Genomic DNA, 57,671 nt, shown 5'->3' with positions numbered 1-57,671 from the left:
AAATAAAATCTGGATTTAAAAAAGATATAGGTATTCTAGGATTATAATGATTCAATAACAATTCTAAAAATCAAACGTTAAAAGGAAAAAAAATAGTATGAAAAAATTAACACTAACATTAAGTTTATTAACACTATCAGCATTTTTGTTTTTTCAATTTACCCCCAAAGATATTAATGATCAGTTTTTTAAAACTAATCTTAGAATCACAATTCAGGATGATTTAGGTAATATTCAAGAAGGAGCAACGGTAACTTTATACAGCAATAATGAGGATTATAGAAAAGGAGAAAATCCAGTTACTGAGCCTCAGATGACTGATGATAAAGGAAGAGTAACCTTCAAAGATTTAGAGCCTACAGTTTATCACGTTTATGCCGAGAAAGGTAAAATGAATAATAATAACTTAGGAGTTAAAACGGATACATTAGTGGCCAAAAAGCTAAATAAAGTAGCTATTGTGATTCAGTAGTTGTACTTAATAGCATTTATTTCAAGCTGGTGATTTTATCATCAGCTTTTTTTATTTCTAATGATTCATTTTCATTTCTAGGAAGGTCTTGGAAAAGTCAATAAGCTCTGGGAAAAACTCCTGAAATTCTTTCTCAAATTCCTTATGATATTTTTTCAGTTCATCGATTGACTGTTCCATTTTAGAATTGAAATTCGATCGATTCGCCATCCCTTGCATCACTTTTTCAATTCCATCAAAATATTGGTAATTATATAACCAATCATTTTTAATCATATACGGCAAAACATATTGAACATTTTCAGGAAGGATGTCTAAATTTTGATTAAACATATTATAAGTTTCATCTACAAATTTTCTGAGTGGGGTAGAATGAAAATCATTCCAGTTTCTCGCTAAGAAATGATCATAAAAAATATCGATAATAACTCCAGCATAATGTCCATATTTAGGTCTTAATCTATCTTTGCTGTTTTGTACAACAGCGTGATGATCAGTGAATTCGTCAATTGCCCAATGCAATTTTATACCTCTATTGATCCCTTCATTAAAACGCTCCATATCAGATGCTTTAACAAAATCACCTATAAAATTCCCGATTTTTATTTCATCAGATTCACCTGAAAGATATATGTGAGCCAAAAAATTCATGGACTTCAATATAAGTTAAATTCAATGGAAATACCTATAACATTTTGTATCTTGCTTTATATTGTGTGTTAAAATGAAATTTCAACTTGCCTTGACTAAAGAAAAAATACATTCTCATCTGATACATTTATATCAGTTAGCTAAAATTGATAATAACTTTGTAAAGGAAGAAAAAAGATACCTTTATGCGCTAGGACGAAAAAATGGGGTGACTGAAAAGGAGGTCGATAAAATTATTGATGAATCTTCTGAAATAAGCTTTGAAGAACCGGATACTTTAAAAGAAAAGATTGTTTTTCTATATGAATATATCCAAATGATGCTGGTCGATAATAAACTAGATGAGAGAGAAGCTCAGATGTGTTCTGTTATTGCAGAAAGGATGGGATTAGACAGAGGACTGGTAGGAAGCATTACAAATTCTATAGTAACCGCAAAAGATGTGAATGAGGAGCCTGAATTGAAAGATGAGGAATTAGAGCTATACATCAATTACCCGGAAGACTTTCTATAAGAAATAAATATCCATTAACTAATAAATACTATATGAAAAAGCTAATTCTATTATTCTCTTTGGTTTATTTGAGTTTTTCTTCTTTGGCTCAAACAAGCTATTTGCATTGTGGTAAATTGATTGATGTTGAAAAAGGTAAGATCTTAGAAGAAATGACCGTAATAGTGGAGGGACAAAAAATTGTCGGTTTAGAAAAAGGCTATAAAAATGCTGAAGATGGTGTTGAAGTCATTGATCTTAAGTCAAAGACAGTTATGCCAGGATTATTCGATATGCATGTTCATATTGAAAGTGAAACTGCTAAAGATGGTTATATTAAGAGATTTACTTTGAATGAAGCCGATATTGCATTTCAATCTGTAGTTTATGCTAAAAAAACATTAATGGCTGGCTTTACTTCTGTAAGGGATTTGGGGGGGACTGGAGTAAACTCGAGTCTTAGAGATGCCATTAACAAAGGTTATGTAGATGGGCCTACTATTTACTCAGCCGGAAAATCAATTGCTACTACAGGTGGTCACGCTGATCCAACCAATGGATACAAAAGTGATTTAATGGGAAATCCAGGTCCTGCTGAGGGAGTAGTGAATAGCCCTGAAGAAGCTAGAAAAGCTGTTAGACAGCGTTATAAAAACGGAGCTGATGTAATTAAAATAACGGCTACAGGTGGCGTATTAAGTATGGCTAAAAATGGCCAAAATCCTCAGTTTTTTGAAGATGAATTAAAAGCTATAGTAGAAACAGCTAATGATTATGGTATGATCACAGCCGCTCATGCTCATGGAGATGAAGGTATGCAAAGAGCCATTAGAGCTGGAATTAAAACCATTGAACATGGTACTTTAATGTCTGAAGAAACGATGGAGTTGATGAAAGAATATGATGCTTACTATGTACCTACTATTACAGCGGGTAAAAGTGTAGCTGAATTAGCTGAAATTGAAGGCTATTATCCTGAAGTGGTAGTGCCAAAAGCTAAGGCGATTGGTCCTAAAATTCAAGATACATTTTCGAAGGCCTATAAGAAAGGTGTGAACATTGCCTTTGGTACTGATGCCGGTGTATTTAAACATGGGGAAAATGGGAAAGAGTTTGGTTATATGGTAGAAGCAGGAATGCCTGCAATGGAGGCTATTGTATCAGCTACAGTTACTCCAGCTAAATTATTAAAGGTATATGATCAATATGGTTCTATTGCTAAAGGTAAAATGGCTGATATTATTGCAGTAGAAGATGATCCAACTGAAAATGTTAATACAATGGAGGATGTGAAGTTTGTGATGAAAAAAGGAAAGATTTATAAGAACTAAAAATCATCAGATACAATCAAAATATAGTAAGGCCCACAAAAGTGGGCTTTTTTATTTCTGTACTGTAATGAATCAGTGTACATATTTGTACATCCTACTGTCCGATAATTATACAATTCCCTCTATTCAATCCAGCCAAAAGTTCATTTTAATGCCTTAAATGATGCTTTAGTATTTTGGTACGGCTATTGAATATCTATTTTAAAAAGATATAGATATGATTAAGTTCCTACTTTGGTGTATTTTATTGGTGATTTGCTGGCCCGTAGCAATCATAGCATTAATTCTTTATCCTTTTATATGGCTTATCACACTGCCACTCCGAATTTTAGGATTTGCTATTAATTTATCTTTTGCGGCTGTTGGTGCTATTTTTCTATTTCCATTTCTAGCTGCTGGAAAGAGATAGGTGTCTTAATACATAAAAAATAGATTTCTGGTAACCTTTATGAGTTCTCAACGCTTATCTTAGCATAGTTTTAATAAATTATAATTTATGGATAAGATAGCAGAAGATTTTCTATTTAAATATTTAAATAATGCAGCACCAACAGGCTTTGAGACTAATGGCCAAAAGCTTTGGTTAGATTATGTTAAGCCCTACACTGATGATTATATACAAGACAATTACGGATCGGTAGCTGCAATCATTAATAAGGATGCTCCTTATAAAGTAGTAATAGAAGCCCATGCTGATGAAATTTCTTGGTTTGTAAATTATATTTCAGATGATGGTTATATCTATGTAATCAGAAATGGTGGTTCAGATCATCAGATTGCACCTTCAAAACGTGTTAATATCCATACGGATAAAGGGATAGTGAAAGGTATTTTTGGTTGGCCTGCAATTCATGTTAGAAACAAAGAGAATGATATCAAGCCGGAATTAAAAAATATCTTCATTGATGTAGGCGCTGCTAATAAAGAAGAAGTTGAGAAGATGGGAATCCATGTAGGCTGTGTAATTACATTCGATGATGAGGCAATGTATCTAAAAGATAAAGACTACATAGTAGGCCGAGCTTTAGATAATAGAATTGGGGGCTTCATGATAGCCGAAGTAGCAAGGAAGATTCATGAAAATAAAGATAAAATTCCATTCGCTCTTTATATTGTAAATGCTGTACAAGAGGAAGTTGGACTAAAAGGCGCCCATATGATAGCTCATAAAATCAAACCTGATGTAGCAGTGATAACTGATGTATGCCATGATACACACTCACCTTTGTATAATAAGATTGAAAGTGGTGATCAGAAATCAGGAAATGGTCCGGTACTTACTTACGGACCTGCAGTTCAAAATAATCTGTTAAAGATGTTAATTGAATTAGCTGAAAAAGGTAAAATTCCTTTCCAAAGATCAGCGGCTAGCCGGGCTACAGGTACTGATACAGATGCATTTGCATATAGTAACGAGGGCGTTCCATCTGCTTTAGTATCACTTCCATTGAAGTACATGCATACCACAGTTGAAATGGTACACTCTAAGGATGTTCAGTCAGTGATTGATTTATTACATTCATTTGTTGTAAACCTTAAAAATGAGCATGATTTCAAATACAATTTGTCGTAATCTATCAAAATATTACTTCTGAAAGCTTATCGTGCTTTTTCGATTTACTGATAAATATCAACCTTTTACCTTTGTAGAGTAAATTATCAATAAATACAAAATGAAAAGAATCAGTAAAGTACTAATCGTAATTGCACTAATGGCAGTAGGGTTTTCTCTTAAATCAGGAGATAGACCAATGCACGAGATCCATTCTATGTTAATGTTTAATTTCATTAAATATGTAGAGTGGCCAGCAGATGCAAAGTCAGGAAACTTTGTAATAGCTGTGGTTGGAGATGAAAACGTTGCCTCTACAATCGAAGCTTTCTATTCTAATAGAACAGTTAAAGGTCAAACTGTTAAGGTTGTAAAAGCAGATGATATTAATGCTGTAACAAATGCTCATGTACTTTATTTAGCGAGCAATAAAAGTAGAGATTTTGACGCTGCTAAAAATAAATTTTCAGGAAAATCAACTTTAATGATTACTGATAAGAATGGGCTAGGTAAAGAAGGAAGCTGCATTAATTTTAAGGAAATAAATGGTAAGCTTAGATTTGAGATAAATGAATCTTCAATTCAAGCTAATAACCTAAAAATATCTAATCAATTATCCAGCATGGGTATATTGATTTAATAAACATAGTGATTTAGTTTAGTTTTTTACCCTAGTCTGAGGTTTCCAATCTTTAGTCTAGGGTTTTTTGTTTTAAATGAAACTTAACCAAGTATAAATTGAATTTATTTTATGTTTTGATAGAAATGGTATCTTTATCGTTAGAATGAATATAAATTTATGATGAAATGTATTAATATTGAATCGTAGAATACAAATGTTAGGAGATATGAAACGAACTGCAAAAATATTAGCTCTATTACTTTTTATGATAGTGAGCTTCAATACGTTCAATGTGAAGGCTCAAAGACCTATTCATGAACTGCATTCTATGTTAATTTTTAATTTTATTAAGTACATAGAATGGCCAGATGATACAAAATCAGGAGAGTTTGTGATTGCTGTTTATGGGGATGATGACGTTTACACACAACTAAGTAATCTTTATAATCAAAGAAGTATTAAAGGACAAACTGCTTCCGTTGTGAAAGTAAGCGATGTGGCAAGTATAAATAATGCTCATTTAGTATATGTTTCCGATTCAATGAGTAAAGACTTTGATGATATACTTTCAAAATACGATACTAAACCAACAGTTATTGTTACTGATAAATCAGGTTTAGGAAAAAAAGGATCTTCAATTAACTTTAGAGAAGTAGGAGGTAAGTTAAAATTTGAGATTAATAAGGCTACTTTTGATAATAGTAATTTAAAAATATCATCTCAATTACTTAATATGGGTATTGTTATTTAAAAAAATAGAAAAAACATTTCATGAAAAGCTTCGTCCTTCTGGATGAAGCTTTTTTTGTTTCAAGCATATTCAAAATATTTTTATGGCTATTTTTCAAGATCAAATTGGCAATTCCATTGAACTCAATACTAGACCGAAAAGAATAATATCTTTAGTGCCTTCTATAACAGAATTTTTAAGTGATATTAATCTTGATAAAGAAGTGGTTGGGATTACCAAATTTTGTGTACATCCTAAAACTTGGTTAAAGGAAAAAGCTGTAGTAGGAGGCACTAAACAGCAACATATTGATCAAATAAAGGATTTGAAACCTGATTTAATCATAGCCAATAAGGAAGAAAATACTAAAGATTATGTTGATCAATTAGCTGATATTTGCCCCATATATGTAAGTGAAGTAAATGATTTTGATTCTTCGATTGAAATGATGCTTTCAATAGGGAAAATAACGGATAAAGAAGATGAGTCTAATAGATTAGTTGAATATATTAAAAAAGAATTTCACTCCTTAAGTATACCTAATCAGCAAACTAAAGTAGCTTATTGTATATGGAAAAATCCATGGATGTGGGCAGGGTCTGCTAACTACATTTCAAATATGTTAGAATTATGTGGTTTCAAAAATGTGATTGATATTCAACGTTATCCTGAAATTTCAATGGATGATATTATCAATAAAAAACCTGAATTGGTTTTTCTCTCATCTGAACCCTATCCATTTAAGGAAGAGCATATTTCAGAACTTAAAAAAGAATATCCAAATACCAATTTTAAAATTGTTGATGGGGAGATGTTCAGTTGGTATGGAAGTAGAATGCTAAAACTTCCAAATTATGCTCAATTATTGCTCAGTGAGATTGAATCCGAAACGATTTAAATCTTCCCAAAATGAGGGATAAGATTTATTTACAACCTCAATGTCCAAAATTGAAATGTCATGAAGCATGGCTAATGGAGCAAACCCCATAGCCATTCTATGGTCTTCATAAGTTGCAATTTCAAGGCCTTGTCTAAACCTGAAATTACTGGAATCCATCATCCAATGTGAATCATTTAGTTCTTTTAATTCTACACTAAATTTTGCTAATTCTTGGGTTAAGGCAGCAACTCTATCTGTTTCCTTTATTTTTAGACTTTCAAGGCCAGTCATTTTCATATTAATACCTAATGCTGCTGCACAAGGTAATATCGTTTGAGCCAAGTCAGGAAACTTCTTAAAATCTAAAGTTAGATTAGCTTTAATATTGGTCGATACTTTTTCAAGAATTAGTTGAGTATCATCAAATGAATATTTTACGCCAAAATCTTTTGTAATTTCTTTTATGATACTATCTCCTTGGAAGCTTTTTTCTTTTAAACCGGTTAATATCACTTTCTTTCCTATATCAGATAATGCAATAATTGAAAACCAATAGCTTGCCGCTGACCAGTCAGTTTCCACTGATATATTAGAATTTTGATATTCTTGAGCTTGAATTGAAATCTTATTCTCATTAAAAGTATGTTCAATTCCAGCTAACTTCATTAAACCCAAGGTCATATGAATATAAGGTTTGCTGAAAATTGGTGTTTTTATGCTTATTTCTAGTCCATTTTTTAATTTTGGTGCAATCATAAGTAAAGCAGAAATGTATTGACTACTAATATTGCCTGGAATTGAAATTTGATTGGTTTTTTGCTCTTTAAATGATTCGATTTTTAAGGGAGGGAACCCTTCTTCTTTTATATATTCTATACTAGCTCCACTTTTTTGTAATGCTTCTACTAAAATTTTAATTGGTCTTTTTTGCATTCTTTCTGTTCCTGTAATGCACACTTCTTGTGTAGTAGATATTGCTAAATAGGCAGTGAGAAAACGCATAGCAGTGCCTGCATCTAAAACATCAAATTCTTTAAGATTATTTTTTTCCTTTAATAATTTTATTAGAGTTTGAGTGTCTCTTGCTTTTGATAAATTAGAAATATTAATTTTATCATTCGATAGGGCTTTCATAATCAATAAGCGATTCGATTCGCTTTTCGAACTAGGAGGATTTATCAATGATATGTCCGGACTGGACGAATAATTATATCTTTTTATAAAATAATTCAAAATAATCTTAAATAATTTAAACTGTTTTTATTTCTTCAGCGTTTAATTCTTATCAACTTTAAAATTATACTATATGAGTGCAACGAGTAAATCAATTTTTTCTTTTCTAGCTGGAGCTGCAACAGTAGTGGCTGCTGGAGCTTTTCTTAGCAGTAAAAATGGTAAAAAAGTAAAGAAAAACGTAGTAAACAGATTACGCAATATCAAAAAAGAAACACAGGAAAATATTAATACCGATTGGTTCAATGATATTAGTGATTCTGCTTTACATAGCGCTAGAACATTTCGAAAAAAAGTAAAATTATAATACTTCATTTAAGGCACTTTCAAGTAAAATTCCATCAATCTCTATATCGTAAGTAGCCTGGCCTAATGTTTTTAATAAGCTCATATTGAGTTTACCATTATCATTTTTTTTATCCTGCAAACAAAGCCCTTTTAATTCATCAAAAGAGGCTTTTTTTATTTTTGGTTTATCATATAACTTACTCAGTTCACCTTTGATTAACATATAATCTTCAGAAGAAATGAATCCTTTTTTAAAGCTTAAAAAAGCCTCTGCTATCATTCCATTACCAATGGCTTCGCCATGTAGTAATTCATTTTCAGAACTTAATAAATGAGATTCAATAGCATGCCCTATGGTATGACCAAAATTTAATATTTTTCTTAATCCCTTTTCTTGCGGGTCAGCCTCTACCACTGACTTTTTAATATCAACTGATTTTTTAATTAATTGATTATCTACAGTTTTATAACCTTGATTTAAACATTCATTCCAATGCTTTAAATCAGCAATTAATCCATGTTTTAACATTTCAGCAAAGCCGGATTTTAGTTGCCTTTCATCTAATGATTCATGAAATAAAGAGTCAATTAATACAGCCTCTGCATTGCAGAATAGCCCAATGTGGTTTTTAAAACCGTTAAAATCTATTCCAGTTTTAGCACCTACACTTGCATCTACTTGTGCTAAAAGTGTAGTAGGAATATTGATGAATTTTATACCTCTTTTATAGGTTCCGGCACAAAATCCACCCATATCTGTAATTACTCCACCACCAAGATTAATCAATAAACTTCTCCGGTCTGCTTGTGCCTCAGTCAGGGAATTCCAAATATGAGTGCAACTTTCTAGAGTTTTATTTTTTTCACCTGAGTTTATTTGAATTATAGTATGTTTCCCTATATGTTCAGTTATTAAAGGGTAACAATGCTTATGTGTATTTTCATCTACTAAAACAAAGAGTTTTGAAAAATCTGTTTTAGATAAAATGCTACTTATAAAACCAATGTTTTTAAAATATACTTTACTCATATAATAGTTAAAGGCTCTACAGCCTCGTTTGCAATTTGTTTTTCTTGCCTTTTGATTGATTCATCATGGATTGCAATGAGTAAGCTCTTCATAAATTTTTCACTCATATCTTTTTTTATACCTAGTTTCGTTCTACTGTCCAAAACATCTTGCCATCTGCCGCCTTGAAAAACCGATAAATCGTGAGCTTTTTTGTATGCACCTACTTGATCAATCAAATGAAATCGATCTGAAAGTAAATCTATTAGTTTTTGATCAATATGATCGATAGATTCTCTCATTTCTTTTAAATTTTCAGGAATCTGATTTTCAAAATCAATTCTTTCTCTAAAAGAGATTTCTTTTAGAATGGTTAATAATTGCTCAGGATTTAATTGCTGTCGAGCATCTGACCAAGCTGCTTCCGGATTAGGATGCGTTTCTATCATCAAGCCATCCATTCCGAAATTCAATGCTCTTTGTGCTACATCAAAAATCATTTCAGACTTTCCTGCAATATGACTAGGGTCATTAATGATTTCTAAATCGGGTAATTCTAATTTAAGCTGCATCGCTAAATTCCAATTAGGTTTATTGCGATATATTTTGTCGTAAGGATCTGCAAAGCCTCTATGAATAGCAGCTAGTTTATTTATCCCCACTTTATTCATTCTTTCTAAGGCTCCTATCCATAATGCTAAGTCAGGATTTATTGGATTTTTAACCATTACAGGTATGTCAACTCCTTGAAGTGAGTCAGCAATTTCTTGCACAGAAAAAGGATTTACAGTAGTTCTTGCTCCAATCCATAAAACATCAATACCATGTTTTAAAGCGGATTCTACATGAGCCGCTTTGGCTACTTCAACACATACGGGTATGTTTAAACGATTTTTAACCTTTTGAAGCCAGGGTAAGGCTTGGTCGCCAAGTCCTTCAAAATTACCAGGTCGGGTTCTTGGCTTCCATATGCCTGCACGGAACATTCCTATCTGAGGTTCGCGCTCAAAGCTATTGCATAAATCATCAATTTGTTTTTCAGTTTCAACCGAACAAGGGCCGGCAATAATTACGTGTTTGCCTAAGCCAAGTCCCCAATTTTTCATTTTAAGTGTATTCATATATTTCTAATTAAGTTTTTGAGCATAAAAAAAGCCCGACTCTTGCGAATCGGGCTTGTAGTATGATTTAGTTTAGTAGTTACATATCATGACAAGGACCAACTCGCTTTAGCGGGCTATAATAAAAGTAAAAATAAAATTGTCCTTGTAAATTTCTCATGCTTCAAATGTATAATTCGATTTTCTTAAAACAAAATAAAATTTTATAAAAAATATAATAATAGATGAAATATTTATCTATCTAACGTTTGTTAGCTTTTATATTTGGCGGTAATTATCTTCTGCAGATTATAAGATTTTACCGATAATTAATTACATTAGTATAGGTTTTAATTTAATGCCATTATCATGAAAGTTTTAAAAATTATAGGATTTACAGTTGTTGCAATTATTGTAGCCTTACTATTAATTGCTGCAGTAGCTGAAAATGATTATGCAGTTGAAAGAGAGATAATAGTTAATGAACCGAAAGATAAAGTCTTCGAATACATAAAGTATTTAAAGAATCAGGATAATTGGAGTAGGTGGGCAAGTGCTGATCCTAATATGAAAAAATCATTTTCAGGTACTGACGGACAGGTTGGTTTTGTTTCAGCTTGGGATAGCGATAATGAAGAACTAGGTAAAGGAGAGCAAGAAATTACTAAAATTATAGAAGGGGAAAGAGTAGAAACAGAATTAAGATTTATTGAGCCATTTGAATCCACTGAAATGGCCTATATGGCAGTTGAAGAAATAGAAGCTGGAAAAACAAAAGTAATATGGGGATTTGAAGGGAGTATGGATTATCCGATGAATTTACTATTGCTAACTATGGATTTTGATGCCATGCTAGGAGCAGATTTTGAATACGGCTTAGGAAATTTAAAAGATATTTTAGAATCAGAATAATATAATTACTACATTTTCATTCAGGCAAAGAATGAAAATGTAGTTTCATTTTTTCTTTTATTAGGTATCTGAGCTAATATCTCTAGATTATAAAACTTCGCAGTTTCTGCATGGCAAATAGCTCCTGCTTTTTCAATATTTTCATTTGCTAATTTCTGTGCTGCTTCTGATGTGCTTGAGCAACTTATTAGCTCAACACCTGAAAGTTTTTCGTTAATAAACCTTTTACTCTGGCTAATCGCCTTTTCATGAGAGTAAATTTTATCAATATCATTTAGGTTGGTCTTTTTTATCCCAGCAATACATAAATGAACTTCATAGTCCATTTCATCCAATTGATTATAGTTTCGGTTAATCTCATTTTCATGATTCTCAATTAAACCAGTATTGGAATTATATATGGCAATCCAGCCCAGATTCCCTGCTTTTACAGCTTCAAAAATTCCACCGAAGCTTTTACAGAATTCAATTTCGCTTTCTCCACCTAAATATTCTTTGCAGGAAAGGTGATGGAATGACCCCTTGGGACCTAAAGTATATACTTTCTTTTTATTCTTCATTATATATTTCTGTCTGAATTCTTATAGATTCATCATGGATATCTTGATAGATTGATTTTATAAAATCTGCATCTAAATGTAATTTTTTAGCCCATACTGGTCTGTTTTCAATGATTTTATTCCATCGATCTAATTGGAAAATGGCTACGTTTTTCTCTTTTTTATATTGCCCAATCTTTTTAACCAATTCAAGTCTTCTTGATAGAACTTCTAATAATTCTTTATCCGTTTCATCTATTTGATCTCGAATCCCTTCTAACTCGTTTTTAAAATCTTTATTTGGGAAACTCTTTTCTCTAATTTTTATAGAGTCAAGCATCTCTTTCAATGCTTTAGGAGTTAATTGCTGAGCAGCATCACTCCAGGCTTCGTTAGGTGATCGGTGAGACTCTATAATTAATCCGTCATACTGTAAATCCATCGCTTTTTGAGCAATTTCAAATAGTAGTTCTCTTTTGCCAGCAATATGACTAGGGTCATTAATTAATAGTAAATCAGGAAAGTTTGATTTTAATTCAATAGGGATTTGCCATAAAGGAATATTCCTATAAATACTTTCTTGATATGTAGAAAATCCACGATGGATCGCACCCAGTTTTTTTATCCCTACCGCATCAAATCTTTCTAATGCTCCCATCCATAATGCCAAATCAGGGTTGATGGGATTTTTAATTAAAATTGGTTTATCCTCAACACCTCTTACAGCATCGGCTATTTCTTGAACATTGAAGGGATTAACGGTGGTTCTGGCCCCAACCCATAAAATATCAATATCATTTTTAAGTGCTAATTCAACGTGTTCAGCTGAAGCTACTTCTATTGCAAATTGAATATGAGGAAATTTTTCTTTTGCTTTTTTTATCCAAGGGAAAGCAATTTCCCCAACTCCTTCAAAGCTATTTGGCCGAGTTCTAGGTTTCCATACTCCAGCTCTTATAGTATCAAATCCATTATCTACCAATTGTGTAACGGTGTCAAGTAATTGATCCTCAGTTTCTGCACTACAAGGCCCTGTTATAATCCAGGGTTTCTTATCAGAATACCAATTTTTTATCTTCATAAATTTTTTCTAAAATGTCGCAAGTTAATCAATTTAACAAAAAGCGTGTGACATCGTTTTTGTTATATTTGCGGACTTAAAATTATTTTATGGAAGTAACTACTAACCCAATATTTGACGATGTATCGATAGCGTACACTAGTAAGTCAGATCGCCAGTTGAAAAAGGCATATTTGTTATTCGCTATGATGAATAAAGGTTGGCTTGTGGCAATTGGTAAATTTTTTGTTAAACTCGGTTTTGCTTTACATCTCCCTATCAGTAAAATCATTTACTGGACTGTTTATGATCAGTTTTGTGGTGGCGTAACCATTAAAGATAGTCAAGGTACAATTGACGAATTAGCCTCTCATAAAATCGGAACTATCTTAGATTATTCAGTTGAAGGTGCTAAAAATGAAAAGGGATTCGATAAAACAATGAATGAAATCCTAAGAACAATTGACAGAGCAGCTGATGATGATAATATTCCTTTCTGCGTTTTTAAGCCATCAGGAGTAGCACTAGGGAAAATATTTACAAAAATACAAGCAGGAAAAGAACTTACTGAAAAGGAGAAGGAGATTGATAAAAGAAGTAGAGAACGAATTGAGAAATTATGTAAGGCTGCTTATGATAAAAATGTTAGATTGTTAATTGATGCTGAGGAAAGTTGGCTTCAAGATCCAATTGATGAACTGGTTTATGAAATGATGGAAAAATACAATAAAGATTCAGCCATCATTTATAATACTTATCAGATGTATAGAGCTGATATGTTTGACAACCTTAAAAAAGCACATAAAAGAGCTAAAGAAAGAGGATATTTTATAGGAGCAAAGTTGGTAAGAGGTGCTTATATGGAGAAGGAAGCCGACAGAGCCGAAGAAATGGGCTACCCAAACCCGATTCAAATTTCTAAAGAAAGAACTGATATTGATTATAATTCAGCTTTAGAGTATTGTGTTGAAAATCTTAATGAAATTGCTGTATTCAATGGAACTCATAATCAATACAGTAATTACTTTTTAGCTTACATGATGAATAAGCATGGTATTGAACCAGGAGATCAGCGAGTACACTTTGCTCAATTATATGGAATGAGTGATAATATATCATTTAACCTTGCTGATAAAGGTTATAATGTGGCCAAGTATGTCCCCTATGGACCAGTAAAATCAGTAATGCCTTATCTTTTCAGAAGAGCGGAAGAAAATACTTCTGTTGCCGGCCAGAGTAGTCGTGAGTTCTCTCTACTTAAAGAAGAAATGCAAAGAAGAAAAGAAGAGAGAAAGAATAAGTAAGAGTTCAATTACATATACCAGAATGACTTTTTAAGAGTTATTTCAATACATTTTAGCAGAAGAAACTATATTCCTTCTGCTTTTTCTATATACTAATATCTAGCGGTTTAGCTGATAAAATTCATACTTTCCGCTATCTTTGCAAACTCAAATATTAAACAAGCGATTCTAATATATATTTAGTAAAAATGATGCATTTAAGCGAACAGGAAATAGAAAGACGTAAAAGTAGGGAGGAACTTACTAATCTTGGTATTAATCCTTATCCGGCAGAATCATACCCAATAAATGTTACTGCTAAAGAGATTAAAGAGCAATATGATGATGAAAAGAAAAATTACCAGGAAGTAAGCATCGCGGGTCGTTTGATGAGTAGAAGAATAATGGGTAAAGCTTCTTTTGCTGAAATTCAGGATAGCACAGGAAGAATCCAGATATATGTAAATAGAGATGAGATTTGTCCTGATGAAGACAAGACTTTCTATAATACAGTATTTAAAAAGCTTTTAGATATTGGAGATATAATCGGAATTAAAGGGTATGTTTTCAAAACACAGGTAGGAGAGACCTCAATTCACGTTAAGGAATTTACTGTTCTTACAAAATCACTTCGTCCTTTACCGATCACAAAAGAAACAACAGATGAAGATGGAAATGTGAAAAGATATGATGCTTTCACAGATTCAGAGCAAAGATACCGCCAGCGTTATGTGGATTTAATTGTAAACCCAGAGGTTCGAGAAACTTTCAAAAAGAGAACTAAACTGGTGAATTCAATGCGTAATTTCTTAGGTGACAAAGGTTATCTGGAAGTTGAAACGCCAATTCTTCAGCCTTTATATGGTGGTGCTGCAGCTAGACCTTTCAAAACGCATCATAATACTTTAGATATGACCTTATATTTAAGGATTGCAAATGAATTATATCTTAAGAGATTAATTGTTGGGGGCTATGATGGTGTATTTGAATTTGCAAAAGACTTCCGTAACGAAGGAATGTCTCGTTTCCATAATCCAGAATTTACTCAAGTGGAGCTTTATGTAGCTTACAAAGATTATGAGTGGATGATGAACTTAGTGGAAGAAATGGTTGAAAAAGTGGCTTTAGATATTCACGGAACTACTGAAGTACAGGTAGGAGAGAATGTAATTAATTTCCAACGCCCGTGGAAAAGATATACCATGTATGAAGCAATTGAGCATTTTACAGGGATTGATATATCCGAAATGAATGAAGATGAACTTCGTAAAACAGCTCAGAAACTAGAAGTGCCGGTTGATGATTCAATGGGGAAAGGTAAACTAATTGATGAGATATTTGGTGAGAAGTGTGAAGGTCAACTCATTCAACCAACCTTTATTACAGATTATCCAATTGAAATGTCACCGCTTGCTAAGAAACATCCTACTAAAGAAGGATTAGTAGAGAGATTTGAGGCGATTTGTAATGGAAAAGAAATATGTAATGCTTTCTCTGAGTTAAATGACCCAATAGATCAAAGGCAAAGATTTGAAGAACAACTTGAGCTTGGTAAAAGGGGAGATGATGAAGCCATGGTGTTGGATGAAGACTTCCTTAGAGCATTAGAATACGGTATGCCACCAACAGCAGGTTTAGGTATTGGTATTGACAGATTAAGTATGATCATGACCAATAGCAATTCAATTCAAGATGTTTTATTCTTTCCACAAATGAAGCCAGAGAAGAAAGCTAAAGTGGCTACTGAGGCTGATTTTGTAGAAGCAGGAGTGCCTAAAGAGTGGGCTCCAGTAGTAATGGAAGCAGGTTATAAAACCGTGGAAGAAATGAAGGAAGTAAAACATACAAAGTTACATCATCAAATTTCAGGTTTGAAAAAGAAAATGAAGCTAGACCTGCCAAGTATAAGTCCAGATGATGTGAAAGAATGGGTGAGTTAAACCTTGAGATGATAAATAATTAAAAGCCGACAACTGTCGGCTTTTTTTATGATCTGTTTTTAGTATGCTTATCTTTTCCGGATAGAAATCGTATATTTTAATAGAACTATCTAAATGTTTCAGTTATGAAAAATATATTAGTTTCAGTTGATTTTAATGAACAAGAAAAGGCAGTAGTTGATAAAGCTTATGAAATGGGCGCTGCATTTAAAGCTAAAATATGGTTAGTGCATATTGCTGCACCAGAGCCTGATTTTGTAGGCTATGGAGTGGGCCCACAATATATAAGAGAAATGAGAGCTTCAGAGCTGAGAGAGGAACATGAGCTTTTGCAAAAGTATACTAAAAAACTTGTTGATAAGGGAGTAGAAGCAGAGGCTTTATTAGTTCAAGGAGCTACTATTGAAATGATTATTAAGGAGGCTGAAAAACTAAAAGCTGATATGATTATTGCAGGTCATCACGAACATAATTTCTTGTATAAGGCTTTTATGGAAAGTGTTTCAAACGGAATTATTAAAAAATCTAAAATTCCATTATTACTTGTGCCTCTAAAGTGATCATTTTAGGTGTCTACTTTTTTTAGCTTTATTCTTACATAAAAAGTGCTACCACTTTCCTCATCGCTTTCTGCAGTAATTTCACCACCTAGGTTTGCTATTAATTCATTAGAAATTTTTAAACCTAAACCAGAACCTGTTTCGGCAGCAGTTCCTTCTTTTGATAAGGTCTCCAAAGAGAATATTCTATTTAGCTCGGTTTTTTTCATTCCTATGCCTTTGTCTTCAACTTTTAAAATGAGCATACCACCTTCTTCTTGCGAAGTAATTTTTATTTCACTTTTATCATTAGAGAATTTAATTGCATTTGAAATTAGATTATTTAGGATGATAAATAATAGTTCTCGATCAGAAATAAACCTTAAATCTTTATCAATTTGAGTTTTCAGTCTTATCTGTTTTTTCTGTAATTCACTGCTATGATAACTCTTAATTTCAGATATAAAATTCCCTAATTCTATCTCTTGCTCTTGTGCTGTGTAACCTTCAAGTTGAGTTTTTATCCAAGCTATGGTACTGTTAATAGCTAATCTTGATTTCTTCAATTTAAGCAACAGTTTTTTTGCATTTTCAGAGGCTTCATCAGGAGTCATGTATTTCTTTATCAGCATATTGAGCATGCTTTCCAAAGTATTCATGGGAGTTTTAAAATCATGAATTACAGCGGAGAAGACTCTATCTTTCACTTTATTTAAATTATTTAATTCATCTCTCTGATTGGCTAACTGAGAATTAGCTTTATGGATCAAATCATTCTTTTCTTTTAACTGATGATTAAGCTTATTAGAGTTTCTGTAGAATAGAAAAATTACTATAAAAAGTAATAATAATAAGGCTGCTGAAATAGTACCTAAAATAGTATAATATTTCTGCTTTTCAGTTTCTTGTTCTTTTTCCAGAATCTGAAGTTCGGCTTTACGCATTCTAAATCTGTTTAGCTGACTTAAGTTTTCATTTGGCTTTATCTTTTCTTGAGCCATCACATATTGTGTCAAATAATAATATGCACTATCAGAATCATCTAGCTTTTCCCATATTTCATACAATAGTTTTGCACTGAGTTCAGCTATTTTAATATGATTGTCTTCAATGGCTAAACTGAAGGCTTTCCTTCCATAATCACGTGCGCTGATAGGATCATTATTTAGGAATTTAGCTTTTGCAATTCCAAAAAGACAGTTTGATTCTAAGTATGACGATAGTATTTTTTCTTTTCTACCTAATTCAATTACTTCTTCAAATTGTAATTCAGCCTCAGTATATTCTCCGCTTCTAAGTTGAGTTTCAGCTTTAGTTGAAAGAGCGTGTAATAGAGTCGATGTGTTTTGATTCTCATTGGCTAATTCAATTGAATACTGTACATATTTTATCGCAGAGTCGTTGTATTGTAATTCACCATAAGAACTTGCTAAATTGTTATAGAGAACATCTAAACGCTCATTTAGCTGATGCTTTTTTGCTATTTTAATAGCGGTTAAAGTATTTTTTGCTGATATATCATGATCACCTAAAATATAATAACTACCACTGATGAGGTTGATCGCTGTTATTTGCTCATTATACATTTCATACGCTGCAAATATTTTATTGGCTTCATCTAAATACTTTACAGCTTGTACTAATTTATTATACTTATGGTAAAGACTTCCTAAGTTTAAATAAATGAGGGCTTTGCACTGATCAGATAATTTGGTTTCTAACTCATCCTCCAAAACTTGAATGGCTGCGATTGAATTTCCACCATGATCTTTTTCTTCAGAAATTGAAATGACTTTTTGAGTTTTTGCAGAACAAACTTGCTCTACCACTACTTGGCTATATACGGAGGAAATAGAAAGTAAAATGAAAGCAAGCGACCAAGTAAATCTGTTCATTAAAAACAAGGGTGACATTATTATTTTATCAATTTAACAAATTGTATTTTAATAATGCAATTTTATACTCTTAATGTATAAGTTAAAGCCCTGTATATTTAGTGAAACTTCCTTCAAGCTATGAATTCAAGAAATAAATAATTAAAAATTTAAGTGTTTCAATAGGAGTCAGTTTAAACGAAGCTACTCAAAAAGTCGTTTAAATAGTAAAATACTCATTTATGAAAGCTGTGTTAATTATTATAAGTATCTTGATTTTGGTTTTTGTTATAGTTCAACTTTATGCGATGCAGAGTCAAAATAATATTGAAACTTATCAGTATAAAGTAAATCAAAAGTTCGAAGATTTTGAAATCAGAACATATGATTCAAGTTTGTTTACTTCAGTTAAGCTTTCAGGAAATCAGTATAAAGATATGTCACGAAAGGGCTTTAGAACTCTAGCTTCTTATATTTTTGGAGATAATAAGATGAATGAAAGTATAGCCATGACTTCTCCAGTAAGTATGTCATTAGAAGATTCCATGACTATGATGTTTTTGGTTCCTAAAAAATACAGCAAGGAAGACTTACCACAGCCTAACAATACAAAAATTGAATTTCGTCAGGAACCCAATCGAAAAGTAGCAGCCATTAAGTTTGGAGGCTGGGCTAATGATCGTAAGATAAAAAAATATAGAGAAAAGTTGATGGAAGCCTTAGACAAAGAAGGAATTCAATATTCTAATCATTTTTATTTCTTTGGTTATAATGCGCCATTTGAAGTTTTTAATAGAAAAAATGAGATCATTGTTGATCTTAATAATGAAAATGAAGCGAAGGAGAGTCTTCAATAGTCTTCATTCAGATTGAGTGCTTTTATATTGGGGTAAAACAAATGATTATAAAATAGATTGTTAAAGGAGTAATATTGGTTACTCCTTTTTTTGTTAGGTTTAAACAAGAAAATGCCCAGTCATTTAATTACTGTTCAATTCTTTATAAGACTTACATATATTGATATTGAAATTATAAACTCATAAATATGAAATACTTACTTTTCCTTTTTGCTTTTATTGGAAGTTTTGTTTTGAATGCGCAATCCCCTATAATGCAACCTTCTATTTCTCCCGATGGTACACAATTAGCCTTTAGCTATCAAGGGGATATCTGGGTGTCAGATTTCAATGGTGAAAAATCTTCAAGGATCACTATTCATCAGGCCTATGAATCAAATCCAATATGGACTTCAGATGGTAAAAAAATAGTTTTTTCAAGTGATCGTTTTGGAAATGAAGATATTTTCAGCATTCCAGCTATAGGGGGTGAGCCAAGCCGTTTAACCTATCATTCGGCTTCTGATATTCCTTACAGTGTAGCATCAAATGGGGATATTATTTTCACAACCAGTAGAAATTATAAGCAGGTAGAAAGAGAGTCAGAAATATTTGTTTTAAAAAATTCGTCTACCACTGAGACTCGATTTATGGATGCCTTAGGTTTAGAACCTTCAATTTCTCCTGATGGAAAGAAAGTAGCCTTTGTACGTGGCACTTGTCGAATTGAAAGAGAAGCTTATGAGGGTCCTGCAAATCGTGACGTTTGGGTTTATGATATGACTTCAGGAGAATATCAACAGATTACTACCGATGCCCATAATGATTTTGCACCTAAATGGTTAAGTAATAACGAACTACTCTATATTTCAGGAAAATCAGGAAGATATAATATTCATAAACAATCTTTAGAAGGAGAAGCAGAGCAATTGACCTCAGAAAAGGATTTTGGCATTTTATCTTTTTCTATCAGCCGAGCAGCGGGTAAGATAGCTTATCAAACTGCTGAAAAGTCTTATACTTTTGACTTGTCAACAAAAGTAAAGTCAACCATCGATATTGAAATTGCTACAGATTACCGTTTTGACCCGGTAGTGAAGGAAAATATGAAAAATAGAGTAGATGAATTTGCCATTTCTCCCAATGGAAAATTTATAGCATTTGTTAATAGAGGTGAAATTTTTGTAAGTAGGAACGATAAAGAAGATGATAAATCGATTCGATTAACGGATGGCCCTGCTCGTGAAAGAGATATTAGTTGGTTAAATGATGAAGTGTTATTATTCATATCAGATCGTGAAGGACAAAATGATCTCTACAGTATTCAATCAACGAATGAACAAGAAAAGGACCTATTCTATTCATTCAAAAGGAAAGTAAATCGCTTAACGAAAACAGAGGAAGAAGAGTCAAATCCCGTAGTGAGTCCAGATGGTAAGAAATTAGCCTTATTGCAAGGAGAGAGTAAATTGCAAGTATTTGATATTGATGCATCGGGGAATTTAAGTAACGGAAAAGTGTTATTAGATGGATGGGATGAGCCTTCTGGCATTAGTTGGTCGCCTGATAGCAAATGGTTGGCATACAGCAAATCTGATTTGAATTTCAATAGCGAGGTTTTTATTCATGCCGCTGATAATAGTAGAGAAGCTGTTAACGTGAGTATGCATCCCAAAAGAGATTATAATCCCATATGGAGCAAAGATGGTAGTAAATTAGGTTTTGTATCCGAAAGAAATAATGGGGATAGTGATATATGGTTTGCATGGCTGAAAAAGGAGGATTGGGAAAAATCACAAGCGCAATGGAAACGATATGAGAAGGAGGCAAAAGATAAAGAAAAGGAGAAAAAAGAAGGCGATAGTAAGGAAGAGAAAAAGGAGGAGAAAGTAGCTGATGTAGATATTGATTTTGATAAGATCTACCTTCGTCTTCAACAGATTACTCGCTTCACTGGTGGAGAATCAGATTTTGCATTTGATGAAAAAGGTGAATTTATATACTACATCAATAGTGGAGTAAGCCGTAAAGACTATGAAATTGAAAGAGCGCTATACAAAATTAAATGGGATGGTAGCGATAAGAAAATGATTACTGGTACATCAGAACCTTATGGTATTGCCAAAACTCCTATACAGGGAAAGCTTTACTTTATGATGAAAGGAGGTTTGATTTCACAACTTGAAATAAAATCTGATAAAATTGAAAAATTACCAGTAAGCGCTGAAATGAAAATTCGATATCAGGAAGAGCTGGCTCAAATTTTTGAAGAAGGCTGGAGAATACTGCAAGCAAGATTTTATGATCCTGAATTTCATGGGCAAGACTGGGATGCTTTAAAAGCACAATATAAGCCGATTGCTTTATCGGCCTCTACTAAGCAGGATTTTCAAAGCTTTTACAATTTAATGTTGGGTCAACTTAATGCCTCCCATATGGGGCTTTATGGTAGAAATGAGCAGAAAGAAACTCAAAGTGAAAGAACAGGTCTCTTAGGAGTAGAAGGGGAAGTTTTAAATGGGGGCTTTAAAATTAGTCGAATTGTGATGAATAGTCCTGCTGATAAAAATGAAAGTAAATTACAAACAGGAGATATAATTAAAGCCGTTAATCTGCAAAATGTTGAGGATGCTACAAACTTCTTTGCTTTATTGGAAGGAACAGCAAATGAACGTACTCTATTAACGATTGAGCGGAACGGAGAGGAAAAAGAGGTTATTATATGGCCTAGCAATTCACTACGCTCAGAGCTTTATGATGAATGGGTGGAAAATAGAAGAGCGCTTGTGGACGAATATTCTGAGGGTAAGCTAGGGTATTTACATATACAAGGCATGAATTGGACTTCTTTTGAGCGATTTGAGCGAGAGCTAACGGCAGCGGCTTATGGTAAAGATGGAATTGTAATTGATGTTCGCTATAATGGTGGAGGATGGACTACTGATTATTTGATGGCGGTTTTAAATGTAGATCAACATGCTTATACCATTCCTAGAGGAGCAGCCCAAAGCTTGAAGGAACATAAGAATTTTAAGGAGAATTATCCTTTTGGAGAGCGACTTCCACTTGCCTCTTGGACTAAACCATCTGTCGCTTTATGTAATCAAAATTCCTATTCCAATGCTGAAATCTTTTCACATGCCTATAAAACCCTTGATTTGGGTACCTTAGTGGGTACTCCAACTTTTGGAGCTGTAATTTCTACTGGCGGAGCAGGCTTACAAGATGGTTCTTACATTCGAGTGCCTTTCAGAGCCTGGTATGTTAAAGCTACTGAAGAAAATATGGAGAATGGCCCTGCTGTGCCTGATGTTATTATCGATAATCCACCTGCTTATAAAGCAAAAAATGTGGATCCACAATTGAAGAAATCAGTTGAAATATTATTAAAGCAGTTGAATTAATTACATTTTAATAAATTAAAGGGGCTTAGAGCCCCTTTTTTTGTTTTTAAATTCTTAAATGAAAGAATAGCGTGAATTATTGTTTTTAATAACAGTAGTTTCTCGTTTTACTTTATATTAAGTAGGAATTATTTCTATTTAATAAATTAACAATAAAGGCTTTAATCATCATATCGGAATTTTAACCTTTTTTTTTGTGGTTCAATTATTTGCTGTAACTCTATTTATAGGTTTGAATTTCATTATTGAACTGCTCTTAAATCATTTGCTAGGCTTTCAGTATAATTCATTTTTTGTAAAACTCTACTTCCTTTTGACTGCATAACTATTTGAATTGAATAATAAAATCTTTTAAAATTTATATTGATTTTTTCGTATCTTAATTCACAAACTAAACTATCTAACCATCTACAAGTTTCTGCTGCATGAATCGATTTATAATCTGTTTAATATTATTTATTCCGTTTCAGGGCCTTTCGAATTGGCAAAGAGAATGGGATATTGCGATAGATTCTAGTGCTAGATTATCAGTAGATGAAATACTAAATGGAGATTATTTCCAAATTAAAGATACAGCTAAAATAAAAAGCTTTGGCCTAACTTCAAATGTGATATGGATGAAGTCAGCTCTTGATATGCCTGAGGGAGGATCAGTATCATTAGACAATCCACTAATAAGATATATAGACTTTTTTCTTTAAATGGGAGATTCTATTATTCGACACGATTCATTTGAATATCAACAGAATAGAAAAACAGGTAAATCTGAACCATCAGTTTTAATGTTTGATATTCCACAAGACTTTAAGGGCGAAATGTTATTTAGGTTTGAAAGCTCTGAGCCATTGTTTATAAAGATAAATGTCGTTCAGGAAGAAGATGAAAACGTCTTTTTTGCAAAAGCTGCAATGATAGGATATATATCAGCTGGGGCCGTTCTGGTGCTGGGTTTATTATACCTTATTTTTTTTATTTCGCTAAAAGATAAGATATATCTATTATACTCTATCTATAGTTTGACTGTAATCATCACTTTACTAAGAGTTAATGGCTTGCTTTATGTATGGTTTCCTTTTTTGAGAGTATTAAATGATTATACATCAATTTTCGGATCACTAGTATCCATCGCTGTAGGGATATTCACAATATATTTTCTTCAGTTAAAGAAGTATTCTAAAATAATGCTATGGGTGATCAGAATTATGGTTGTTTTACAGTTTGTTTCTGTAATTATATCCTTTTTAGGATATAATAGAGTAGCATTTTTATATACTGATTTTATAGCCTCTCTATTTATACCTACTGTTATAGGTTTAAGTATTTGGTTATGGTTAAAAAGAGAGTATAAACCTGCAAAATATTATTTGCTAAGTTTTACTTTTCTTTTTGTGGGGGCCGTTGTTTATTTATTAAGAAACTACGGCATTATCATATCCGAATCAATTATTTTAAATCATTCTCTTGATTTAGGAATTGCTTTGGAAATGATTTTTTTGGCAGTAGGCCTTTCTAAAAAGGTAGACTCATTAAGGATAGAAAAAAATAACCTTCAGGCAGAAAATATCCGAATCTTAAATCAAAAAAAAGAGGAATTGGAGTACCTAGTACATGAGCGAACTAAAATGTTAGAGGCTCAAAATGAAGAGATTATACAGCAACAAGAAGAAATTACAGCAATTAATGATTCTTTAGAAAAAACGGTTAAAAAGAGAACCTTACAGCTTCGCATACAAAATGAAAAGCTGCTTGATTATGCTTATTTCAATGCCCATAAAGTTAGAGGGCCCTTGGCTCGAATACTTGGGTTAGTTTATTTATTAAAACTAAATAATACTGATGATATTGACGAAATGGTAAATCAGATTGATGAATCAGCCCAAGAACTAGATATTGTAATTAAAGAAGTAAACACTTCTTTGACAAGTGCTGAAAAGAATGATTTGATGGATTTGGATGAAAATTGATTTATATAAAATTATAGAATTAATCATTTGGGCCTCTTCAAACAATCAGTGTTTCAGAATATTTTGAAGACATTAAATTACTATTATATAAATACATAATTTCTAGATAATTTTTTCATGCGACTGTTAAAATTTAATAGAAGTTATAAATAGCATATCCAATTAAATGAAAGGCTTACAATTTATTTTAACATAGATATTAAGAATTGTTAAAAGACTATTTTAGAGTGTTTTCTCAAATTAAACGTAAAATGAAGCTATTTTCTGAACCTTATGATCCTAATAAAAATATACTTCCTCATGGAGGTATTGTGCAATATCATGGGCAACTGTTTAGTCAGGATGAAGCATTGTTTTACTTTCAGAGTTTAATGAATGAAATAGACTGGGAGCACGATAAGGCAATCATCTTTGGCAAGGAAATCATAACAAAACGTAAAGTGGCCTGGTATGCTGATCAAGCATTTTCTTATACCTATTCCAAAGTCACGAAAACTGCAAAAATTTGGACTCCAGAACTTCAGGAAATCAAAAGTAAAGTGGAACAGCAATTAGGAGAAACATTTAATTCATGTTTATTGAATCTATATCATTCAGGAGAGGAGGGGATGGCTTGGCATAGTGATGGAGAAAAAGATTTAAAGGATAATGGAGCCATAGCTTCAGTCAGTTTCGGTGCAGAACGAAAATTTGCTTTTAAGCATAAGGAAACTAAGGAAAAGCTAGAGTTGATCCTCGAGGATGGTAGCTTATTAATGATGGGAGGGAGTTGTCAGAAGAACTGGTTGCATCGTTTACCGCCAACTAAAAAGGTGCAAATGCCAAGAATTAATTTGACATTTAGAACCATCGTGAATCAATAAGTTTATAGCAAGTTAATCTCCCATTATCGTAATGGTAATTTTTCTACTACCAGCATGGTTTCTATGCTCGCATAGATAAACGCCTTGCCAGGTTCCAGTTAGTAGCTTTCCATTTTGAATAGGAACACTTACCGAACTACCTAAAAGGGAAGCTTTAATATGAGCTGGCATATCATCTGGGCCTTCTTGGGTGTGTTGATAGTAATCCATATTTTCAGGCACCATCTTATTGAAATGACGTTCGAAATCACCTCTTACCGTAGGATCTGCATTTTCATTTAAGGTAAGCCCAGCAGAAGTGTGATGAATAAAGATATGAACAATCCCAGCCTCAATATTTCTTAATTCGGGCATATTTTGTTCAATGTCTCTTTCTATTAAATGAAAACCTCTAGGGTAAGGTTTTAGCTGAAAAGTGTGTTGTAATGTTTTCATAATTAATTAATCATCTATGCAATCTAAGAGTGTTTCTTATACTTGCTAAAAAATAACTCGATTTCTGAATATGAGATTTGAATATAAGGGATTGTTTAGAGAAAAGGTAGAGGGGTCTTGAAGTTCGGTATTAGGAGTTATGGCATTACAAAACTAAAGCCACAAGCGGGACGATTGCTCCAGGAGCTCCTGAACGCACTGTATGCTTCAATGAAGTTCAAAAAATTATGCGCATATGCTTTTTAATTAAAAATCTATGCGTGATCAAAAATTCTTTTTACTCATATGTAAAAATTAGAGTACGCATATATGCGTGCTTAAAAAAGGTGCGCATATTGTATCGTCCTAAAATAACTTTACGGTTTTACATTATAGTCCTACTATAACTTTACTAAAATGGATTATTCTACTCATTACTCTTGAAAAAATATAAATCGCAGGAAGAGTATTTTTGACCTTTGCCGTAAACTATACTTGGATATTCTGTTTGCTTGTTGATAAATTATTTATTTTTAAACTTTCAACCTTAATGACTAAGCATGAAAAGATCATTCTTTTTTATTTTCATTCTACTCTCTCCATTAATTGTCAAAGCTCAGCTTAACTTTGGGTTAACTACTGGAATTAAAGATTATAATGCCCAAAATAATTTAAGTGGAAGGTATCAAAGTGTGGATATCAGATTAAATGACAATGGTGTTGATTACATTCAGGGAGGCGTATTTTTTGAATTGAGCAGTAAGAAATATTCTTTTTTAGTATTAAGGCTAAATTTAAAAACCCATAATAATAATTTTACGGTAACCCCATTGGATTATGATCCTCCTGGTGATGGACCTTCTATGATTCCAAATGCTAAAACTTATTTTTCGAATTATAGATCACATCTACTTGATGTTATACCCTCAATGGTGATTGATAGAAAAATACAATATAGAATAGGCATAGGCTATCAATTAAATTATATGCATCATAAAAACCCTGAAGGCCTGGATCGAACGGGCTATGATGACCGGTGGTGGTCACAACCCAGTAACCAAAAAACCTATTATTTTGCTAATGAAATCATTCAGGAAAATCCTATTAAAGCTTTTCATCATAGTATCCTATTAAATGCAGAAGTTAGGTTTTGGCATCTAGGATTAGGTATTCAATATTTAAGATCATTAAACTCTATAGCAGAGCCCGTAAATTTTGATGGGGCGTTTATTTATCCATTTGATATGCAGACTCAGAACTTTTCAATAGACTTAAATTTTTATTGGAACCGAATAAAGCTCTTTGATTATTAATAGCTATTATTTTGCGTATAGTAGGGGTTTATAAGAATTGAGAATAATTGATTTTAAAGGCGCCAACGAGATGATTGTGAGTTTAGATATCGGAAACGGTTTTCTTCCTATTGAATCCATGTTGGATTATACTGTTTTCTTTCTTTTAAGTCCAGATATTGTAGAGTCCCCAATATGCAAATCCCACGATTAAGAATATATATATCAAGTTATTTAAAGCCAATATCGTTTTAATCCAAAGCTTCGTTTTGTTTAACTCTGAGCTATTTATCATATAGAATAAAATAGACCCAAATAATACTAGTAGTAAAAATGGAGTATAGGAGAAAGCGCTAATTATATTTGATTTGTAATGTTTGTATGGTGCGTCAAAATAGAAAATGTTTTTGTTTGTAATTAGAACAAAAATATATGCTATAAGTAGAAGGTTTGAAACAGTTATTGTCAGAATAGATTTGATCGACATTGCATTAAACTTTTTCTTCCAAAATTTGGAAATGGCTAACATAAAAGGAAAGAAAGCCAATAAAACTGCAAGCACCACAAGTAAGATTCTTAATTCAATGGTGTTTGAAGGAGTTTTGTAGTTGATAAGTTTTTCAAAATCAGAATTTCTTGGGAATATTTCTGGAACATTTATGGTATGGTCGCCTTTTGCCAGCTCTTCTTTCAAGTTATATTGTACAACTGTATCATAGGAATGGTAAAAGTATAAGCTTACCATTTTGTCTTTAGTATCCCATATTGAAGTTAGCAATGTCCCATCTCCATTTCTCTTTCTGCAAACGCTCATGGAATCAGAAAGGGTTCTACAAAAGGCTAGCGAAGGGATTGCTTCATTAGTCTTTAAAAAATCTTCTCCTTTACGGTATCTTTCAAGTTTTCTGGCTTGTTCATTATCTGTTATAGAAGGGCAAAAATTAGCCAAAACATAATTGGGGTTATTGCCTTCTATAAGGTTGTAAGGTTCGACAATTAAATAATTACCTAAACTGTCAATATATATAAACACATCATTAATAAAAAAGCTATGATCGTATTGCTCAATGTATTTTCTTACCTCTTTTACACTAGCACATTTATGCAGAATATTGGTTAGGTAGTCTGCTTCATCAGAAACTTTTAATCGGTCTGTAAAAGGGTTGTTTTGAATAGGATAATAAGAAGCCAAACGTGAAAAGATTAGTCCTGAGGTGTTCATTCCCGATTGGGGAGTAGTTCTGTTGTTAGAAACTTGTCTTGCTCCTGTAAATGCTGCACCATATCCGTTTGCTTGTTTAGCATTCTCAAACCATACTTTGGGCGTGCTTAACCATGCGTCATGATTACAACCCACCATTGTTTTCCCATCTGCTGTAATTTTATACATACTACATGCCTTTATCTTGTTTTGAGATATTGCCAAAACAAAAATCACGAGCAGAATTAAATGGGATTTTTTAATTGTCATTCTTCTAAACGACATTACGATTCTTTTAATTGCATACCGACCAACAAAAATGCGTTTGACATACTATGCTGACGAAGTACTAAAGTAGCGAAGCCAAACCATAACCACAATTATTGAAACAGAAAAGAGGAAGAACTAAGCTGATTGCTTGTCATAAATGAAATCGAATGTTTGACTTTGCGGAGCCTTACTTGCTCAATTTGCTAGAAGCACAAAGTAAATGCATTTTTAGCAAATTTTATTCACCTTTTAAAGTTCGAATTTAATCAGCTAAAACAGGAACGTTCCTTTGAATTATTCCCCATAACATCTCTGGCTCAACCGAATCATAAGCGTGTGAAATAATATTTCTCAATCCAATGATGTTTTTAGATGCCGTAATTTGAATGCTTGGGTTGATATCAATAATTTTCTGAATGGCCTATCCTATGATTTTTAAATCCCGTTCTACAGCCAGTTGCAAAATAATATCATCTGAAAAATTATTGAAGTCATTCTGAGTTTTCTTTTTCATAGATTCGATCTCCTCTATAACGCTCTCAATATCTAAAATGTATTTGAGTAGTTTCGGCTGCATACAAATCTACTTTTGACTGGTATACCTCTTCTTTGAGAATTGGGTTTTTCAGTGATTTGCTAGATACGAGATCGACTTTTCTATCGAGAATTACTTGTAGGGGATGTAATAAAGAGAAGTAGTTATCAGCATAGTCCAAAACGTCAATGTCATCAGGAAAATCAACGAGAAGATCGATGTCGCTGTCTTCATTCATAGTATCTTTTGCTGCTGATCCAAACAAAGCAATTGCAATCATATGATGTTTTTTACATGCGTCTACAATCTCGTCAAGCTTATTTTGTACGTATTCAACCATAATTCAAATACATGAAATTTCGAATAATCCTTAACTTAGGCTGTATGGCGCATAACGATTAGTGTATAGTGACGTAGCATCCGAAAGGGTGCTATGCACTATAAGTTTTGTTGTGCATAGTTATTTGCGTTTTGGAGGATTCTTTAAAGCATTTTTCACCACTTGCGCTACCGAATCTTCAGTTATTTCATTTCTTTTACAATAATCACTTTTGAGCCAATCTTCTAGGAGTTTAGCTCCTTTACTTGCATTACATGATATACAGCAAAGCGCAATATTATTTATATCGTTTATTGCCACTTAATTTCAGCATTATAGATGTATTCTAAATTATTAAGATAATCATACGAGGTGATTTTATCGATCGTGTTATCTGACCAGTAGAAGTGTTTTTCTTCTATAAGTAAATAATCAGGCATATCAATTTGTTTAGTAAATAAAACAGTCCTTATTTTTTTGTTATTCTCATAATCATGAGCTAAACTATCCTTAACTGAATTAATTTTATCTAAAATTACTTCATATTCTATTAATTGGGATTCATTATAGAAAACTTTCCTTTCACTTATCAACTCTTCGGTGGTGTCTTCTTTTAAGAAAATCATAATCGATTGCAACATCTTTTCTTGATAGATTCTTTGTTCATAGCCCAAGAATTCTCCTACTGAGTTGAATGTTGAGATTTTTATAGGGTTTCCCAACTCATCTTTTTTGTCAATTACATAATGTGATATTATTGTATCGCCATTTGTATAAGTTATAGCTTTCATTAATTCATCTCCGGAGTATTCATAAGATTTCTCTATAATAATTTTAGGTTCTATCTCTGAGTATTCATAGGTGAGTTTGTTGTTTTGGTAATGATTAACGCCAAACCCATAATCATTTGGATATATTGTACTATCGTAACTCAAGTCACCTGACTCATCAAAAATTTCTAATTTTGAAAATTTTGAAATATTAAATCCCTCATCTTCATAAGAAAGAAACCATTCTTTTTGCGTAACATTTTTCTCATTGCATGAGATTGCCAGAAGAGCGATTAAAAGATAACTTGATATTTTTTTCAATATGCATGAATTATGATCACTAACAATTGTATAAAGTAAGTACTATTACTTTATCCGCAATACAGAAAAACCGACATTTATTAATTGAGTTAGGTTTTGGCTAATGCGGATTTGAATATAAAAGTTTATTAAGAGAAAGGGTAGTTAAAATGCAGATTTATCCAATAAGGAGTAAAAATTAAAAAAAGCGCTGGATCCCCACCCAGCGCTTATATTTCAACCAAAACCTTACAAAGTCATTGACTTGTGTAGGAATTACAAATATCAACTAATAGCGCTTCACAGCCAATCATTTTTTGATGAAAGGCTGATGTGTGGGAAATAAGGTGCTTGTTTTATAGTTATATGGATAATAGTGGTGTATTCAATAGGTTTATACGATGGTGGTGAATAAAACTGACCTAATTCAGGCTTGAAAAAATTAAATTCAAGGCATAAAAAAAGCCAGTAGAAATTTCTACTGGCTTGTCGGGGTGGCAGGATTCGAACCTACGACCTCCTCGTCCCAAACGAGGCGCGATACCGGGCTACGCTACACCCCGAGATTATCATTATTCTCTTATTCTATTTAAAGAACTTCTGCGGAGAGAGGGGGATTACTCATACACACTGGCATGCCGAACATTCCCTCGTGAAGCTTCGCTTTCGAACCCTTTGGGTTCTCATCCCTACTTATCAAAATAGAGAAGTAATTTCAGCTTTCTCACTACAATCTTTAAAAGAACTTCTGCGGAGAGAGGGGGATTCGAACCCCCGGTACGCTTTAACACGTACGCATGTTTAGCAAACATGTGGTTTCAGCCACTCACCCACCTCTCCGGGTTATTGTTACCTCAAATCCCCTCCTCGTTTCCGAAAAGTGATGCAAATATAAAAGAAGTTTTCCGTCCCTTCCAAATCTGAATCAAAATAAATCTCACTTTTTTTTAATCTGTTTTTCATCTTGCTGGCTGCCAGTAATTTAAATTACATGAATTTTTAAAGCATTTTATATTGCTCTCTTTCTTTATTTAAAATTGTATAACATGCTTAAATTTATTTCGTTTTTCAATTCTTAGTTGCTAATCAACGTTGCCCTTTTAGTTAGCTTTTATATTTTTGTAAAAATTAAAAAATCTATGACTTGGATTTCGTCCCTCGGATTTGAGGAGATTATTTTTATCATCATTTTTCTGATTCTATATTTTGCCTATACCTTTAGAGTATTTACGGTTGCTAAAAGGGTAGGACAGGCTTATTCTAACATCCTACCAAAGTTTTTATTGAGGTCGTTAATGTTTGCCCTATTAATCATCTCTTTATTAGGTCCTTCATTTGGCGATGATAAAAAAGAAATCAAAGCAGTGGGGAAGGATATTATGATTGCTGTTGACCTTTCTGCTTCTATGGATGCCTATGATGTGGCACCTACCAGACTTGAGAAAATTAAATATGAGCTAAAAAATATTGTAGATGCTTTTAGTTCAGACAGAATAGGCTTGTTAATCTTTTCTTCTGAATCATTTGTTCAATGTCCTTTAACTTATGATCAAAATGCATTGAACCTATTTATCGAAACCTTAAATACTCGCCTAGTACCAGGGAGCAGTACAGACTTTGGGGGTGCATTAAATATGGCGCATGATAAATTAACTTCAGAAGATGCGCCCTCCAGTAAACAAAAATCAAAGATTATCATTCTTATTAGTGATGGGGAAGATTTTGGAGACGATACCGAAAGTGAAGTAAATAAAATCAATGAATCTGGAATCCGTTTGTTTACTTTAGGCGTTGGAACAGAAGAGGGGAGTAAAATTAGAACTTCTAGAGGATTCAGAAAGGATAAAAACGGAAAAGATATCATCACTAAATTAGATTCACGTTCCATGAGAAATCTTGCTGATGAAACTGATGGTGAGTATTTTGAAATTAATCAGGAAGATAATGATGTGGGGAGATTGATTGCTACCATCAACAATATTGAAGGGGAACTGAAAGATGCCAAAACGGTAGATGTATCGGCTAATAAGTACTTCTACTTCTTATTGGCTGCTATTATTTTGTTAATGATAGATTTAGTAACCACACTTAAAATCATAAAAATATGAAAAGTGTATTCTTTGTAATATCATTTTTATTGCTTTCCATAAGTGTTTTAGCTATTGATCCTGTAGGGAAAATAGCAAAGGCAAATGCAGCGAAAGAGAGGGCTGCCGAAGCTTTAAAAAACGGTGATTACGAAAAGGTAATTGAACATTATACTTATTTATTGGATTCATTGAATTATGAAAGTCCTCAAGCGGAATTGAATAGAGCCCACGCTTATTTTCAATTAAAGGATACTGTAAATTCATATGATGCTTATAGAAGAGTAGCTGATTCTGATAATAAAGAACTGAAGTCGAAGGCTTTATTGCAATTGGGGAATCTTTCTGAAATGCAAAAGGAATATGAAAATGCGCTTTCTTTTTATAAGGAGGCGCTACGTGCTGATCCTGGCAATCAAAAAGCGAGATATAATTATGAGTTGCTAAAAAAGAAAATGCAGCAACAAGAACAACAAAATCAGGATCAGCAAGATCAAAATAAGGATCAAAACGATCAGCAGCAAGATCAAGAAAATAAGGATCAACAAAACAAAGATCAGCAAAGCAAGGAAGATCAAAATTCGGAGAATCAGAAAAACGAAGAGAATCAAGAGAATAAATCTGAAGATCAGAATAGCGAAGAAGAACAGCAAAAAGAGAATGCTGAACAGCAGCAAGAGGGTGAGCAAAGTGAAGATGAAAAATCAGAACAGGAAAAAGAGCAGCAACAGCAGCAAGAGCAACAAAAAGAAGGAGAACAGAAAGAAAATGCTGACGATCAGAAGATGGATCCAGCTACTAAACAGAAGCTAAAAGAGATGAATATTTCAGAAGAAAAAGCGCAAATGATTTTGGAGGCTTTAAGAAATAAAGAATCTCAATATTTTCAGCAGTTGAGAAAAAAAGCAACAAAAAAACAAGATTCCGGAAAGCCGGATTGGTAATGGGCAATTCGGTTTTATCACAAGCATATTTTAATTAATTTTACATTCGAACGACTAAAATAAAATAATAATGCAAGAAGTATATATTGTGTCTGCTGTTAGGACACCAATCGGAAGTTTTGGAGGAAGTTTATCTAGCCTAACCGCTGTACAATTAGGTTCTGCGGCTATTAAAGGAGCTTTATCAAAAGCAAAGGTTGATGCTAAAGAAGTGAATGAAGTATTCATGGGTAATGTAGTGTCGGCTAATTTAGGTCAGGCTCCGGCAAGACAAGCTGCTATCGGTGCAGGTATTGGTCATAATGTTCCATGTACTACTGTAAATAAAGTTTGCTCTTCAGGAATGAAGGCCGTAATGTTTGGTGCGCAAAGCATCATGTTAGGTCATGCAGACACGATTGTTGCAGGCGGTATGGAAAGCATGTCTAATATCCCATATTATATTCCTAAAGCTCGTTATGGCTATAAATATGGTAATGGCGAGTTAGTTGATGGTTTATTGAAGGATGGACTTTGGGAAGTATATAATCAATTCCCTATGGGGAACTGTGCTGATAACACAGCTAAAGAAATGAAGATCAGCCGTGAAATGCAGGATGATTATGCGATCAGCTCTTATAAAAGAGTAGCAAAAGCAACGGAAGATGGAAGCTTCAAAGAAGAGATTGTTCCTGTAGAAGTTCCTCAGAGAAAAGGTGATCCCTTGGTTATTACTGAAGATGAGGAATACAAAAATGTAAAATTTGAGAAAATACCTTCTTTAAGACCTGTCTTTGCTAAAGATGGTACTGTAACTGCAGCTAATGCTTCTACTATTAATGATGGTGCATCTGCATTAGTATTAATGAGTAAAGAAAAAGCGGAAGAATTAGGAGTAAAACCAATCGCAAAAATTAGAGGATTTGGTGATGCAGCTCAAGATCCAATGTGGTTTACTACTGCTCCATCATTAGCTATTCCAATTGCCATGAAAAGAGCAGGCGTTACGAAAGAAGAAGTTGATTTTTATGAAATCAATGAGGCCTTCTCTGCTGTAGCAATCGCTAATAATATGGAATTAGGGTTAGATCCTGAAAAAGTGAATGTATTTGGTGGTGCTGTAGCTTTAGGACACCCATTAGGTGCTTCCGGTGCGAGAATCATGACTACCTTACACTCTGTAATGAGCCAGAAAAACGGTAAAATTGGTGTAGCAGGTATTTGTAATGGTGGTGGAGGAGCTTCTGCTATCGTTATCGAAAAAATGTAAAATTAAGACTTCGGTCTTTTATAATAATCTAACAGCTTGTAAGTTATATTTACAAGCTGTTTTTCATTCAATCCATTGAAATTTTCATGAGGGTATTACTACTTAATATTGCTTTCTTATTTATCGGTTTACAGATTCTAAGCGCTCAGGAACTGCAGAAGATTACTAATTTTTATGATAGCGCTGAAAGTATGCCTAAGGAGGTGTATTTCATTGCTAATAATGATAGCAGCCAAATCGAGGGTGATTATAAAAAGTATTATGAAAGTGGTGAGCTTTTAGCAAAGGGTTCATTTCATAATGGTAAGGAAGAAGGTATCTTCAAAATGTTCTATCCTACAGGCGAGTTGATGAGAACTACTGAGTTTAAGGAGGGGAATAGGTATGGAAAAACCATAGTTTATAATGAAGAAGGAAAAGTATTACAGGAAGCACAATTCGAAGAAGATACTCTAAATGGTAAATTGAAGATTTATTATGCAACTGGGAATCTAAAAAGTGAAAGTGATTTTGTAAATGGGAAACCTGAAGGGGAAGTATTAGAATATTTTCCAGATGGTACATTATCTCAACGCATAAGATATAGTAATGGTGAACCGAATGGTTTAACTGAAAGATTTTATCCTAATGGGAATAAGAAAACTCAAGAAGAATATATAAATGGAAAGCTAAGTGGACCGTTTAAAACTTTCTATCCAAACGGCCAGCTTGAAACAGTTTTTGAGAATAAAGGTGGAGTGAGGTCAGGTGAATTTAAAAACTATGATAAAGAAGGTAATCTACTGCTAATAGGCCAATACAAAAATGGAGTATTAGAAGGTGAAAATATTTCCTATTATCCTAGTGGAGAAATTAAAGCCAAAAGAAATTATAAAAACGGGAATTTAAGTGGTGAATTTTTAGAATATGATTTAGAAGGAAACTTACTCACCAAATCGGTTTACTCTGATGAGGCAAAGCAAAAGTACGTAGAGCAATTTTGGGATAATGGAGAATTAAAGTCAGAAAAATATTTTAAGGTTGACGAGCCTTTTGGTGAATGGAAGTATTACAATAAAGAAGGGGAATTAATTAAGGTAGAAAATTATAGCAATGGCCGATTACATGGTGCGTATGCAGAATATTATGATGATGGTGGATTGAAGTATGAGGTGAATTATCAAGTCGGTAAAAAATCAGGTTTAGAGATTTCTTATTTTGAAAATGGAGAGCAAAAAGAAACCACTATTTATAAATTTGGTAAAGCACATGGAGAATACATCAAATATTATGATAATGGAAATGTAGCTTTAAGCGGAAAGTATGCGGGAAATAAAAAAATAGAAGATTGGAAATACTTCAATAAAGAGGGTGAATTAATAAAAACTGAAGTTTATTTTAATGACCAGTTAAAAGAAACTAAGTTTCCTGAAGAAGAAAACTAGTTTCTTTAATTAGTTCATTATAAGGCAGTTTTACCAACTCCAATTGCCATTAATACCCAGGCTGCAATTAAAAATAGTCCCCCTATGGGAGTAATTGCACCAAGCTTTGTAATTCCAGTTGCGCACAATAAGTATAAACTTCCTGAGAAAATGACCATCCCTATTAGGAATAAATAAGATGCATAATTCAGGAATTTATGTTGAAACTGAAGCATTAGCATACCCAATAGTATTAAGGCTAAGCTATGATACATTTGATATTTTACTGCCGTTTCGTAAGTATCTAACCTACCTGAAGCTGTTAAACTATCTTTCAATGCATGAGCTCCAAATGCTCCCAAAATAACAGAAATGGCTCCAGATATACTTCCAATGATGATGATTAATTTGCTTGTCATGTTTTTTAAGTTATTAGTCTTAAGTTATATGTTTTAAGTGGCGAGTATTAAGGTTAAAAAAAAATCAAGAATCAAACCATTTTTTTCACCTGTATATCTATTTAAGCACTGCCAGTCTGACCTGTGGTACTGACCTCATTGCTGTCATCCTTTTAACTTTCTTCCTCAACAATTATTCATTATTTGATACCGCAATACCTCCTCCTTTGGGGATTAGTGGGCTTTCCTCTTTCCAAAAATTTTACTTCCAATTCTAACCATAGTGCTTCCTTCTTCAATTGCAATTTGATAATCACCACTCATCCCCATAGAAAGTTCATGTAGGTTTAGTTTATCATCATTATACTGCTTGGAGATTTTATCAAATGTCTTTTTTAGACTTTTAAATTCTCTTCTAATTTTATCTTCATCATCAGTGAAAGTAGCCATACCCATAAGGCCTTTTACTTCTATATGTTCCATTTCCTTAAATGCATCTGAGGATAGTAATTCATCCAACTCCTTTTCATCTAAACCGAATTTACTTTCCTCTTCCGCAATATGCATTTGTAATAATACGGGTATAACGCGATCAATCTTCTTGCCTTGTTTATTTATTTCTTTTAACAGACGAACGCTATCTACAGAATGAATTAAATGCACAAAAGGTGCTATGTACTTTACTTTGTTTCTTTGTAAATGGCCAATCATGTGCCATTCAATATCTTTTGGCAAGTCTTCTGCCTTGTCACAAAGTTCCTGTACTTTATTTTCACCTAAGGCTCTTTGACCCGCTTCATAAGCTTCCATTAAATCTTCTTTTGGTTTTGTTTTACTAACCGCAATCAGTTTACAATCGCCAAGTGTTGATTTGATTTCTTGTAAGTTTTCCGCTATACTCATATATTGATTTTTTAAGATAAACTTTATCTTATCATATGATAAAGTTATTTTTATGTATATCTAATGTTATATATTTGCTTAAAGAACTACTTTTTAATAATTAATTTCAAAGTTAAAAGTTTAAGCGTTAGCATTAATGATTAATTAACTTTTTGATATCAACCTAATAATAAATGACACTGCTAGGCAACCTCATTAAACAAGGGATACGAATTCGAGAGAGTTTGGATCAGGATTATACTCCTCCATTTGAATTGCAAAAAACTGAATTCAGAAAATTGATAATTGCTGCTAGAAATACACAATTTGGCAAAGCATATGACTTCTCAAATATTTTAAAATCATTAAAAAAACATGAGCATAAATCTTTTTACGAAGATTTTAAAAGTCATGTCCCAGTTCATGATTACAATAAGATGTTTGAGAATTGGTGGCATAAATGTTTGGATGGAGAAAAGGACGTGACCTGGCCAGGAACCATTAAATATTTTGCTTTAAGTTCAGGTACTTCAGGTGCAAGTTCAAAACATATCCCGGTATCATCTGAAATGGTAAGAGCTATTCAGAAGACGAGTGTTCGCCAAATTTTGTCTTTGTCCAGATATGAAGGTTTGCCTTCTTCAGTATTTGAAGGCGGAACGCTAATGGTAGGAGGAAGCACTGATTTACAGGATAATGGAAATTATGCGGAAGGTGATTTAAGTGGAATTACAACTTCAAATTTACCCTTTTGGTTTCAACGATTTTATAAGCCAGGCAAAAAGATATCCAAGAAAAAAGATTGGGAAGAAAAGCTGGATCAAATGACTTTGAAGGCTAAAGATTGGGACATAACTATCATAGCAGGTGTGCCCGCTTGGATTACTATTTTGATTGAAAAGATAATCAAACATTATAATCTGAAAAACATACATGAGATCTGGCCTAATTTTGAGATTTATGTGCACGGAGGTGTAGCATTTGAACCTTATAAAACTGGTTTTAAGAAGTTGCTAGGTAGAGAAATCAATTATATAGAAACTTATTTAGCCTCAGAGGGATTTATAGCTTTTCAAGCCAATCAAGGTGTAGATAGCATGAAATTGGTTTTGAATAATGGTATATTCTATGAATTTGTTCCTTTTGTAGAAGAGAATTTTGATGATGATGGTAATATTGTAGATCATCCAGAAACTTTAATGATTGATGAGGTAGAGGAAAATGTTGAATATGCTTTGTTAATTTCTACTTGTTCTGGTGCGTGGCGTTATTTAATAGGAGATACCATTAAATTTGTTTCAAAGCCAGATTCAGAAATTATAATAACAGGCAGAACTAAGCATTTCTTAAGTCTCTGCGGTGAGCATTTGTCGGTAGATAATATGAATCATGCTCTTCTTGATGTAGCCAAAGAAATGAATTTTGATTTGAAGGAGTTTACGGTTTTGGGTGTAAAACATGGTTCCCTTTTTGGACACGATTGGTATATTGGAACCGATACACCGGATGTTAATGAGGGTGAATTGAAGGAAAAGTTAGATGCAAAGCTTAAGGAAGTAAATGATGATTATAAAGTTGAGCGAATTGCTGCATTAAAAGATATCAACGTAAAAGTTTTACCTAATAAAGTGTTTATTGAATTTATGGAATTAAAAGGAAAAGTGGGTGGACAAAATAAATTTCCAAGAGTGTTGAAAGGGGAAAAACAATCAGATTGGAATAATTATTTAAGTGAGATTGGAGTAAATTAATATGTTAGCAGTAATTTCTAAGGGGATCTTATTTGGATTATTACTGGCCGTAATGTTAGGGCCAGTTTTTTTTGCGCTTATTCAAAATAGCATTATTAAGGGATTTAAGGTAGGTATTTACATGGCTATTGGTATAGCGGTGGCAGATACTTCTTACATTTTTTTAATGTATTTTGGAGTTAGGCTTTTTCAAAATAATGATGTTGTGTCCTTTTGGATGGGAGTATTAGGAGGATTAATCATTCTTATTTCAGGTATATTGAGTTTGAGAAAGAAAACTATTCATTTGGAAAGTCAGGAAGTGAATACTCAAAGGACAAATTTCTTTAAGCAATTTGCGAAAGGGTTTATATTAAATGGGATCAATCCATTTGTTTTGTTATACTGGTTGGGTGTAATGACTTTAGTGACTAAAAGCTATGGTTACACTCAAACTGAAGTTATTGTATTCTTCTCTGGAATTATAGGAACTCTTATCATCACAGATTTTTCAAAAGTTGCTCTTTCTCATAGGCTCCGAACCTGGGTAACGCCTAAGCGATTAAATGTTTTAAACAAAATAGTAGGGGTAGCACTTATATTGTTTTCATTTAGGCTCTTTTATCATGCCGTAGAACATTATAATTTTTAGATATGCGTAAGTTCTTGTTTTCTCTCTCGATTGTATTCTTTTTAGTAAGTTTTGATGCCTTTTCTCAAAATCTTGATATTAGTTCGGCTTATCAAAATGATGTGAAAATCAGAAAGACAGGAATGGCAATCTTAGGAAGTTGGGCCCTTGTAAATATAGCTTCTGGAGCAATAGGAAGAAGTAGTGGGGTTGGGCAAAATGCTTATTTCCACGAGATGAACTTAATGTGGAATTTAGTGAATTTAGGAATAGCGGGTGCGGGATATTATTTTACTGCTACTGGTGATATGCCATCAAATGCTTCTGATTTACTTTCTGATCAAGTTACGTTTCAAAAAACTTTACTTTTTAATGCGGGTTTAGATTTAGCCTATATAGCAGGGGGCTTTTATTTGTTAGAAAGAGCTAAAAATACCACGAGCCGGCCTGAGCGATTAAGAGGATATGGGAAATCAATAGTTTTACAAGGTAGTTTTCTATTCGCCTTTGATTTGATCTTGCATACCATTCATACCAATAAAAGCAGCCAAATTTCAGACTTTTTATCGCATGTTTATTTCCAAAACAACCAAATTGGAATAGTAATGGGATTGTAAAAAGCTCCCATTTTAATGAGAGCTTTATTTATTGTTTACCATGTAGGTGTTTCTTTATTTAAGAATGCAGCAATTCCTTTTTTACAGTCTTCTGAAGCTCTAGCTTTAGCATTTTGTTCAGCAGCATATTGTAATCCTTCTTCAAGTCCTTTTTCTTGCACCTCTGCAATCATTTGTTTGGTATAAGCCATAGATTGACCTGAATTGTTTTGAATGAGTTCTTGTGCAAAATCATAAACAGTTTCTGAAAGTTTATCGGCTTCCACAACCTCATTTACTAAGCCCATATTTTTAGCATCATTTGCTTCATATAGTCTTCCAGATAATAGTAATTCTTTAGATTTACCTTCTCCGATTTTTCTTAATAAAAATACTTTTACAATCGCTGGAATGAAACCTATTTTAACTTCTGTATAACCAAATTTCGCATGAGGTACAGTGTAGGAGAAATCACAAACGGTTGCTAAACCACATCCTCCTGCTAATGCATGACCTTGAATTTCAGCAATTACAACTTTTGGATAAGTGTATATTTGATAGAAAAGCTCTTTTAAATGGTTGGAGTCCTCCAAATTTTCCTCATAAGTATTGTTTTGCAGTCCTTGAATGTAGGCTAAATCTGCACCGGCACAAAAAGCTTTACCTTCTGCTCGCAATACAATTACTTTTGCATCATCATTTTCTTTTAGTTCCGAAAAGGCTTGTTTCAACTCTCCAACAAATTCGTAACTAAGTGCATTCCTTTTGTCTGGTCGGTTTAATGTGATAAAACCTATTCTGTCTTTAATTTCAATTTTCGTAAATTCCATAGTTTATAATTTCCATTCAAAAGCACCTTTTTCTGGCACGATATAATAGTTTATCTTTTCTTCCTCAAATTTAGTTTTAAAGTTTTGAATCTTATAATAGTTATTAGAAGCATCCACCACAATCTTCATTGCATTAAATAGTTCTAACAACTGATCAACTGATTTAGGCGCATTATTACTCACAATTAATAAGTCAACTTCAATAGGTTTTGATAATCTTATTGTTTTGTCTACAGGTTCATACCAATGAGAAACAACTTTGTTATTCCAAACAGTGAACTTTACACCTTTAAAATCCTTAAAGATTTTGCTTTGATTATCATTATTGAATTTTTCAGGATTGAAATCAACTAATCCTGCTTTTAATTGGCTAGGGTAAATATGAAATCTTATTTTGTTTTTATTTTGTACTAGATCCTCTTCAATTTTTAAATATTGTTTATATCCATTTTTAACAGATAGCGCATGTTCCTTCGAAGTGTCATAAACCGTAATTTTTTGCTCAGTAAAATTATAATATTGTCTTGAAGTTATGCTGCCAACCAAAAGTATAAGTGGAATTACTATCGTTTGAAAATAAGCCAATTTCTTTTCTGCTATGAAAAGTGCTAGTAATAATATAATACCGTAAATCAGCCAGCTTTCAAAAGTCGACAAATAGACTCCTTCTATGGTATTATGGGGTAGGTAATCTAAGCTGAAAACAAGGTAATTTATGAGTTGAATAAAGTGATCTAAAAAGAAGCCAATCCATTTAGCAGCAAGTTCCCAAAATGAAAAAACCAATAGTATTATAGTTCCATTTAGAATGATAAAAGAAGCTGGTATTACCACTAAATTTGACAAAAAAAAGTAGGTAGGGAATTGATGAAAATACAATAACCCAAGAGGTGCGGTCACTAATTGAGCAGCAATGGATACACAAGTAATAGCCCAAATTTTATCCCATATCGCTTTTTTAAACTGCATGAGTTTATAAATCTTTGGTTGAAAGAAAACAATTCCTAAAACGGCTAAATAGCTTAATTGAAATCCTACAGAAAAAATTAAAAATGGATTTATGCATAATAATGCAAAAGCAGAAGCGGCTAATGTATTGTAGATATTAGTTTGCCTTTTCATGGCTTGCGCTAAAATGATAAAAGTGAACATCATAGCAGCCCTTTGAACGGAGGGCGAGAGCCCAGTTATAAAGGCATAGCCCCATAAGATTAGAATGTTAATAGCAGCAAACAAAAACCTCTTGCCTTTTCGGTTACGCCATTTCTTTAAGGCGAATGAAATGATCAAATATATTATACCAACATGCAATCCACTAACGGCCAAAACGTGCATTGCTCCCGCTGTTGCATAAGCAGTTTTCAGCTCTTGATCAAGATCATCTTTAATGCCTAAACTTAGTGCTTTAGCAATTGCAAGTGATTGAGGATTAGTGATGTATCCTGTCATCTTTTTTTCAAGAATAGAAGCGGTTTTGATGGAATAGGAGGTTATTATATTAGCTGAATTAGCAGTTTTTCTTATCCAATGCGAACTTGGGATGTATTGTTGATGAAAGACCTGCTGAAAGCTTAAAAATCTTTTATAATTAAATTCTGATGGATTTTTTGGTCCTTCTAATTCAGATAAAGGGGACTTTACAATAAGGATGTCGCCATATTCTAAAGTTTTTGAACTACTGTCCTTTTGAAAATACAGCATAGCTTTGCCTGATATATCAATCCATCTATTCGCTATTTTTACTTTAGTTAGCTTGCTTTTATATCCAAAAGTCTTGTCAGTTTCTTTAGCAGCGCTAATAAGCGTAACTTTGAAGGCTTTTATTTCTTTTGTATCAATCTTTGAAAGATGGTTTCTTTCGTGCTTCTCTGCTTGTTGATAGGTGTTTATAAAACCAAAAGTAAAACAAAGTGCAAATGCAATAATTGCATTTACAATAGATTGTGAGTGATTAAAATTAAGGCCTCTTTTAAGAAATAAAAAATAATATAAAAGTGAAAGGATAAGGAATATCACAGTGGTTACTGTAATAAGATAGGGGAGAAATGCACCTGCTATGATACCTAAGGTCATGAAAATTACAAATCTCACAAAAGCATAACGATTCCAGGCTTGGTTCATATACTAAAGTAATTAATACTTTTTTATTTTGGAAATAAGAAGATACATGAGTTTAAATGGAAGATGAATCATTAATTGTATTCAACAGATAATACTTCAATAGACTTATTCCATGAAAATATTAGCTAATTCCTGACTTTTTCATGTTTCAACATTAGTTTTAATTGCATACCTTAATATTTATAGGTTAGCATTACATTATAAATCCAATTTTTTATACATTAGGATGTTGTTTTAAGCTTCAAACCTTATGAATTTCATAAAATTTATTTTCTCTTTTCTTATTTCATTAGTTTTAATAGTAGTCCTTAACAATAAGTGGGGGCAGGTACCACCCATGGGAAAGTTTCTGGATCCTTATAATGGGTTCTGGGCTAATTCGGAAAATACGAATATTCCATTTGACGAATCTCCATCAATTGAAAGTTTAAAGGAGGATGTCAGCATTTATTATGATTCTATTTTGGTGCCTCATATTTATGCTAAAAATGATCATGATCTTTATACAGCACAAGGTTTTGTAACAGCTCAAAATCGGCTTTGGCAAATGGAATTTCAAACGCATGCAGCAGGAGGAAGGATTTCAGAAATAATTGGGAAAGATGCATTGGATTTTGATCGCTACCAAAGAAGAAATGGTTTGCTTTACGGAGCAAATAAAGCAGTTAAAATGATGGAGGAAGATCCTATTATTGGCCCTTTATTAGATGCTTACACAAAGGGTATTAATGAATATATTGCTTCCCTTAGCTATAAAGATTTACCTGTTGAATATAAACTGTTAGACTATAAGCCTGAAAAATGGACGAAGCTAAAATCAGGTTTATTATTAAAATATATGGCGAATGATTTGGCTGGTGGCGATAGCGATGCTGAAAATACTTACTTATTGAAAATGTTAGGAAAGGAGCGATTTGATTTCCTATTTCCTGATCGATACAAAGATTTTGATCCCGTAATACCAAAAAGCAAAGTTTGGGATTTTGAACCTAAATCCGTTGAAAGACCAGATTCAGTAAATTTCCCTTTAGTATTTCCTGATGATAAAGCTCCTCAGCCAGATCCTCAAAATGGTAGTAACAATTGGACAGTGAGTGGATCTAAAACTTCTACAGGAAAACCAATGTTGGCTAATGACCCTCATTTGGCTTTAAATTTACCTTCTATTTGGTATGTTATGCATTTGAATTCACCAACAGTAAATGTTTTTGGATCAACTCTTCCAGGTGCATTAGGTGTAATTATTGGGTTTACAGATAGTGTTTCGTGGGGCGTTACCAATGCCACAAGAGATGTAAGAGATTGGTATCATATTACCTTTAAGGATAGTGAAAAGAAAGAGTATTTTTATAATGGAAAATGGCTAAAAACTCAAAAGATAATTCAGGAATTTAAAATTAGAGGAGCTGAAAACTACATTGACACAATCTATTATACTCATCATGGTCCTATTGTGTACGATGAAACCTTCAGACCTGGAAATAGTAAAACAAACTTTGCACTTAGGTGGACCGCACACGATCCATCAAATGAACAGCTAACTTTTCATAAGTTAAACAGAGCTAAAAATTATGATGATTATGTTGAGGCCTTAACTCATTATGATTGTCCTGCACAAAATTTTGCTTTCGCTGATGTTCATGGTGATATCGCACTTTGGATTAATGGTAAATTTCCTTTAAGATGGGAAGAGCAAGGGAAATTCATTATGGATGGATCAAGAGCAGATATGGATTGGGCAGGTTTTATCCCTCGATCGCATAATGCATTTATGAAAAACCCAGAGCAAGGGTTTTTAAGCTCAGCTAATCAAATCCCAGTAGATAGTACATACCCTTATTATCATTATGATAGAGGCTTTGAGCATTACAGAAATAGAAGGTTAAATTCTAAATTGGAGACTTTACAAAACATCACAGTTGAAGACATGAAGCGTCTGCAAAATGATAACTTTTCTTTATTAGCAGCCGAGATATTACCCACTATGTTGGATAGCCTAAATAGAGGGAGTCTTAGCGAGCCCCAAAAGACTGCTTTTGATGCCTTATCAAATTGGAATTTCATGGCTGATGAAGATGCAGTGGCTCCCGCTTATTTTGAAATTTGGTGGGATGAGTTATACAGAAATCTGTGGGATGAATTTTATGGTTTGGAAGCCACTGTAAGAAGACCAGAATTACCAGTAACGGTAGAGCTCTTAAAAGAACATGCTGATGATCCATTTATTGATAATAAAAGCACTGATGTAAAAGAAGATGTAAATGCCTTATATCTTCAAAGCTTTCAATTTGCAGTAGATTCAGTTGAAAACTGGAAAGCTTCATCAAAAGCTAATTTAACCTGGAGTAATTTTAAAAATACGACTGTACAGCATTTAGCTAGATTGGCACCTTTTAGCACTGATAGTATACAAATAGGGGGTAATCGACATATTTTAAATGCTACCTCAGGTAGACACGGTCCTTCTTGGAGAATGGTGGTTTCTTTAGAAGAGCCAATAAAAGCTTTTGGAGTATATCCTGGAGGCCAATCAGGAAACCCTGGTAGCTTTTTTTATGACAATCTGATTGAAAAATGGAGCAATGGTGAATACTATGAACTAGATAATAGCACTATTGCTTCAGATTTACATAACATTATTTTTACCCAAACTTTAACTCCTCAAGAGAAATGAAATTTATCATTAGAACGATAATTATTATTGTAGCATCACATTTTTCTTTAATGTATTTCCCATGGTGGTCAATAGCAGTTTGTGCATTTTTTGCCGGTGCCATTGTAGCAGGGAAAAATCTAAGCACATTTTTTAGTGGCTTTATAGGTTTAGGACTATTGTGGTTAGTACAATCTTTTTTAATTCATACTGAATCGAGTGGCATACTTTCAAATAAAATCGCGGAGATTTTTACTTTGAATGATGGTATTTATATGGTTTTGATTACCGGTCTTGTAGCTGCTTTGGTGGGCGGTTTTAGTACTCTAAGTGGTTTTAGATTCAGGAGAATTTTTATGAGAAAAAAGGACAGAGGGTTGTATAGATAAAAAAAGCAGTTCATTTGAACTGCTTTCATTTTGTAATTCGAAAATGAATATTACTGCATTAAATTCACACCTGAAGCTACAAATTTATAATCTAATTTAGCTTCCGTTATTTGGGCTATTTCCTCTTCTGATTTGCCAGCATCTTCAGCGAAGTGTTTTAACGTAGCTACGTCTGTTTCTTCTCTTTTTGCTACACCATGCATTCTAACAGTTTTTCCTGCTAAATCCTTAGGCATGAAAAAACCATAATCTTTGAAAGTAATTCGCATGGATTCACCATTTGGTAATTTGGCAGTCATCCAACATCCTTTAGCTTGACAAACTTCAGTAACCGTAATTTCAACAGTTGCATTTAATGAATCACTTTCATTCATATGGTTCACTAAATTATTCAAAGAGGTTAAGTCTTCTGTGTTGAAGGCTTCTCCTAAAAAGCTTTCTTCATTTGAATTTTGAATAACTTCTTCCGAGTTAACAATTTCTTCAGAAGTTGTATTGACTTCTGTTTCATTTTTCTTTTGTTCAGTACAACTGTACAGGCCGTAAATAACTACAATAATAGCTAAAAGTGATTTTTTCATAAGTTTTTAATTTTAAAATACGAAGGTACTTTTTATTGCGTTAATAAAAAAGATTAAAAAGCATGCAACTTTTTTGTCTTTGGCATAATCATTGTAATGAATATTATCAAAAGAGAGCAAAATGGAAAAGAGTAAAAAGATCGGAAGAAATTTACTATTAACATTAGGAGTTATTGTAGGTATTTTGATTTTCCTTCTAGGTTCAAAATTCAATTCAAATTTTGGACATGCTCAAAAAGAATTTGATAAAAAGGAACATGTAATTGATTCCAATCCCATAGTAAAAAAGTTTTTTAGTTAGTTTTAGTGATTAGTTGGTTAATGTGAAAAGGTGCTTTTTAGCACCTTTTTTTATTTGATTTTGAAAAGATTGACTTAATTTATTCCTTCCCAATCCAAAAGCTGTAATTTTGCAGCTTAAATAATTTTGTGATTCTTCAATCAGATTAAAATATAAATCAAATTATGTCAGAATATCAGTTCAGAGAAACCGAGAAAAAATGGCAAACCTACTGGGAAGAGAATAAAGTATTTAAGGCAGCAGATGACTTTTCTAAGCCTAAATATTATACTTTGGATATGTTTCCTTACCCATCAGGAGCAGGTTTACATGTTGGCCATCCTTTGGGTTATATTGCTTCAGATATTGTAGCCAGATACAAAAAGCAGCAAGGTTTCAATGTATTACATCCAATGGGCTTCGATTCTTTCGGACTTCCTGCTGAACAATATGCTATTCAAACGGGTCAACATCCTGCTGTTACCACTGAGCAAAACATCATACGATATATTGAGCAATTAAAAAATATAGGTTTTGCATACGATTGGGATAGAGAAGTAAGAACTAGTGACCCGTCTTTCTATAAATGGACTCAGTGGATATTTATGCAGCTTTTCAATAGCTGGTATGATTTAGTGGATGATAAGGCTAGACATATATTGGTACTTGAAGAGCACTTTGAAAAAACAGGGAACCAGTTAGTAAAAGCTGCTTGTGACGAAGATGTGGAAAGTTTCTCTGCTGAAGATTGGTTTAATTTTTCAGATGAAAAGAAACAAGAGATATTACTAAAATACCGAATAGCCTATCTTTCAGAAGCAGTGGTGAACTGGTGTCCGGCTTTAGGTACAGTGCTTTCAAATGATGAGGTTAAAGATGGATTTAGTGAAAGAGGAGGACATCCGGTAGAGCGTAAAAAGATGATGCAATGGAGCATGAGAATTTCTGCTTTTGCTGACCGATTATTGCGAGGACTTGAGGATTTAGATTGGCCGGAACCCGTTAAAGAAATGCAAAGAAACTGGATTGGTAAATCAGTTGGGGCTCAATTAGCATTTCAGTTAGAAGATAGTGATGAAAAGATTGAAGTTTTCACCACAAGAATAGATACTATCTACGGTGTCACCTTCATGGTTTTGGCACCAGAACATGATCTAGTTGAAAAGATAACAACTGATGATCAGAGAAAAGAAGTTGAAGAATACGTAAATGTGGCTAAAAACAGATCGGAGCGAGAGAGAATGACGGAGGTGAAAAGAGTTTCCGGTGCTTTTACGGGGGCCTATGCTATTCATCCTTTCACTAATGAAAAAATACCAGTTTGGATCGGAGATTATGTTTTAGCTGGTTACGGTACTGGAGCAGTGATGGCTGTACCATCTGATGATGATAGAGATAAAGCATTTGCAGAGCATTTTGAGCTTCCAATTGTTGAGGTAGTTGATGAACATGATAAAATAATCAATTCAGATTTCTTAACGGGCTTAAGCATTAAAGATGCGCAAATGAAAGCTATCGATTATATGCGCGATAAAGGTATTGGGTATGCTAAAATAAATTACCGTATGCGTGATGCTATTTTTAGTCGTCAGCGCTATTGGGGGGAGCCCGTTCCAGTATATTTCAAAAATGGAATTCCATATTTATTAGAAGAAGATCAATTGCCTTTAGAATTACCTGAGGTGGATAAATATTTACCAACTGAAGATGGTGAGCCACCTTTGGCAAGAGCCAATAACTGGAAAACTGAGGATGGTTTTGAATTAGAAAAGAGTACTATGCCAGGTTGGGCTGGTTCGAGCTGGTACATGTTCCGCTATATGGATGCTAACAACAAAGATCACTTTGTGGATGAAAATAAGCAAAAATACTGGCAGAATGTAGACTTATATATTGGGGGTTCTGAGCATGCTACGGGTCATTTATTATACTCGCGTTTCTGGACTAAATTTCTTTATGATTTAGGTTTCCTAAGTGTTGATGAACCTTTCCAAAAAATGATTAATCAGGGAATGATCCAGGGGAGATCTAATTTTATATATAGAGTTGAAGGCGAGAATAAATTTGTTTCTCATGGCTTAAAAGACCAATATAAAACTCAAGCACTTCATGTTGATGTGAATATTGTAGACAATGATGTATTAGATATTGAAGCATTTAAGAAGTGGAGACCTGAAAATGAAAATGCGGAATTCATATTAGAAGATGGTAAATACATCTGTGGTGCTGAGGTTGAGAAAATGTCCAAATCCAAATACAATGTAGTGAATCCGGATGATGTGATTGAGAAGTATGGAGCGGATACTCTTCGTTTGTATGAAATGTTCTTAGGACCATTAGAGCAATTCAAGCCTTGGAATACAAATGGTATTGATGGAACTCATAAATTCTTAAAGAAATTCTGGAGATTATTCCATGATGCAGAGGGTAATTTCAAAGTGAATAATGCTGAACCTAGCAAACAGGAATTAAAAGCATTACACCAAGCTATTCAGAAAGCGGAATATGATATTGAGAATTTCTCTTTTAATACATCAGTTTCTACTTTCATGATATGTGTCAATACGCTTACTGATTTAAAATCAAATAATAGGGCAGTTTTAAGTGATTTGGTTAGAATTATTGCACCATATGCACCACATATTTGTGAAGAATTATGGCATTTATTAGGGAATGAAGGTAGTGTTTCTGAAGCGGGCTGGCCACAATTTAATCCTGATTTTGTAAAAGAAGATGAGCATACTTATCCGGTTTCAGTTAATGGGAAGCATAGAGACAATATGACTTTCGCTTTAGAAACTCCAAAAGAAGAAATTGAAAAGGCAGTGCTTGAGAATCCTAAGGTTCAAAAATGGATTGATGGGAAGCCTATCAAAAAAATGATTATCGTTCCTAAAAAGATTGTTAACGTAGTAGTTTAAAATAAATAGGTAGGTTTTTAGCCTACCTTTTAATTTTCTGATATATGAAAAGTAGTGCAGTTGTTCATGAATATTACAAAAGGGTGTTTGATGATTATACCGTTTTGGTGCAGGTAAACCCTATCAATTTTACGGGTTTAGAATTAATTATTCATCCTGAAGGTAAAATCGAGAAAACTAAAATGGAATTTGATGAACATATTAAGGAAGATTTGGAACACGATGATTTTCAAAGCACAACCGCTTTAGAATTTAATTTGTACTTAAAAGGATTAGTTAAATAGCCATTAAAATAAATAATACTTCACATTATTATTTCAGATAAAATCTATAATTATGCAGTATTAGGGTGTGAAATCGTATAAGTTCTAATATGCAAAAATCTAATGCCATTGATATTCTTCAGAAATACTGGGGCTACGAAGCTTTCAGGCCCATGCAGGAGGATATCATTGAATCGGTTCATTCAGGTTCAGATACTTTGGCATTATTACCCACCGGAGGAGGAAAGTCTATTTGCTTTCAAGTCCCTGCTCTTATGTCGGAAGGTTTATGCTTGGTGATTTCTCCTTTGATTGCTTTAATGAAGGATCAGGTTGAGCAATTGAAGAAAAGAAATATTCCTGCTGCAGCAATTTATTCTGGAATGACCTATCGAGAGATAGATATATTATTGGACAATGCGGCCCATGGCGCTTATAAGTTTCTCTATATCTCTCCTGAAAGACTTAAAACTGAATTATTTGCTGAACGAGTTAAAAAGATGAACCTCAATCTTCTCGCAATAGATGAGGCACATTGTATTTCTCAGTGGGGATATGATTTCCGTCCTCCCTATTTAGAGATCAGTAATTTCAGAGAAGTTTATCCAGATTTAACCTGTATAGCGCTAACGGCCACGGCAACTGAAGAAGTTAAAATAGACATTCAGGATAAGCTTAATTTTAATAAGGCCAATGTATTCCAAAAAAGCTTTGCTCGCGATAACTTATCCTATTCAGTTCGGAATGTTGATAATAAAGAGTCTAAGCTATTTGAAATATTAAGCAAAATCCCAGGAAGTTCAGTTGTATATGCAAGAAATAGAAGACGGACAAAAGAAATAGCGCAATCCTTACAAAAGAATGGCTTTGCAGCAGACTATTATCATGCAGGATTATCCCAAGCAGACAGAAATGTAAAGCAAGATGCGTGGTTAAATAATAGGACTAGAATAATTGTAGCCACTAATGCTTTTGGAATGGGGATCGATAAGGCAGATGTACGGACCGTTATTCATTGGGAGTTGCCAGATAATTTAGAATCTTATTATCAAGAAGCAGGTAGGGCAGGAAGAGATGAAAAACCAGCTTATGCAGTTGCACTATTTCATAAGCAGGATTTTAAAGAAATGGAAGAGCGTTTTGAACTGGCCCATCCTGATCTGGAATTCCTTAAAAAATTATATCAATCACTGGCTAATTACTTTAAAATCGCTATTGGGTCTGGTGAGATGCAAAATTATACCTTTGAAATTTTAGATTTTTGTCAGCACTATCAATATGAGGTTTATAAAGTGTTTAATGCTTTAAAAATTCTGGAGGAAGAAGGCTTTATTCAGTTGAATGAACAGTTTTACAGACCTTCAGCTTTGCACATCAATATGGATTATAAGGATCTATATGCATATGAAATTGCTAATGCAAAATTTGAAAAGCTCATTAAAACGGTTTTGAGAATTTATGGCGGGGAGCTTTATCAGCAAGTCATTTTTATAAATGAATTACAAGTAGCCAAAATGGCTGAGATGAGCCCCTATGAGGTGGTAAAGCAATTAAATTATCTGAATAAAGAAGGGGTTGTGGATTATACTCCTAAATCAGATTCACCACAGCTAACATTTCTGCAAGCACGCTTAGATGCTAATAAATTACCTATTAACAAAAAGAGGTTAGAAGAACGCAAACAGAGTAAATGGGCTAAGTTAATGGCAGTAAAAAATTATACTGAAAATGAATTGGTTTGTAGAACCTTGAAATTACTTCAATATTTTGGTGAATATAATGATCAGAACTGCGGGGTTTGTGATGTCTGCCTGAGTAAAAAGAAAGATAAAGTTCAAAATAGCAATTTAGAAAATCTTGTGATTCAGTTACTTGAAAATGGTGAAATGACAATTGATCAAATTGCTGAAAACATCAAAGACCATTCAAAGGAAGAGGTTATTTCCATAATTCGGCTATTAGATGATGAAGGAAAGTTAAGAATTAGTAAATATGGGACCGTTACTTTATAACATAGGATTTAGAGATTTAATACAATATTTAATGAAGTATTACTTTATATATACTTTGAGTTAAAAATTATATAGATGATCAGACCTGCACTTTTTTTCTTGTTGTTAGTTTCATTATTAAGCATTTCTTCATGTACTGAAAAGGAGAATGATGAAACCACAATTATTTTTGATAAGGATGTGAATATTGATAGTGTCAAGATTTATTATTTTGATTTGTTATCACAGAAACAGATTCAAATTCCAAAATCAATTAATGAAAATACTGATATAATTTTAGATATTAAATCATCAACATATGCCAATTTAGAAGTAAATGATTCACTTTATAATATTTATTTGGAACCTGGATTTAAAATAAGATTTTCATTTTTGACTAATGATAAGAAGAAACCAAAAAACGATGCCGAATTATTTCAATCTTATTTTAGAAAGTTGAAAACTATCTTTGATAATAATTATGGATATGATTTTTTAAAATTGGATTTTAACGCTTTTAAAAAAAGAAATAGTTTCATAGAAAAATCTTTTAATAGTGTAATTAATGATTTTAATAATGAAAATTTTAAAAGAGTATTAGTTAGCTATTTTGAGACAAAAATGGCACTCCAAAAGCTTTTTTACGCAACGGTAAATTATGATTTGAAATCTGAATTGAATGAGGAAACCCAATATTTATTAAGTAGTGATGATTATAAAATTTCAGATCTTGAATTTGGCAATAATAATATTGATGCAAGTGCTTTTTTAGATTTATATATTAATTCTGTTATCTATCCTCAGATATCAAAAAACAATATTTCAGAACCCGATAATCAACTGCTGAAAGCAATTGGAGTAATAAAAGCGGCTAATGTTGATCCAAAGATGAGAGAATGGCTAATTGCTCAATCTATATACTTAAAAATTTTATCCTCTGGCTTGGATAGTGTCAATATTTCAGCTCTGGAAAATTTTCAAATTGAGTTTGAAAATTCAAATTTTATGACTTCGTTAAAGGAGCTAAAATCAGAAGCAGAAACCCTTAATCCTGGAACTCTAATTCCTAATTTATCAGGTATAACCAAAGATTCAACCTTGGTTTCGCTACATGATTTGAAAGGAAAACTAGTTTATTTAGATATTTGGGCAACGTGGTGTAAACCATGTATAATGGAAATTCCATATTCAAAAAAACTAGAGAAGCATTTTCAAGATGATAATATTGAGTTTGTCTATCTTTCAGTTGATAAAGTTAAAGCTGATTGGAATGACTTTCTGATCAAGCATAAATCCGCTGGTTTACATTTGCTAGCTAAAGATAGAAAGAAAGTTTATAAAGAATTGAGGCTTTATGGTATTCCTCATTACATTTTGATTGATGAAAATAGCCAAATAATAGATGCCTATGCACCTAAGCCGTCTAATTCTGAATTATATAAATTAATAAAGCAAAATCTTAAGTCGGTCGTAACAGTACAATAATTTATCGAGTAAAGCTTGATAAAATAATCTAATGAGTGATTTTTGTTTCAGCCTTGCGAATAAATATATTAAATTCGCATAACTATATAAATAAAATTTTCTCATGATCACGATTGCTAAACCAGAAGTTGCCAGAGCCATTTCCTTAGAATTATTAGATGTTGGAGCTATAAAGATCCGTCCCAATGAACCATTTAAGTGGGCATCAGGTTGGAACTCACCAATTTACTGTGACAATCGTTTAGCATTATCATTTCCAGAAACTCGAACAATCATTAAGCATTATCTAGCAGACGTAATCAGATCTACCTATCCTGATGCGCAAGGTATTGCAGGTGTTGCAACAGCGGGTATTCCACAAGGAGCCCTAGTAGCTGAATCATTAGATTTACCTTTTATGTATGTTCGTTCTAAGCCGAAAGGTCATGGAATGGAGAATCTCGTGGAAGGTAAAATAGAAAAGGGACAAAAGATAGTGATGGTGGAGGACTTAGTTTCAACAGGAGGGAGCTCAATAAAAGCTGCAGAAGCTATTAAAGCGGCAGGAGCAGAAGTACTAGGTATGGCAGCAATTTTCACATACGGTTTTGATGTGGCTCATGAGAATTTTAAAAAGGCAGAGATAAAATTGGTTTGTTTAAGTGATTATACTCATTTGTTAGATGAAGCATTGGCAAAAAAATTAATTCAGCCGGATGAACTTGAAACCCTAAGTGAATGGAGAGAAAATCCTTCAGAATGGGGCAGATAAATCTTAAGCCAGCTATTAAGCTGGCTTTTTTTATAGACTTTTCTCTCTTATTGCTTTTCTTAGATTAGGAATAATAATAGCAAGCATAATAATTGCTACTCCTGCCCATTGTAATGGAGTTACTTCTTCTGCGAGAAGCCAGCTAGAGAAGAAAACAGCAACGGGTAACTCAGCAGAGCTCAAGATGCTACTCAAACCAACCCCGGTTTGTGGAATTCCATAAGCAAAGAATAGGGGTGGAATTACCGTTCCGAATAATGCGAAAATCAACCCCCATGACCAAAGTCCTTCACTCAAACTTCCATTCCATAAAAATTCAGGAGGAAAAAATATAAATATAAAGATACAAGAGCCCGTTATCATCATTGCGCTTTTCTGCACTGGAATTAGTGCATTACCCACTCTGCCGTTTGCCCAAATAAATACTGCATAGAAAAAGCCAGCTAGAAAACCATAACCTATGCCTTCCAAACTAAAGGGGATGTTAGTAAAATCATAAACATTACCTGCTAAATAGGTTCCTAGCAAAATGAAAATTACTGATATCCACTGAGTAGCAGTTGGGAATTTCTTATGAATAATAATCTCTAGCAAAAGACTAATCCACGTAAATTGCATCAATAATAAAATCCCTATTGAAGCAGGTAGTTCTTGAATGGATTTATAATAACATAAACTTACTAAACCTGTACTGATACCAGTAATCAATACTTTCCAACTATTTCTCCATGTGAATTTGAACTTGATTTTCTGAAAAAGTGCTCTTCCTGCAAGTATTAGCCACAGTATAATTGCTCCAAAAAATACTTGTGCTCCAGTTACTTCAGCCAAAGAAAAGCCTTCGGAATAAGAAATCTTTACTAAGGTAGTGAGTACTCCAAAGCTACAGGCACCTAAAAATACTAATATTGCTCCTCTAAACATTCAAATCAAAATTTGGGTGTGCAAAAATGAGGAATTTATTAAGAATATTAAATCTGAAAAGATATTTAGTTTTGATTCTTGATTTCTGGTTGATCTTTTGCTGCGTATTCAAAAATATCATTTCTAGCATAATGTCCAATTACATCGAAATCCATTTTAGCTCTTATAATTTCATCATGATCAACTTCAGCTGTCAATAAACCTTCTTCATTATATAAGGGGCCGGCTAAAACTTTTCCCAAAGGAGATACGATTACACTTCCGCCTCTTGATAATATTTCAGGTCTATCTTCAGCTAATTGCTTCTGTAAGTGTTCAGGATAATCAGTTTTTCGAATCAGTTGATTTGCTCCGATTACATAACAACGGCCTTCACAAGCAATATGAATCATACTGCTATTCCAGCTATCTCTGCAATCAGCAGTAGGGGCAAGGTAGATTTCAACACCTTTTTGATACATTGACATTCTGGCTAAAGGCATATAGTTTTCCCAGCAAATTAATCCGCCAATTTTACCCAACTCAGTATTAAATGTAGTGAGAGTTGACCCATCGCCTTCTCCCCAAATTAAGCGCTCCGCAGCAGTAGGCTTTAATTTTCTATGTTTCCCCATTAATTCACCCTTGGGTGAATAGTATAAAATTGTACAGTAAAGAGATTTGCTAACAGTATCTTTTTCAGTGACTCCGATAGAAATAAACATACCAAATTCCTTAGCCCACTCAGCAATTTTTTTGGATTCTTTTCCCTCAGCTTCAATGCTATTGTTCCAGTATTCTTTAAATAAATCTCTGCCTTCTTCTGTTCTGCTGCCTACCACAGTTCCAAACCCTAAACCTGCAGGATAAACAGGGATAAAACTCTCGGGGAACACTAATAATTTCACATCCTGCTCAGCAGCTTTCTTAATCCAATTATATATAATATCTAATGTTTTTTCTTTATTAAAAATGGATGGAGTAGCCTGCACACATCCTACTATAAATTTCTTTGCCTTCATTCGATTAAGTTTATTTATTGAATATTTCTAATTGTCTTGGCAATAGCTGGAATGATTTTCTGTGATGTTCAGTGATTCCAAATTGTTGAATCCCTGTCCTGTGCTCTTTTGTTGGATATCCTACATTTCTTTCCCAACCATAGTGAGGATACTGCTCAGCAAGTTCTCGCATTAAATTATCCCTGTATTCTTTTGCTAAAATTGAAGCTGCAGCAATGCTGAAGAATTTACTATCACCTTTAATAGCACAATGATGAGGAATTTCTTTGTAGGGCGTAAATCGGTTCCCATCTATTAATAAAAAGTCTGGTTGAGTTTTGAGTTGATCCAGAGCTTTATGCATGGCCCAAAAGGAAGCTTTCAAAATATTAAGCTGGTCTATTTCTTCAGGACTACATTCACCTATTGCCCAAGCTATACTTTCTTCCTTAATTAAATCCACTAATTCGGCTCTCTTTTTAGAATTTAGTTGTTTGGAATCAGTTAAGTAAGAATGAGTAAAGTTTTTAGGTAAGATAACGGCAGATGCGACAACGGGTCCAGCCAAACATCCTCTGCCTACTTCATCGCAACCGGCTTCAAAACTATTTTCTTTATCGTAAAATGCTTTTAAACTCATTTTTGTACTTTAAATAAATAACTTAATCCCATTGCTATAAAGCTTTGCTGGTATTCAACAGTATTGAGCTGCTGAATTAAATCAAAACCAGCTGAAAGATCAAATTGAAGTTTAGGATTTATTAAATAAGTAAAGCCTCCATCAAAATAATTAAGAGGCGTTAATACCTCTGATTTAAAACCATAAATTTCAGCAAACACGCTCAATTTCTCATTAATACTATAGCCTGAATTTAAAGTATATCGTAACCTTCCGAAATCATTAAA

55 protein-coding genes and 2 tRNA genes (2 of these 57 running past the window's edge) are annotated in these 57,671 nt (G+C 33.2%); 34 read left to right on the top strand and 23 right to left on the bottom strand.

Going from position 1 to position 57,671, the window contains the following annotated elements; all coding sequences use genetic code 11:
• Positions 1-47, top strand: the end of a protein-coding gene (locus QYS48_RS01740; protein WP_308357272.1) for an ABC transporter ATP-binding protein. It extends 628 nt beyond the left edge of the window; only the last 47 of its 675 coding nucleotides appear in the window; its start codon lies off the left edge, out of view; it ends in the stop codon at positions 45-47.
• A gap of 50 nt (positions 48-97) precedes the next feature.
• Positions 98-472 carry a carboxypeptidase regulatory-like domain-containing protein gene (locus QYS48_RS01735; protein WP_308357271.1) on the top strand — a complete coding sequence of 125 codons (375 nt, stop codon included), beginning with the start codon at positions 98-100 and terminating at the stop codon, positions 470-472.
• 57 nt (positions 473-529) lie between these two features.
• Here the strand turns inward: QYS48_RS01735 and QYS48_RS01730 are convergent, their stop codons facing one another.
• Complete coding sequence (locus QYS48_RS01730) at positions 530-1,123, bottom strand: ACP phosphodiesterase (protein WP_308357270.1); 594 nt, start codon at positions 1,121-1,123, stop codon at positions 530-532.
• 73 nt (positions 1,124-1,196) lie between these two features.
• Between QYS48_RS01730 and QYS48_RS01725 the strand changes: the two genes are divergently transcribed.
• The 6 genes from QYS48_RS01725 to QYS48_RS01700 all read left to right on the top strand — a co-directional run bounded on the left by QYS48_RS01725 (position 1,197) and on the right by QYS48_RS01700 (position 6,749).
• On the top strand, positions 1,197-1,637 hold the full coding sequence (locus QYS48_RS01725; protein WP_308357269.1) for a hypothetical protein: 441 nt from the start codon (positions 1,197-1,199) through the stop codon (positions 1,635-1,637).
• Between the two features lie 32 nt (positions 1,638-1,669).
• The gene (locus QYS48_RS01720; protein ID WP_308357268.1) at positions 1,670-2,947 is read left to right on the top strand and encodes an amidohydrolase family protein; all 1,278 of its coding nucleotides are present in this window, start codon (positions 1,670-1,672) and stop codon (positions 2,945-2,947) included.
• Positions 2,948-3,443: 496 nt separating this feature from the next.
• Entirely contained in the window at positions 3,444-4,520 is a 1,077-nt protein-coding gene (locus tag QYS48_RS01715; protein ID WP_308357267.1) for a M42 family metallopeptidase, read from the top strand.
• Positions 4,521-4,620: 100 nt separating this feature from the next.
• Positions 4,621-5,139, top strand: a complete 519-nt coding sequence (locus QYS48_RS01710; RefSeq protein WP_308357266.1) for a YfiR family protein — start codon at positions 4,621-4,623, stop codon at positions 5,137-5,139.
• A gap of 208 nt (positions 5,140-5,347) precedes the next feature.
• Entirely contained in the window at positions 5,348-5,872 is a 525-nt protein-coding gene (locus tag QYS48_RS01705) for a YfiR family protein (RefSeq protein WP_308357265.1), read from the top strand.
• 82 nt (positions 5,873-5,954) lie between these two features.
• Positions 5,955-6,749: a helical backbone metal receptor gene (locus QYS48_RS01700; protein WP_308357264.1), complete on the top strand. Its 795-nt coding sequence runs from the start codon at positions 5,955-5,957 to the stop codon at positions 6,747-6,749.
• Here the strand turns inward: QYS48_RS01700 and QYS48_RS01695 are convergent.
• A complete protein-coding gene (locus QYS48_RS01695) occupies positions 6,714-7,865 on the bottom strand; it encodes a 3-phosphoshikimate 1-carboxyvinyltransferase (RefSeq protein WP_308357263.1) in 1,152 nt (383 codons plus the stop codon). The genes QYS48_RS01700 and QYS48_RS01695 overlap by 36 nt on opposite strands.
• Positions 7,866-8,037: 172 nt before the next feature.
• Between QYS48_RS01695 and QYS48_RS01690 the strand changes: the two genes are divergently transcribed.
• The gene (locus QYS48_RS01690; RefSeq protein WP_308357262.1) at positions 8,038-8,271 is read left to right on the top strand and encodes a hypothetical protein; all 234 of its coding nucleotides are present in this window, start codon (positions 8,038-8,040) and stop codon (positions 8,269-8,271) included.
• On the opposite strand, the gene aroB is transcribed toward QYS48_RS01690, so the two are convergent.
• Both aroB and QYS48_RS01680 read right to left on the bottom strand, forming a co-directional pair.
• Positions 8,266-9,282 carry a 3-dehydroquinate synthase gene (gene aroB, locus QYS48_RS01685; protein WP_308357261.1) on the bottom strand — a complete coding sequence of 339 codons (1,017 nt, stop codon included), beginning with the start codon at positions 9,280-9,282 and terminating at the stop codon, positions 8,266-8,268. The genes QYS48_RS01690 and aroB overlap by 6 nt on opposite strands.
• Positions 9,279-10,382 (bottom strand): chorismate mutase, encoded by a 1,104-nt coding sequence (locus tag QYS48_RS01680; protein ID WP_308357260.1) that lies wholly within the window; start codon positions 10,380-10,382, stop codon positions 9,279-9,281. The genes aroB and QYS48_RS01680 overlap by 4 nt, the downstream gene beginning before the upstream one ends.
• 348 nt (positions 10,383-10,730) lie before the next feature.
• Here QYS48_RS01680 and QYS48_RS01675 point away from each other — a divergent pair, with 348 nt between their 5' ends.
• A complete protein-coding gene (locus tag QYS48_RS01675) occupies positions 10,731-11,273 on the top strand; it encodes an SRPBCC family protein (RefSeq protein ID WP_308357259.1) in 543 nt (180 codons plus the stop codon).
• A 20-nt stretch (positions 11,274-11,293) separates the two neighbouring features.
• On the opposite strand, the gene QYS48_RS01670 is transcribed toward QYS48_RS01675, so the two are convergent.
• On the bottom strand, positions 11,294-11,833 hold the full coding sequence (locus QYS48_RS01670) for a prephenate dehydratase domain-containing protein (protein ID WP_308357258.1): 540 nt from the start codon (positions 11,831-11,833) through the stop codon (positions 11,294-11,296).
• Complete coding sequence (locus tag QYS48_RS01665; RefSeq protein ID WP_308357257.1) at positions 11,823-12,893, bottom strand: bifunctional 3-deoxy-7-phosphoheptulonate synthase/chorismate mutase type II; 1,071 nt, start codon at positions 12,891-12,893, stop codon at positions 11,823-11,825. The genes QYS48_RS01670 and QYS48_RS01665 overlap by 11 nt, the downstream gene beginning before the upstream one ends.
• An 89-nt stretch (positions 12,894-12,982) precedes the next feature.
• Here QYS48_RS01665 and QYS48_RS01660 point away from each other — a divergent pair, with 89 nt between their 5' ends.
• From QYS48_RS01660 to QYS48_RS01650, 3 genes are all read left to right on the top strand, one after another.
• Complete coding sequence (locus QYS48_RS01660; protein ID WP_308357256.1) at positions 12,983-14,176, top strand: proline dehydrogenase family protein; 1,194 nt, start codon at positions 12,983-12,985, stop codon at positions 14,174-14,176.
• Positions 14,177-14,367: 191 nt separating this feature from the next.
• Entirely contained in the window at positions 14,368-16,095 is a 1,728-nt protein-coding gene (lysS, locus tag QYS48_RS01655; protein WP_308358418.1) for a lysine--tRNA ligase, read from the top strand.
• Positions 16,096-16,220: 125 nt separating this feature from the next.
• Positions 16,221-16,655, top strand: coding sequence for a universal stress protein (locus QYS48_RS01650; RefSeq protein WP_308357255.1), 435 nt, complete (start codon positions 16,221-16,223; stop codon positions 16,653-16,655).
• Between the two features lie 5 nt (positions 16,656-16,660).
• Here QYS48_RS01650 and QYS48_RS01645 read toward each other — a convergent pair whose 3' ends face one another.
• Positions 16,661-18,529, bottom strand: coding sequence for a tetratricopeptide repeat-containing sensor histidine kinase (locus tag QYS48_RS01645; protein WP_308357254.1), 1,869 nt, complete (start codon positions 18,527-18,529; stop codon positions 16,661-16,663).
• A gap of 221 nt (positions 18,530-18,750) precedes the next feature.
• Here QYS48_RS01645 and QYS48_RS01640 point away from each other — a divergent pair, with 221 nt between their 5' ends.
• From QYS48_RS01640 to QYS48_RS01620, 5 genes are all read left to right on the top strand, one after another.
• On the top strand, positions 18,751-19,365 hold the full coding sequence (locus QYS48_RS01640) for a heme-binding protein (protein WP_308357253.1): 615 nt from the start codon (positions 18,751-18,753) through the stop codon (positions 19,363-19,365).
• A gap of 188 nt (positions 19,366-19,553) precedes the next feature.
• Entirely contained in the window at positions 19,554-22,748 is a 3,195-nt protein-coding gene (locus QYS48_RS01635; RefSeq protein ID WP_308357252.1) for a S41 family peptidase, read from the top strand.
• A gap of 425 nt (positions 22,749-23,173) precedes the next feature.
• Entirely contained in the window at positions 23,174-23,449 is a 276-nt protein-coding gene (locus QYS48_RS01630) for a 7TM-DISM domain-containing protein (protein WP_308357251.1), read from the top strand.
• Positions 23,450-24,712, top strand: a complete 1,263-nt coding sequence (locus QYS48_RS01625) for a 7TM-DISM domain-containing protein (protein ID WP_308357250.1) — start codon at positions 23,450-23,452, stop codon at positions 24,710-24,712.
• Between the two features lie 251 nt (positions 24,713-24,963).
• The gene (locus QYS48_RS01620; protein ID WP_302104176.1) at positions 24,964-25,575 is read left to right on the top strand and encodes an alpha-ketoglutarate-dependent dioxygenase AlkB; all 612 of its coding nucleotides are present in this window, start codon (positions 24,964-24,966) and stop codon (positions 25,573-25,575) included.
• Positions 25,576-25,587: 12 nt separating this feature from the next.
• Here QYS48_RS01620 and QYS48_RS01615 read toward each other — a convergent pair whose 3' ends face one another.
• Entirely contained in the window at positions 25,588-26,010 is a 423-nt protein-coding gene (locus tag QYS48_RS01615; RefSeq protein WP_302099613.1) for a secondary thiamine-phosphate synthase enzyme YjbQ, read from the bottom strand.
• Between the two features lie 539 nt (positions 26,011-26,549).
• On the opposite strand from QYS48_RS01615, the gene QYS48_RS01610 reads away from it, so the two are divergent.
• Positions 26,550-27,302, top strand: coding sequence for a hypothetical protein (locus QYS48_RS01610; protein WP_308357249.1), 753 nt, complete (start codon positions 26,550-26,552; stop codon positions 27,300-27,302).
• Positions 27,303-27,447: 145 nt separating this feature from the next.
• Here QYS48_RS01610 and QYS48_RS01605 read toward each other — a convergent pair whose 3' ends face one another.
• From QYS48_RS01605 to QYS48_RS01580, 6 genes are all read right to left on the bottom strand, one after another.
• Positions 27,448-28,671 (bottom strand): hypothetical protein, encoded by a 1,224-nt coding sequence (locus QYS48_RS01605; RefSeq protein ID WP_308357248.1) that lies wholly within the window; start codon positions 28,669-28,671, stop codon positions 27,448-27,450.
• 343 nt (positions 28,672-29,014) lie between these two features.
• Positions 29,015-29,116 (bottom strand): HepT-like ribonuclease domain-containing protein, encoded by a 102-nt coding sequence (locus tag QYS48_RS01600; protein WP_369592738.1) that lies wholly within the window; start codon positions 29,114-29,116, stop codon positions 29,015-29,017.
• Positions 29,117-29,291: 175 nt separating this feature from the next.
• Positions 29,292-29,627 carry a nucleotidyltransferase domain-containing protein gene (locus QYS48_RS01595; protein ID WP_308357247.1) on the bottom strand — a complete coding sequence of 112 codons (336 nt, stop codon included), beginning with the start codon at positions 29,625-29,627 and terminating at the stop codon, positions 29,292-29,294.
• 290 nt (positions 29,628-29,917) lie between these two features.
• Positions 29,918-30,697 (bottom strand): hypothetical protein, encoded by a 780-nt coding sequence (locus tag QYS48_RS01590; RefSeq protein ID WP_308357246.1) that lies wholly within the window; start codon positions 30,695-30,697, stop codon positions 29,918-29,920.
• Positions 30,698-31,165: 468 nt separating this feature from the next.
• Positions 31,166-31,239, bottom strand: a tRNA-Pro gene (locus tag QYS48_RS01585).
• A 188-nt stretch (positions 31,240-31,427) separates the two neighbouring features.
• Positions 31,428-31,516: transfer RNA gene (locus QYS48_RS01580), tRNA-Ser, on the bottom strand.
• Positions 31,517-31,815: 299 nt separating this feature from the next.
• Between QYS48_RS01580 and QYS48_RS01575 the strand changes: the two genes are divergently transcribed.
• From QYS48_RS01575 to QYS48_RS01560, 4 genes are all read left to right on the top strand, one after another.
• Positions 31,816-32,784 (top strand): VWA domain-containing protein, encoded by a 969-nt coding sequence (locus QYS48_RS01575; protein WP_302099622.1) that lies wholly within the window; start codon positions 31,816-31,818, stop codon positions 32,782-32,784.
• The gene (locus QYS48_RS01570) at positions 32,781-33,707 is read left to right on the top strand and encodes a tetratricopeptide repeat protein (protein WP_308357245.1); all 927 of its coding nucleotides are present in this window, start codon (positions 32,781-32,783) and stop codon (positions 33,705-33,707) included. Before QYS48_RS01575 ends, QYS48_RS01570 begins: the two co-directional genes overlap by 4 nt.
• 70 nt (positions 33,708-33,777) lie before the next feature.
• Positions 33,778-34,956, top strand: a complete 1,179-nt coding sequence (locus tag QYS48_RS01565; protein WP_302127017.1) for an acetyl-CoA C-acyltransferase — start codon at positions 33,778-33,780, stop codon at positions 34,954-34,956.
• Positions 34,957-35,042: 86 nt separating this feature from the next.
• Entirely contained in the window at positions 35,043-36,380 is a 1,338-nt protein-coding gene (locus QYS48_RS01560) for a toxin-antitoxin system YwqK family antitoxin (RefSeq protein WP_308357244.1), read from the top strand.
• A 17-nt stretch (positions 36,381-36,397) separates the two neighbouring features.
• Here the strand turns inward: QYS48_RS01560 and QYS48_RS01555 are convergent, their stop codons facing one another.
• Both QYS48_RS01555 and QYS48_RS01550 read right to left on the bottom strand, forming a co-directional pair.
• On the bottom strand, positions 36,398-36,778 hold the full coding sequence (locus tag QYS48_RS01555; protein ID WP_308357243.1) for a DUF423 domain-containing protein: 381 nt from the start codon (positions 36,776-36,778) through the stop codon (positions 36,398-36,400).
• A gap of 213 nt (positions 36,779-36,991) precedes the next feature.
• Positions 36,992-37,660 carry a YggS family pyridoxal phosphate-dependent enzyme gene (locus tag QYS48_RS01550; RefSeq protein WP_308357242.1) on the bottom strand — a complete coding sequence of 223 codons (669 nt, stop codon included), beginning with the start codon at positions 37,658-37,660 and terminating at the stop codon, positions 36,992-36,994.
• A gap of 173 nt (positions 37,661-37,833) precedes the next feature.
• Here QYS48_RS01550 and QYS48_RS01545 point away from each other — a divergent pair, with 173 nt between their 5' ends.
• From QYS48_RS01545 to QYS48_RS01535, 3 genes are read left to right on the top strand one after another with little or no spacing between them, the layout of a single operon-like run.
• Entirely contained in the window at positions 37,834-39,390 is a 1,557-nt protein-coding gene (locus QYS48_RS01545) for a GH3 auxin-responsive promoter family protein (protein ID WP_308357241.1), read from the top strand.
• A 1-nt stretch (position 39,391) separates the two neighbouring features.
• The gene (locus QYS48_RS01540; protein ID WP_308357240.1) at positions 39,392-40,021 is read left to right on the top strand and encodes a LysE family translocator; all 630 of its coding nucleotides are present in this window, start codon (positions 39,392-39,394) and stop codon (positions 40,019-40,021) included.
• 2 nt (positions 40,022-40,023) lie between these two features.
• Positions 40,024-40,617: a hypothetical protein gene (locus QYS48_RS01535; RefSeq protein WP_302127014.1), complete on the top strand. Its 594-nt coding sequence runs from the start codon at positions 40,024-40,026 to the stop codon at positions 40,615-40,617.
• Positions 40,618-40,652: 35 nt separating this feature from the next.
• Here QYS48_RS01535 and QYS48_RS01530 read toward each other — a convergent pair whose 3' ends face one another.
• The gene (locus QYS48_RS01530) at positions 40,653-41,426 is read right to left on the bottom strand and encodes an enoyl-CoA hydratase-related protein (RefSeq protein WP_308357239.1); all 774 of its coding nucleotides are present in this window, start codon (positions 41,424-41,426) and stop codon (positions 40,653-40,655) included.
• A gap of 3 nt (positions 41,427-41,429) precedes the next feature.
• Positions 41,430-43,547 carry a ComEC/Rec2 family competence protein gene (locus QYS48_RS01525; RefSeq protein ID WP_308357238.1) on the bottom strand — a complete coding sequence of 706 codons (2,118 nt, stop codon included), beginning with the start codon at positions 43,545-43,547 and terminating at the stop codon, positions 41,430-41,432.
• Positions 43,548-43,797: 250 nt separating this feature from the next.
• Between QYS48_RS01525 and QYS48_RS01520 the strand changes: the two genes are divergently transcribed.
• Complete coding sequence (locus QYS48_RS01520) at positions 43,798-46,221, top strand: penicillin acylase family protein (protein WP_308357237.1); 2,424 nt, start codon at positions 43,798-43,800, stop codon at positions 46,219-46,221.
• A complete protein-coding gene (locus QYS48_RS01515; protein ID WP_308357236.1) occupies positions 46,218-46,589 on the top strand; it encodes a hypothetical protein in 372 nt (123 codons plus the stop codon). Before QYS48_RS01520 ends, QYS48_RS01515 begins: the two co-directional genes overlap by 4 nt.
• Positions 46,590-46,639: 50 nt before the next feature.
• Here the strand turns inward: QYS48_RS01515 and QYS48_RS01510 are convergent, their stop codons facing one another.
• Positions 46,640-47,170 (bottom strand): DUF4920 domain-containing protein, encoded by a 531-nt coding sequence (locus QYS48_RS01510; RefSeq protein WP_308357235.1) that lies wholly within the window; start codon positions 47,168-47,170, stop codon positions 46,640-46,642.
• A 121-nt stretch (positions 47,171-47,291) separates the two neighbouring features.
• On the opposite strand from QYS48_RS01510, the gene QYS48_RS01505 reads away from it, so the two are divergent.
• The 6 genes from QYS48_RS01505 to pyrE all read left to right on the top strand — a co-directional run bounded on the left by QYS48_RS01505 (position 47,292) and on the right by pyrE (position 54,861).
• On the top strand, positions 47,292-47,471 hold the full coding sequence (locus tag QYS48_RS01505) for a hypothetical protein (RefSeq protein WP_302099641.1): 180 nt from the start codon (positions 47,292-47,294) through the stop codon (positions 47,469-47,471).
• 164 nt (positions 47,472-47,635) lie between these two features.
• A complete protein-coding gene (leuS, locus tag QYS48_RS01500; protein ID WP_308357234.1) occupies positions 47,636-50,371 on the top strand; it encodes a leucine--tRNA ligase in 2,736 nt (911 codons plus the stop codon).
• Positions 50,372-50,415: 44 nt separating this feature from the next.
• A complete protein-coding gene (locus tag QYS48_RS01495; protein ID WP_302099642.1) occupies positions 50,416-50,655 on the top strand; it encodes a hypothetical protein in 240 nt (79 codons plus the stop codon).
• Between the two features lie 89 nt (positions 50,656-50,744).
• On the top strand, positions 50,745-52,646 hold the full coding sequence (locus QYS48_RS01490) for an ATP-dependent DNA helicase RecQ (protein ID WP_308357233.1): 1,902 nt from the start codon (positions 50,745-50,747) through the stop codon (positions 52,644-52,646).
• A 75-nt stretch (positions 52,647-52,721) separates the two neighbouring features.
• Positions 52,722-54,110, top strand: coding sequence for a TlpA disulfide reductase family protein (locus tag QYS48_RS01485; protein WP_308357232.1), 1,389 nt, complete (start codon positions 52,722-52,724; stop codon positions 54,108-54,110).
• Between the two features lie 103 nt (positions 54,111-54,213).
• Positions 54,214-54,861, top strand: coding sequence for an orotate phosphoribosyltransferase (gene pyrE / locus QYS48_RS01480; RefSeq protein WP_302099648.1), 648 nt, complete (start codon positions 54,214-54,216; stop codon positions 54,859-54,861).
• 30 nt (positions 54,862-54,891) lie between these two features.
• Here the strand turns inward: pyrE and QYS48_RS01475 are convergent, their stop codons facing one another.
• The 4 genes from QYS48_RS01475 to QYS48_RS01460 form a co-directional block, all read right to left on the bottom strand.
• Positions 54,892-55,785, bottom strand: coding sequence for a DMT family transporter (locus tag QYS48_RS01475; RefSeq protein ID WP_308357231.1), 894 nt, complete (start codon positions 55,783-55,785; stop codon positions 54,892-54,894).
• A gap of 65 nt (positions 55,786-55,850) precedes the next feature.
• Positions 55,851-56,786 (bottom strand): carbon-nitrogen hydrolase family protein, encoded by a 936-nt coding sequence (locus tag QYS48_RS01470; RefSeq protein WP_308357230.1) that lies wholly within the window; start codon positions 56,784-56,786, stop codon positions 55,851-55,853.
• Between the two features lie 10 nt (positions 56,787-56,796).
• A complete protein-coding gene (locus QYS48_RS01465) occupies positions 56,797-57,405 on the bottom strand; it encodes a ribonuclease HII (RefSeq protein ID WP_302099650.1) in 609 nt (202 codons plus the stop codon).
• Positions 57,402-57,671 carry the 3' portion of a transporter gene (locus tag QYS48_RS01460; protein ID WP_302099651.1) on the bottom strand. It continues 531 nt past the right edge of the window, so 270 of the gene's 801 nt are visible here — the last part of the coding sequence; its start codon lies beyond the right edge, outside the window — the gene reads right to left on this strand; it ends in the stop codon at positions 57,402-57,404. The genes QYS48_RS01465 and QYS48_RS01460 overlap by 4 nt, the downstream gene beginning before the upstream one ends.

Origin of the sequence: Marivirga arenosa, assembly GCF_030503895.2 — a bacterium.
Classification (GTDB): Bacteria; Bacteroidota; Bacteroidia; order Cytophagales; family Cyclobacteriaceae; genus Marivirga; species Marivirga arenosa.
This window is presented reverse-complemented; position numbering and strand designations above follow the sequence as displayed.

Excerpts from the sequence above, each read along its gene's own strand:
- QYS48_RS01735 (WP_308357271.1), top strand. The coding sequence starts at position 98 with ATGAAAAAATTAACACTAACATTAAGTTTATTAACACTATCAGCATTT.
- QYS48_RS01730 (WP_308357270.1), bottom strand. The coding sequence starts at position 1,123 with ATGAATTTTTTGGCTCACATATATCTTTCAGGTGAATCTGATGAAATA.
- QYS48_RS01725 (WP_308357269.1), top strand. The coding sequence starts at position 1,197 with ATGAAATTTCAACTTGCCTTGACTAAAGAAAAAATACATTCTCATCTG.
- QYS48_RS01720 (WP_308357268.1), top strand. The coding sequence starts at position 1,670 with ATGAAAAAGCTAATTCTATTATTCTCTTTGGTTTATTTGAGTTTTTCT.
- QYS48_RS01715 (WP_308357267.1), top strand. The coding sequence starts at position 3,444 with ATGGATAAGATAGCAGAAGATTTTCTATTTAAATATTTAAATAATGCA.
- QYS48_RS01710 (WP_308357266.1), top strand. The coding sequence starts at position 4,621 with ATGAAAAGAATCAGTAAAGTACTAATCGTAATTGCACTAATGGCAGTA.
- QYS48_RS01705 (WP_308357265.1), top strand. The coding sequence starts at position 5,348 with ATGAAACGAACTGCAAAAATATTAGCTCTATTACTTTTTATGATAGTG.
- QYS48_RS01700 (WP_308357264.1), top strand. The coding sequence starts at position 5,955 with ATGGCTATTTTTCAAGATCAAATTGGCAATTCCATTGAACTCAATACT.
- QYS48_RS01695 (WP_308357263.1), bottom strand. The coding sequence starts at position 7,865 with ATGAAAGCCCTATCGAATGATAAAATTAATATTTCTAATTTATCAAAA.
- QYS48_RS01690 (WP_308357262.1), top strand. The coding sequence starts at position 8,038 with ATGAGTGCAACGAGTAAATCAATTTTTTCTTTTCTAGCTGGAGCTGCA.
- aroB (WP_308357261.1), bottom strand. The coding sequence starts at position 9,282 with ATGAGTAAAGTATATTTTAAAAACATTGGTTTTATAAGTAGCATTTTA.
- QYS48_RS01680 (WP_308357260.1), bottom strand. The coding sequence starts at position 10,382 with ATGAATACACTTAAAATGAAAAATTGGGGACTTGGCTTAGGCAAACAC.
- QYS48_RS01675 (WP_308357259.1), top strand. The coding sequence starts at position 10,731 with ATGAAAGTTTTAAAAATTATAGGATTTACAGTTGTTGCAATTATTGTA.
- QYS48_RS01670 (WP_308357258.1), bottom strand. The coding sequence starts at position 11,833 with ATGAAGAATAAAAAGAAAGTATATACTTTAGGTCCCAAGGGGTCATTC.
- QYS48_RS01665 (WP_308357257.1), bottom strand. The coding sequence starts at position 12,893 with ATGAAGATAAAAAATTGGTATTCTGATAAGAAACCCTGGATTATAACA.
- QYS48_RS01660 (WP_308357256.1), top strand. The coding sequence starts at position 12,983 with ATGGAAGTAACTACTAACCCAATATTTGACGATGTATCGATAGCGTAC.
- lysS (WP_308358418.1), top strand. The coding sequence starts at position 14,368 with ATGCATTTAAGCGAACAGGAAATAGAAAGACGTAAAAGTAGGGAGGAA.
- QYS48_RS01650 (WP_308357255.1), top strand. The coding sequence starts at position 16,221 with ATGAAAAATATATTAGTTTCAGTTGATTTTAATGAACAAGAAAAGGCA.
- QYS48_RS01645 (WP_308357254.1), bottom strand. The coding sequence starts at position 18,529 with ATGAACAGATTTACTTGGTCGCTTGCTTTCATTTTACTTTCTATTTCC.
- QYS48_RS01640 (WP_308357253.1), top strand. The coding sequence starts at position 18,751 with ATGAAAGCTGTGTTAATTATTATAAGTATCTTGATTTTGGTTTTTGTT.
- QYS48_RS01635 (WP_308357252.1), top strand. The coding sequence starts at position 19,554 with ATGAAATACTTACTTTTCCTTTTTGCTTTTATTGGAAGTTTTGTTTTG.
- QYS48_RS01630 (WP_308357251.1), top strand. The coding sequence starts at position 23,174 with ATGAATCGATTTATAATCTGTTTAATATTATTTATTCCGTTTCAGGGC.
- QYS48_RS01625 (WP_308357250.1), top strand. The coding sequence starts at position 23,450 with ATGGGAGATTCTATTATTCGACACGATTCATTTGAATATCAACAGAAT.
- QYS48_RS01620 (WP_302104176.1), top strand. The coding sequence starts at position 24,964 with ATGAAGCTATTTTCTGAACCTTATGATCCTAATAAAAATATACTTCCT.
- QYS48_RS01615 (WP_302099613.1), bottom strand. The coding sequence starts at position 26,010 with ATGAAAACATTACAACACACTTTTCAGCTAAAACCTTACCCTAGAGGT.
- QYS48_RS01610 (WP_308357249.1), top strand. The coding sequence starts at position 26,550 with ATGAAAAGATCATTCTTTTTTATTTTCATTCTACTCTCTCCATTAATT.
- QYS48_RS01605 (WP_308357248.1), bottom strand. The coding sequence starts at position 28,671 with ATGTATAAAATTACAGCAGATGGGAAAACAATGGTGGGTTGTAATCAT.
- QYS48_RS01595 (WP_308357247.1), bottom strand. The coding sequence starts at position 29,627 with ATGGTTGAATACGTACAAAATAAGCTTGACGAGATTGTAGACGCATGT.
- QYS48_RS01575 (WP_302099622.1), top strand. The coding sequence starts at position 31,816 with ATGACTTGGATTTCGTCCCTCGGATTTGAGGAGATTATTTTTATCATC.
- QYS48_RS01570 (WP_308357245.1), top strand. The coding sequence starts at position 32,781 with ATGAAAAGTGTATTCTTTGTAATATCATTTTTATTGCTTTCCATAAGT.
- QYS48_RS01565 (WP_302127017.1), top strand. The coding sequence starts at position 33,778 with ATGCAAGAAGTATATATTGTGTCTGCTGTTAGGACACCAATCGGAAGT.
- QYS48_RS01560 (WP_308357244.1), top strand. The coding sequence starts at position 35,043 with ATGAGGGTATTACTACTTAATATTGCTTTCTTATTTATCGGTTTACAG.
- QYS48_RS01555 (WP_308357243.1), bottom strand. The coding sequence starts at position 36,778 with ATGACAAGCAAATTAATCATCATCATTGGAAGTATATCTGGAGCCATT.
- QYS48_RS01550 (WP_308357242.1), bottom strand. The coding sequence starts at position 37,660 with ATGAGTATAGCGGAAAACTTACAAGAAATCAAATCAACACTTGGCGAT.
- QYS48_RS01545 (WP_308357241.1), top strand. The coding sequence starts at position 37,834 with ATGACACTGCTAGGCAACCTCATTAAACAAGGGATACGAATTCGAGAG.
- QYS48_RS01540 (WP_308357240.1), top strand. The coding sequence starts at position 39,392 with ATGTTAGCAGTAATTTCTAAGGGGATCTTATTTGGATTATTACTGGCC.
- QYS48_RS01535 (WP_302127014.1), top strand. The coding sequence starts at position 40,024 with ATGCGTAAGTTCTTGTTTTCTCTCTCGATTGTATTCTTTTTAGTAAGT.
- QYS48_RS01530 (WP_308357239.1), bottom strand. The coding sequence starts at position 41,426 with ATGGAATTTACGAAAATTGAAATTAAAGACAGAATAGGTTTTATCACA.
- QYS48_RS01525 (WP_308357238.1), bottom strand. The coding sequence starts at position 43,547 with ATGAACCAAGCCTGGAATCGTTATGCTTTTGTGAGATTTGTAATTTTC.
- QYS48_RS01520 (WP_308357237.1), top strand. The coding sequence starts at position 43,798 with ATGAATTTCATAAAATTTATTTTCTCTTTTCTTATTTCATTAGTTTTA.
- QYS48_RS01515 (WP_308357236.1), top strand. The coding sequence starts at position 46,218 with ATGAAATTTATCATTAGAACGATAATTATTATTGTAGCATCACATTTT.
- QYS48_RS01510 (WP_308357235.1), bottom strand. The coding sequence starts at position 47,170 with ATGAAAAAATCACTTTTAGCTATTATTGTAGTTATTTACGGCCTGTAC.
- QYS48_RS01505 (WP_302099641.1), top strand. The coding sequence starts at position 47,292 with ATGGAAAAGAGTAAAAAGATCGGAAGAAATTTACTATTAACATTAGGA.
- leuS (WP_308357234.1), top strand. The coding sequence starts at position 47,636 with ATGTCAGAATATCAGTTCAGAGAAACCGAGAAAAAATGGCAAACCTAC.
- QYS48_RS01495 (WP_302099642.1), top strand. The coding sequence starts at position 50,416 with ATGAAAAGTAGTGCAGTTGTTCATGAATATTACAAAAGGGTGTTTGAT.
- QYS48_RS01490 (WP_308357233.1), top strand. The coding sequence starts at position 50,745 with ATGCAAAAATCTAATGCCATTGATATTCTTCAGAAATACTGGGGCTAC.
- QYS48_RS01485 (WP_308357232.1), top strand. The coding sequence starts at position 52,722 with ATGATCAGACCTGCACTTTTTTTCTTGTTGTTAGTTTCATTATTAAGC.
- pyrE (WP_302099648.1), top strand. The coding sequence starts at position 54,214 with ATGATCACGATTGCTAAACCAGAAGTTGCCAGAGCCATTTCCTTAGAA.
- QYS48_RS01475 (WP_308357231.1), bottom strand. The coding sequence starts at position 55,785 with ATGTTTAGAGGAGCAATATTAGTATTTTTAGGTGCCTGTAGCTTTGGA.
- QYS48_RS01470 (WP_308357230.1), bottom strand. The coding sequence starts at position 56,786 with ATGAAGGCAAAGAAATTTATAGTAGGATGTGTGCAGGCTACTCCATCC.
- QYS48_RS01465 (WP_302099650.1), bottom strand. The coding sequence starts at position 57,405 with ATGAGTTTAAAAGCATTTTACGATAAAGAAAATAGTTTTGAAGCCGGT.